Genomic DNA, 57,671 nt, shown 5'->3' with positions numbered 1-57,671 from the left:
CCTGACAAAACAAAGCCGCTATCATAGCCGATGCCGTCAAGCCGCTGACAGTACAGGCCCGAAAACGGTTGCATTTAATCGGGTGCAAATGAAAAACAGCCTCGAAATTGGCGTCTGTCGCGCTAAACTGCGCACCTTGGCCGACATCGGCCGGACCGGTTGAGGGCTCGACAGCCCCGAAACCCACGAATTCCCAGAAAACGCATTACCTAAAAAGAGTCCCCGATCATGACCCAAGTCAAATTGACCACCAACCACGGCGACATCGTCCTGGAACTGAACGCTGAAAAGGCACCGCTGACCGTTGCCAACTTCATCGAATACGTCAAAGCCGGTCACTACGAAAACACCGTTTTCCACCGCGTCATCGGCAACTTCATGATCCAGGGCGGCGGTTTCGAGCCAGGCATGAAAGAAAAGAAAGACAAGCGCCCAAGCATCCAGAACGAAGCCGACAACGGTCTGCCGAACGAGAAGTACAGCGTGGCCATGGCTCGTACCATGGAACCGCATTCGGCTTCCGCGCAGTTCTTCATCAACGTCGCTGACAACAGCTTCCTCAACCACAGCGCCAAGACCACCCAAGGCTGGGGCTACGCGGTATTTGCCAAAGTCGTTGCCGGCACCGACGTGGTCGACAAGATCAAAGGTGTTTCCACCACTTCCAAGTCCGGCCACCAGGACGTGCCAGCAGACGACGTGATCATCGAGAAAGCCGAGATCATTGAGTGATACTGCTGATTTCAGACTTGCATCTGGAAGAGGAGCGCCCGGACATCACCCGGGCGTTTCTGGATTTGCTCGCCGGACGCGCCCGCTCGGCGAGTGCGCTGTACATATTGGGCGACTTTTTCGAGGCGTGGATTGGCGACGATGCCATGACCCCCTTCCAGCGTTCCATCTGCCAGGCCCTGCGCGACCTCAGCGACAGCGGCACGGCGATTTTTCTGATGCACGGCAATCGCGACTTCATGATCGGCCAGGCCTTCTGCAAGCAGGCCGGCTGTACATTGCTGAAGGATCCGAGTGTCGTGCAGTTCAACGGCGAGCCGGTGCTCTTGATGCACGGCGACAGCCTTTGCACCCGCGACGAAGCGTATATGAAGCTGCGTCGCTACCTGCGCAACCCGATCACCCTGTTCATCCTGCGCCACCTGCCCTTGCGCACCCGCCATAAGCTGGCGCGCAAGCTGCGCAGCGAAAGCCGAGCGCAGACGCGGATGAAGGCCAATGACATCGTCGATGTCACGCCGGACGAAGTGCCACGGGTCATGCAGGCCTACGGCGTGAAAACCCTGATCCACGGGCACACCCATCGCCCGGCCATCCACAAGTTGCAGATTGGCGAGCAAGCGGCCAAGCGCATTGTGCTGGGGGATTGGGATCGTCAGGGTTGGGCGTTGCAAGTGGATGAGCAAGGGTTTGCGCTGGCCCCCTTCGACTTCGCCCCGCCGCCACAACTGGCAGCCCCCACGAACTGACAGACCACCACAGATCCCATTGTGGGAGCGGGCTTGCTCGCGAAATCGGTGTGTCAGTTGTTATAGATGTTGACTGACAGGACGCCTTCGCGAGCAAGCCCGCTCCCACGGGGACTGTGTTTGGATTAGTGGCCGCTGGCCGCTGGCCCCGCCTTCGCCGCGAACGGCGGTTTCGCCAGCCACACCAGCACGATCAATCCCATGAACGCCCACCCCAGCAACGTGAAGTAATCCACGGTGGAGAGCATGTACGCCTGACTGGTCAGCACATGATCGAGCTGTGCATACGCCGGGTTGCTGGCACCGCCCAGCGCATTCAGAGCCTCGCGGGTCGCCGGCTCGTAGGTGCTGATACTTTCGCTCATATAGGCATGATGCTGGTCCGCCCGGCGAATCCAGATCCATGTGGTCAACGACGCCGCAAAACTGCCGCCTAACGTCCGCAGGAAGGTCGCGAGGCCCGCGCCGTCGGCGATCTGGCTCGGTGGCAGGTCCGACATCAAAATGCTCAAGGTCGGCATGAAGAACAGCGCCACGCCAATGCCCATGAACAGTTGCACCAGAGCGATGTGCTGGAAGTCCACCTCGTTGGTAAACCCGGCGCGCATGAAGCAGCTGAGGCCAATCGCCAGGAACGCCAGGCCCGCCAATAGCCGCAGGTCGAACTTATGCGCGTACTTGCCGACAAATGGCGACATCAGTACCGGCAAAATCCCGATCGGCGCCACCGCCAGCCCGGCCCACGTTGCCGTGTAGCCCATCTGGGTTTGCAGCCATTGCGGCAGGATCAGGTTGATCCCGAAGAACCCGGCGTAACCCAACACCAGCACAATCGTGCCGATGCGGAAGTTGCGATACGCAAACAACCGCAAGTTGACCACCGGGTGTTTGTCGGTCATTTCCCAGATCACGAAGACCGCCAGCGCAATTGCGGAAATGGCCGCGCCGATGAGGATGAAGTTCGACTCGAACCAGTCGAGGTCGTTGCCCTTGTCGAGGATCACCTGCAACGCGCCGACGCCGATAATCAACGTGATCAGACCGACGTAATCCATCGGCTGGTAACTGGTCACCACCGGCCGCGCCTTGAGCTGCGAACGCACGACCATGACTGCGAAAACCCCGATCGGCACGTTGATGAAGAAGATCCACGGCCAGCTGTAGCTGTCGGTAATCCAGCCACCCAGAATCGGACCGGCAATCGGCGCCACCACCGTGACCATCGCCAGCAACGCCAGGGCCATGCCACGCCTCGCCGGCGGATAGACCGCGATCAGCAGCGTCTGGGTCATTGGGTACAACGGCCCGGCCACCAGACCTTGCAGCACCCGAAAGCCGATCAGCTCCGGCATCGAGGTCGAGATACCGCAGAGAAACGAGGCCAGCACGAACAGAATCGTCGCCCAGAGAAACAGCTTCACTTCACCGAACCGGCGGCTGAGCCAACCGGTCAGCGGCAGCGCGATGGCGTTGCTCACCGCAAACGAAGTGATCACCCAAGTGCCCTGCTCCGAACTCACGCCCAGGTTGCCGGAAATCGTCGGCAACGCCACGTTGGCGATGGTGGTGTCGAGCACTTGCATGAAGGTCGCCAGCGACAGGCCGATGGTGCTGAGTAGCAGGCTGGGCGGGGTGAAAGACGCGTTATTGCTCATCGCGAATCCTTTGAAACCTGATGGGTGCTGCGCCCCTTAAGGACGCAGCCGGACCCTGTGGGAGCGGGCTTGCCCGCGATAGCGGATTCACATTCGACATGTGCGTTGAATGTTGCGCCGTCATCGCGGGCAAGCCCGCTCCCACAGGGTCGGTGTCATGGCGAATCAACGCTGCACGGTTTTGCTGACCGCTGCGCTGTTGTCGTGGATCAACTGCGTGATCATGGCGTCGGCTTCGGCCAACTGACGGTCGTAGACGTTGGTGCTGAACGAAGCCTTTTGCGGCGGCTGTTGCGCCAGCACCGGGCCGCTCTGGTCACGCAGGTTCACGTCGACCTGAGTCGACAGGCCCACCCGCAACGGGTGTTTGGCCAGTTCTTCGGCGTTGATGTGAATCCGCACCGGTACCCGCTGCACGATCTTGATCCAGTTACCGGTGGCGTTCTGCGCCGGCAGCAGGGCAAACGCGCTGCCGGTGCCGGCGCCGAGGCTGTCGATGGTGCCGCTGAATTTCACGTCGCTGCCGTACAGGTCGGCTTCGATGTCCACCGGTTGGCCGATGCGCATGTCACGCAGCTGGGTTTCCTTGAAGTTGGCGTCGATCCATAGCTGATCCAGCGGAATCACCGCCATCAGCGCGGTGCCCGGCTGGACCCGTTGACCGAGTTGTACCGAGCGCTTGGCGACGTAACCGGTCACCGGTGCAATCAAGGTGCTGCGCGAGTTGTTCAGGTACGCCTGGCGCAATTGCGCGGCGGCCGACATCACGTCCGGGTGCGACGACACCACGGTGTCATCCACCAGGGCGCTGGTGGTTTTCAGTTGCTGCTTCGCATTGGCCAGGGCGTTTTGCGCCGAGGTCAGGTCGTCGCGAGCGTGGGACAGTTCTTCCTGGGAAATCGCCCCGCCAGCCGCGAGATTTTTCCGCCGGTTGAAGTTGTCCTGAGCTTTCTGCACTTCGGCCTGCTGGGCGTTGACCTGGGCTTTCATGCCGTCGACGTTGCTGTACAAGCCGCGAACCTGACGCACGGTGCGCGCCAGATTGGCCTGGGCACTTTGCAGACCGACTTCGGCGTCGTTAGGGTCGAAGTTGACCAGCACCTGACCTTCATGGACCAGGTCGCCGTCATCGGCGCCGATGCTGACCACGGTGCCGGTGACCAGCGGGGTGATTTCCACCACGTTGCCGTTCACATAAGCGTCGTCGGTACTCTCATTCCAGCGCCCGTAGAACTCGTGATAACCCCAGACGCCGATGCCGGCAAGAATCACCACGATGGCCAGAACAACCAACATGACCTTGCGTTTGCGAGGGTTGCTGGAATCGGGAGTGTTGTCCGGGGTTTGTGTGTTTTCTGCAGTGGCCATGACCATTACCTTGAATTAGTTGTGCTGCGTGGCTGGGGTTGCGTTGGCCGCGGTCAGGGTGTCGCCCTGAAAACCGCCGCCCAGCGCTTGCATCAGTTGGATCGACAAGTCGATCTGCTCGGCATTCAGGTTGGCCAGCTGACGCTGGGCCTGGAGCAATTGCTGCTCGATGCTGAGCACGTCCAGGTAGTTACCGATGCCGGAACCGTACCGCTGGACCACGGTGTTGTAAGAATCCTGAGCAATGTCGGTCGCGTGTTGCTGAGCGCCGATCTGCCGGCCGATATCGCGCAACTGGTTGATGGTGTCGCTGACATCACCGAGGGCTTTCACCAGGCTTTTGTTGTACTGCGCCACCGCGAGGTCGTAATCGGCGTCGCGGGCATCGAGGTCGGCGCGCAGGCGGCCGCCGTCGAAAATCGGCACAGAGATTGTCGGTGCAATGTTGAAGAATCGACTGGCCGAACCAAACATCGCGTCGCCCAACAACGATTCGGCACCGGCTGCGGCGCTGAGGTTGAGGTTGGGATAGAACCGGGTCTTGCCGGCGTCGATGTTCTTGCTCGCTGCCTCGACCCGCCAGCGCGCGGCCACCAGATCCGGGCGCCGACCGAGCAATTCGGCGGGCAGGACCGACGGTAACGCGACAGCGCTGGCCTGAAGAACCTTCGGCCGGGCGATGTCATTGCCGCGATCCGGACCTTTGCCAAGCAATACCGCCAGGGCGATTTTTGCACTTTGCAGGCGTTTTTCGGCGTCGATCAGGCTGGCTTCGGAGGTGGCTTCGAGACTTTCGGTTTGCTGGAACTGGTATTGGCTGTCGATGCCGGAGCTCAGGCGACGCTGGCTCAAGTCGAGCATTTGCTTTGTACGCTTGAGGTCTTCCTGGGCCAGGTCGTGAACGATATGCGCCTGTCCCAGATCGCTATAAGCGCGGGCAACGTCGGCGGACAAGGTCAATTGCGCCGCTTGCTGGTCGACTTCGGCAGCCCGGGCCTGACCCAACGCGGCCTCCCAGGCATCACGCTGACCGCCCCAAAGGTCGAAGTTGTAATTGAAACTGGCGCCGATGTTACGCACGGTGGAGTAGGCATCGCCCTCGCCCCTCGGGTCTTGATCTCGCGCCAGACGCGAACGGCTGACACCGGCGCTGGCATCCAGGGTCGGCATCCGCGCAGCATCGGCGGCATACGCGGCGGCGCTGGCCTGATGGGCGCGGGCGTCGGCGATCTGCATGTCGGGGCTGTCGTGCAACGCTTCGCGAATCAGACCGTCGAGCTGTGGGTCGCCGAGGCTTTTCCACCAGTCGCTTTTCGGCCAGGCCGCGGGCGACAGGGTCACGCCGCTGAGGGATTGTCCGGCCTTGAGGGTTTTCGCATCGAGGCTTTTGCCTTCGGTGGTCAGGCCGCTGTAGCTGGCACAACCGGCCAGGGTCATGGCCGCGAGCACCAGGCTCAGGCCGGCACGCAGGGTTTTGCTGCTCATTTGTCACCTACCCGCAGCAGCGTGATCGAGTCACCGGCTGCCACCAAAATTTTCTTCAGGATCTGTTCCAGGGTGCTCAGCTCTTCGGGAGTGATGGCGCCGGCCAGTTCGTTCATTGCGTCTGCGCCGATTTCCGGCAGGCGGTCAGCCAACTGTTGGCCTTGCTCAGTTAACACAAGCTGCACCTGACGGCGGTCCGCTTCCGAGCGTTGGCGGGCGAGGAAACCTTTCTGCTCCAGACGATCGAGCATGCGGGTCATCGAACCACTGTCGAGCGACAGGTGACGGCACAGCTCGGCCGGGGTATCAACACCGAACTGAGCCATGATGATCAGCACTTTGAACTGCGCGGCAGTGATGCCGTGAGGTTCCATGTGCGTGTCGATGATCCGGTCCTTGAGCAGCGCAGCGCGCCCGAGCAGGAGGCCGAGATGGCAGTTCTTGAATTCGTCCGGGGTGAAATGTTTCATCTGATCACCAATTAGCTGCCTAGGCAGAGAATGTATATCGAGATGTTACTGCCTAGGCAGCGAATGTCAACGTAATAGTTAGGTTGCTTTGTATTTGGCGGATAAATGGCTTTTCGACAGGGGGGATTTGCGGCGGTTGTTCCATTGCTATCGCCAGCAAGCTGGCTCCTACAGGGTCCGCGTTGATCTTGCGGTTTCTGTAGGAGCCGGCTTGCCGGCGATGCAATCGACTCGGTTTTTCTGGAGGGACGGGGTCTAGAAATCCCGCTTGTAGAAGATATCCAGCGAACTGGCAACGCCACCCGCCGCTTCGAGGTACACCTTCTTGCTCAGCTTGTAGCGCAAGGCAATGGTGTTGGCCGGCTCAAACACACCCACGCCATAACGCAGGCTGAGTTTCTCGGAGATATTGCCGCTGGCGACCACACTTGTGGTGTTGCCGCTGCCTTCGGTATCGAGCTGGAAATCCTGGATCCCCAGATCGCTGGCCAGTTTGCCGGTGACCCCGGAACTGCCCATCAAACCCAACCCCAGCGCGGCCTGCGCCAGCATGTTGTTGTCTTCACCGGTGGTGCTCAGCGGACGCCCGAGCACCAGATAAGACAAGGCCTGCTCCTGACTCATCGCCGGTTCGGAGAAAATCTGCGTGGTCGGCTGCTCGGCGCTGCCGCTCAGGCGAATACCGGCGATGACGTCGTCGGTCTGGCGAATCGCCTCGATGTCCAGGTACGGCTGATCGATCGGCCCGGCAAACAGCAAGCGCGCCCGACGCACCGTCAGCCGCTGGCCATAGGCCCGGTAACGCCCGTCGTTGAGCCACAGCTCGCCGCGGGTGTCCATGTTGTCGCCGATGTGCACATGCCCTTGCAGGTTGGCGGTCAGGCCAAACCCGGCGAAGCTGAGTTTGTCCTCGCCGACCACCACGTCGATGTCCATTTTCATCGCCAACGGCGGTTTGCCCTCTTCGGTTTGCTGGCCGATGATCACCGTGTCATCGGACACTTTTACCGTCGACGGCGGCAACTCGCGTACGGTGATTTCGCCTTTCGGCACCCGCACTTTGCCGGCGATGGCCAGCTCCTCGTCCTTCATCGAAATCTTCAAGTCCGGCGCGACTTCGAGCTTGGCGTACGGTTCGACCGTGACTGGCAACTGCGTGCCTTTGAGCGCTAGATCGACCACCAGCGCCTGACCCCAGGCGATGCTGCCGGTCAAGCTGCCCTGCCCGCTCTTGCCGCTTTTCCAGCCACCGTTCAACTGCACCGTTTCACCGGCGATCAGCGCTTGAAGCTGCAACGCCTCAATTTCCATCGGCAGCTCAGGCCCGGAGACTTCACCGTCGCTGAGTAGCAGATTGCCGTTCACCAACGGCGCCATCAGCGTGCCGGCGATCGTGCCGTTGCCATTCAAGCGCCCGGTCAGTTTCTCGACCATCGGCACAAACGGTCGCGCCACGGACAAGTCGAGGCCATTGAGACGGAACGCGCCGCTCAGCGGTTTGTTCTTCGGCAGCGGATTGATTTGCGCCTGGACACTCAATTCACCGAGTTTACCGCCGACGAAATTGAGGTCGGTGTCGATGCGCTTGGGCGTGAGTTTGCTGGTGAGTTTCAGGGTCTGGTAGGGGAAGTCCAGCCACTGATCCTTGTCCTTGATGCGCAGGGTACCGCCGCTGGCATCGAGGCTGATCTGGCCGTTCGGGCCGCTGGCCGGCAGGTCCAGCTGCAGGTCGGCGTTGAGCCGGCCCTGCCAGGCGAAGTCCTTCGGCAGCCATTGTGCAAGGCTTTCAATCGGGAATTGCTTGAGGTGGTAACGCAGCTTCGGCTCCGGCATCAGGCGCTGGTCTTCGCCGCACAGACTGGCCGGGCCGGACATCCAGCAATGGGCGCCGAAGTTGATTTTGCCGTCCGCCAGCCGTTCGAGTTTCGCCGGGCTTTGCAGCTTCCAGTCCTGGCCGCCGGCCTGGATATCGCCACTGGCCAGACGTCCGCGCCAGTTACCTTTGTCCAGATTGCCATCGAGTCCGAGGGCCAGTTTAAGTTGCGGGCCTTGCAGATCGAGCGCCAGTTTCTGCTGTTTGATATCGCCCTGACCGCTGGCGGTCAGCGTGCCCAGCGTGGTGTCGCCAGCCCGAATGCCGCTGCCCTTGAGATCGATTTTCGCCCGTTGCGCGCTGTCGAGGGTGGCGTCGAGGTTGAGGCTTTGCAGGCGATTGTCCTCGAACGCCAGTTGCGTGCCTTGCAGCCCGAGCTTGCCTTGTGGCGCCCTGAGCGTGCCAGCGACATCGACGCGGCCGTTGAGTTGACCACGCAATTGCGGCCAGAGCTGGGCCAGGCGCGACAGCTTGATGTCGATCTGACCGGCGAGTTTCTGTTGCAGGCTGCCCTTGCCGGTGATGATGTTGTCACCGAGGCGGATTTGCAGCGCGCTGAGGTTCCATTGCTCGCCGCTGCCATCGGCCTTGGCTTGCAGAACCGCCGGTTGACCGCGCAGTTTGCCTTTCAGATCGAGGTCTGCACTCAGGCTGAGCCGTTCATTCTTCAGCTCGCCTTTGCTGCGCAACGGTCCGGCCAGGGTCCCCGGCAATTCCGCGACCCAGTACGCCGGGTTAATTGCCGAGAGGTCCAGCGCCGTGTCCCAGGCAATGCCATCGGCGAATTGCAGGTTCAGGTGCCCTTCGGCCTTACCCTGCCCGGCTTGGAGCTGGATTTGTTGCAGGTAGATTTTTGTCAGGTCGCCGGCGAACGGGCTGCTCAGACTGAACGCCCCGGCCGGGCCATCCAGCGCGGCTGTGAAGTTGCCGAGGTATTGGCCGTCGGTGTAGGAGACTTCGCCGCTGAAGCTACGCAACGCCACTTCCGGTTCGTCGATCAGCGGATAGAGCCGGTGCCAGGGGAAGTCCAGCCAGTCGACTTTCGCAGTGGCATTCAGGCCTTTGCTCCAGTCCAGAACGCCGGTGAGCTTGAGGCTTTGTTTGTCGTTGGCGGTCAGGTCCAGTGCGGCGACCTGCGCGCCGCTGGCGTCGACTTTGCCTTGCAGCATCAGTGCAACCGGGCCTTGCTCGGCAGGCAGCGTGGCGTTGCCGCGCAACTGGTAACCGTTTTTAAGGTCACCGTCGCCGGTCAATTCAAGCTGATTGAGTTGCAGCGTGTCTGGCAAATCGGCGCTGGGTTTGAAGCCGTCGGCGGTGATCCGCACTTTGGCCGGCAGGTTGTCCACCAGCGGTTGCAATTCGCCGGTCAGTTGGCCGTTCAGGTAACCACTGCTGTCGGCGGTAAGCTTCAAGGTTTTCAGCAGGTCGCCGTCGATTTTCAGCGCCAGCGCCCAAGGCTCGGGGGCCGGTAAAGTCAGTTTGCCCTCGGCTTTAAGCGGCCAGTTACCGCTGGGTTGCAGCAGGCCGGACAGGTTCAGGCTCAGCTCGTCACGTTGCAGTTGCACGGAATCGATCTGCAAACCTTGCGCGGTCCAGTGCGCCACCAATTGCAGGCCTTTGAATTCTTCGCTGCCGTTGAACAGCAGGCTGCCGACCTGCACATCGCCCAGCTCGATCGCCAACGGCAATTTCAGATCCGGCAACGTGATCGGTCCGCTGCTTTCTTCTTCGGGGCCCGGCGGAAACTGCAGGCTGACCTGATCGGCCTTCAACTGGTCGATGCACAGGGCCATACGCATCAGGCACAACGGCGACCAGGCGAAAATCACTTTATCCAGCTCAACCCGACTGGTGTCTTGCTGCCAGATCAAATGGTCCGCGCTCCACTGCCCGCCTAGTCGCCCCTGGAAATTCTCGACGCTCAAACCCGGTACAAAGCCGAGCGCCCAACGGCTGCCCGTCGCCGTGCCCAGCACCGTGGTCACGGTCACCAGCACCAGCATCAGCAGCGCCGGAATCGCCAGCAGCGTTACTTTCAAACCACGCGTCACAGCTCAGGCCCCATGGAAAAATGCAGTCGAATACCGCCGTCGTCATCCAGCGCGTGGGCCAGGTCGAGGCGAATCGGCCCCACCGGTGACACCCAGCGCACGCCGATACCCACACCGGTCTTGAGCTCAGGCAGTTCGAGTTTGTTGAAGGAGTTGCCTTGGTCGAGAAACGTCGCAACCCGCCATTTTTCGGCGATGGAATATTGATACTCGACACTGCCGGCAATCATGTAGCGGCCACCGATGCGGTCGCCGTCGGAGTTTTCCGGGGACAGGCTCTGGTAGTCGTAACCGCGCACGCTCTGATCGCCACCGGCGAAGAAGCGCAGTGATGGCGGCACCGATTTGTAGCCATTGGTGGCGCTGCCGCCCACCTGCACCCGGCCGAGGAAGCGGTGTTTATCAAAGACCGTGGTCAGGCCTTTGACCAGCGCCGTGCCGTAAACCAGATTGGTGTCGGAGCCCACGCCTTCCTTGGCGACTTTGCTTTCGAATTGCAGGCGATAACCGTTGTGCGGGTCGATGCGGTTGTCGCTTTTCAGATAGGAATAGCTGACGCCGGGCATCAGCAGATTGCTCAGCCCCGAGTCATCGCCGAGTCGATATTCTTCGCGCTGCCATTTCAGCGACACCACCCGCTGCCAGCCGCTGGGCAACTTGCTGTGCCATTCGGGGCCGAGGGTCAGCAGCTTGCTCAGGCTGTCCTTGTCGGCAATTTCTTCGCTCTGATAACCACCGGCGAAGCGCAGTTTGTCGGTCAGCGGCGGGTCCAGTGGAATGTCGTAGAACACCCCGACGTTCTGCCGCGGTGCCGAGACTTCGGTCTCCCAACCATAGCTGTGGCCCTGGGGATTGACCCAGTGCCGGGTCCAGTTGGCCTTGACCCGTGGGCCGACGTCGGTGGAAAAACCCAAACCGAGGCCCATGGTCCGTGGCTTGCGGGTTTCGAGTTTGACGTCCACCGGGATCACATCATTCTTGGACGCCGTCGGCGCGGCGTCGACGCGCACGCCTTCGAAATAGCCGCTCGATTGCAGGTTCTGATTGAGTTCGGCGATCAGTTCGGAGTCATACGGCGCACCCGACTTGAATGGCACCATGCGTTGCAGCAACTCCTCGTCGAACGGTGTATCGCCTTCAAAACTGACTTTACCCAGGGTATAACGCGGGCCGCTGTTGTAGATCAGTTCGATGTCCGCGACACCGGCTCGAGGGTCGACCGCCAATTTCTGACTGGTGAAATAGCCACTGAAGAACCCGTAACGCGAAGCCTGGTTCTGAATCAACCGCTTGGCGTCTTCGTAGCGGCCATGATTGAGCACCGCGCCGGTTTTCAGCGCGGCGCTTTTCGGCACACGAAAGGCTTTGAGGGAGGCCGCTGGGCCGTCGATGCGAACAGTGACATTGCGCAAATGCACAGGCTCGCCGGGATCGATGTTCATGACCAGGCGTGGGGTCTTGCCGCCCTTCACGTCCGTGTCGATCTGTGGCTGGTAGTAACCCAAGGCCTGGGCGGCCTTGCGCGCCTGTTCTTCGGCGCCACGACTGAAGCGCAACAAGGCTTCTTCGTCACGATCGCCGAGGCTGCCGATATAGCCCTCTATATTGGCCTTCAGTTCATCGTTGGACGGTTTGATCCGCACATCCAATTCACTTTGCGCCAGCGCCGTGCAGCTGGTGATCAGCATCAGCACGCCACTGGTAATTCTTCCTGGAAACTTCATAGGCGCGGATGCTATCACGAGCTTGGGAGCGTGATAGAGCCTCGCGCCCCGCGAAAGTTCTACCGTTTATGCCGAGGCGGTTTGCAGCAGCTGCGGATTGGCATGAAAAAACACGTGCTCGCGGATCGGTCCTACGGCAACCTCGCCGATTTCCTCATAGCCCTGACGTTTATAAAACTCCAGATAACGCGGATTCCCGGTATCGAGGACTACACCTTCAGAGTGTTCATCGACCGCGCACCAGTTGTGCACCGCTTGCAGCAGTTGCTCGCCGAAGTGCTTGCCCTGGAACTGCGGATGAATCCCCAGCAACGGCAACAGATGCACCGCGTCGGACGGCACGCAGGCCATCACCGCGTCGTGGTATTCGAGGTAGCGACGGGTGCAGCGAAACCCGGTACTGAGCACCATGCGCAAGCGCCAGGCCCAACTCTCGGTAATGCCCAGGCGTCGTTGCGGCGGCGCGATCAGGGCGATGCCGATCAAACGGTCGTTGACCAGCAGGCCAATGGCCGGCAAGTCCTGAAGAAAGTGTTGTTTGACCAGTTCACGCACGGTGGCACGGACCCGCTGTTCATAACCGGGACGTTCGGCTTCGAACAGGTAACCGAAGGTCGGCTCGTGGCGGTAGGCCTGGTACAACAGGGAGCGGGCTTCGCGAGAATAGCCGCTGTCGAGCATGTGGATATCGGCGATGGCGGTCGAGGTTTCGGGCATAACGGTCATTCTCCCCGGCGCGGCTCGGGTGGCTGCGCTCTTATTGGTACGAGCGTATGGGTGGCTTCACAGTTCCCCAGACAGGTATAGACCAAAGTCAGGATCTTCATCGACTGAACTGGCCTCTTCGCGGGCAAGCCACGCTCCCACAGTGTCCGTGTCGTACACAAAGTCTGCGAACGCTATTGAACCTGTGGGAGCGGGCTTGCCCGCGAAGAGGCCCGAGCAGCCAACAAAGATCTGACAGAACACAACGAATCCCCTCACCCCACACTGGCCCGATTCCCACAGGTCAGCTAGCATCGCCCTTTTGCCAGGACTGCCGACCATGAAGATCGTCTCCTTCAACATCAACGGGCTGCGCGCTCGCCCGCATCAGCTGGCGGCGCTGATCGAAAAACATCAGCCGGACGTGATCGGCCTGCAGGAAACCAAGGTCCACGACGATCAGTTCCCGCTGGCCGAGGTTCAGGCGCTGGGCTATCACGTGTATTTCCACGGGCAAAAGGGTCACTACGGTGTCGCCCTGCTCTCGCGCAAGGATCCGCTGGAGCTGCACAAGGGCTTCGTCACCGACGAAGAGGACGCTCAGCGGCGCTTTATCTGGGGCACCTTCGCCGACGCCAATGGCGTGCCGGTGACCATCATGAACGGCTATTTCCCACAGGGTGAAAGCCGTGACCACCCGACCAAGTTCCCGGCCAAGGAACGCTTCTACAACGATCTGCAACACTTGCTGGAAAGTCAGTTCAACAACGAACAGGCGCTGGTGGTGATGGGCGATGTGAACATTTCCCCGGAAGACTGCGACATCGGCATCGGCCCGGACAATATGAAACGCTGGCTGAAAACCGGCAAATGCAGCTTTCTGCCGGAAGAACGCGAGTGGATGGCGCGCCTGAAGAACTGGGGCCTGGTGGACAGCTTCCGCCACCTGAACCCGGACGTGGCCGACCGCTTCAGTTGGTTCGACTATCGCAGCCGTGGCTTTGAGGATGAACCGAAGCGCGGGTTGCGGATCGACGTGATCATGGCGTCCCACGGTTTGTTGCCACGGGTGAAGGATGCCGGCGTGGATTACGAACTGCGCGGGATGGAAAAACCGTCGGACCACGCGCCAATCTGGCTTGAGTTGAGCTGATCCCTACCTGGCGACATAGATCAACTGTGGGAGCGAGATCGCTCCCACATTAGCAACTGTCATCTTTCGGAAACTTTACTGACTTAATCTCTCGGCACTCTCTTTGGCTTTATAAGGTGCCGGCATGACCCTGCGCGCTTTCTTCCTGTTGATGCTGTGCGCCGGGCTGCCCATCACCGCGTCGGCCGGTGACTTACCGACGCCCAAACAGGGGCCGGTGCTGCGCATCCAGGGTTCCAACACCATCGGCGCGGCATTGGGCCCGGCGCTGGTCGAAGGTTTGATGCGCGAGCAAGGCTTGCTCAAAGTGCACAGCGAAATCCCGGACACCGCCAACGAACTGCGGGTGGTCGGCGAAACCGCTCAGGGCCGGCGGGTCGTGGTGGACATCGCGGCCCACGGTTCCAGCACCGGTTTCACCGCCCTGAAAAACGCCACGGCGGACCTCGCCGCCTCTTCGCGTCCAATCAAGGACAGCGAACTGCTGGCCCTCAAATCCCTCGGCGACCTGAAAAGCCCCGGCGCCGAGCAGGTCATCGCCATTGATGGCCTGGCAATCATCCTTCATCCGCAAAACCCGCTGAACCAGCTCAACACCGAACAACTGGCGCAAATCTTCAGCGGCGAAGCGAAAACCTGGGAAGAACTCGGCGGCAGCGGTGGGAACATTCACCTGTATGCGCGGGACGACCAATCGGGCACGTACGACACCTTTAAGGAAGTCGTCCTCAGCCGTCGTGGGAAAACGCTGAACAGCGCGGCGAAACGCTTCGAATCCAGCGAACAATTGTCCGACGCGGTCAGCCTCGACCCGCAAGCCATCGGCTTCATCGGTCTGCCCTACGTGCGCCAGGCCAAAGCCGTGGCGATCGTCGATGGCCAATCCCAGGCTATGCCGCCGCTCAACAGCGTGATCGCCACGGAAGACTATCCGTTGTCGCGACGGCTGTTCTTTTACCTGCCGCCCAACGGCAAAAATCCCTGGGCCGAGGCGTTGGTGGCGTTTGCGCAAAGCAGCAACGGCCAGGCCATCGTCGCGGCCAACGGGTTTATTGCCCAGACCGTGCAGGCGATGGCCGTTACGCCGAATGCATTGATGCCCGAGGGTTATCAGGCACTCAGCCGCCACGCCCAGCGCTTGACCGTGAATTTTCGTTTCGAAGAAGGCAGCGCAACGCTGGACAACAAGGCCCGACAGGACCTGACGCGGGTGCTCGATTACCTGCAGCAGAATCAGAAAACCAACCGACAGGTGGCGCTGGTGGGGTTTGGCGATGCCAAGAGCGATCCGGCGCGGGCCGATCTGCTGTCGAAACTGCGGGCGATGGCGGTGCGGCGGGAGCTGGTGAAAAGCGGCGTGGTGTTTCGCGAGATTCGTGGCTTTGGCGCCGAGATGCCGGTGGCGGCCAACAGTGCGGATGAGGGGCGGATCAAGAATCGGCGAGTTGAGGTTTGGGTTTATTGAGAGGGTTTGTGTGCAAATCCGTTTCTGCGGTAACGGCACGGCATCTACACGCGGACGCGGTACTTGGCCCCCACACATATCAACTGTAGGAGCTGGCTTGCCGGCGATGGCGTCCGTGCGGCCAATAAATAAGTTGACTGACCCACCGCTATCGCCGGCAAGTCAGCTCCTACAGGGGAGCTGTGTACGTGTCCGGAATGAGGTAACCGCAGCAAGGACGGAAAACGCGTACGGCTGAAGAGCCCGGTCGGTTGGCAGGCCGCCTTCGCGAGCAAGCCCGCTCCCGCAGGTGCGCCAATCAGCCCAGCAGCTTTTCCAGCTGCGCCGTGGTATCCACCGCACCCAGCGTTTTCGCAGCATCCAGCGCAGACACTCCATTGGCATCCTTGGCCTTCGGATCGGCCCCTTTGCTGATCAGGTAATCAACGATTTCCACGCGGTTGAACATGGCCGCCATCATCAACGCCGTGCGGCCGTCGAACGACGCCCCTTCCACCAGCGCACCACCGTCAACCAACGCCTTGACCACCGCCAGGTCACCCTTGAACGCCGCGCCGGCAATCGGGCTCTGGCCGTTGTCGTTGCGGATCTCCGGATCGGCCTTGTGTTCGAGCAGGACTTTCACGGTTTCCACATGGCCGTGGTAAGCAGCCAGCATCAGCAAGGTGTCACCCTTGTGATTGCGCAGGTTCGGCGGCAGGCCTTTGGTCAGCAGCGCAGCCATCATGGCCGCATCGCCCTCACGCGCCTTGTTGAAAACCTGTTCGGCAAACTCGGCGGCTTCTTCGGGGGTCATCTGGCGGCTTTGATCGGACATTGGGGACTCCACTTACAGTTATTCGCAAAGCCGACAGTTTCCCGAGCGGCCTCGACACTGTCACTTGTTTTTTCTCAAGGCACGCCATAGCCACATTCAATAACGGTACTTGCCAGCGTGGATTTCCGTCAGCAACTGCTCAGTGACCTGCACGTAAGTCTCGGTCCCTGGCAGCCATGCGTAGATCGGATCATCGCCGGTTTTGCCAGGGTCGAAGGCTTCATCCTTGAGCCGGGTCTTCTGGTATTTGAAGGTGCCGGTGGTTTCCATCTTCACTTTCACCCGCAGGAACAGCGGCACCGCATACGCCGGCATTTGCTCGCGGGCGAAGGCCAGCAGCTCGCTGAAATCCAGGGTCGCCAGCGACTCGGCCGGTGTGATCGCTGCCATCCCGGCGCGCCCGTTGGTATTGCGGACCTCCACGCCATAAGCCACGGCTTCGGAAATATTCGGGTGTTGCAGCAGGATGTTCTCGACTTCGGTGGTCGAGACGTTTTCGCCCTTCCAACGGTAGGTGTCGCCCAGGCGATCGACGAATTGCGCATGACCAAAACCGATGTTGCGCAGCAAGTCACCGGTGTTGAAGTAACGGTCGCCCTTCTCGAACACGTCGTGCAGTACGACTTTTTCAGTCTTCTGCGGATCGGTGTAGCCATCCAGCGGCGCCTTGTCGTCAATCTTCGCCAGCAACAACCCCTGCTCGCCCTTGGCTACCTTGCGTATGAAGCCATTGGCGTCACGCGTCGGCGCACCGCTGTCGTGATCGTAGGCCGCCAGCTCCCAGGACATCAGGGAAAAACCGACGGTGTTGTCGAAGTTGAGGATGTTGGTGAAACCGATATTGCCGTCGCTGGCGGCGTACAACTCGCAGATGTGGTTTACGCCAAAGCGCGTCTTGAATTCGCTCCACGCACCGGGGCGCAGGCCGTTGCCGATCATCTTCGTCACGCCGTGCTGGCGGTCGTCGGCGCTGGACGGTTGGTCCACGAGGTAGCGGCACAATTCACCGACGTAACCGAGGGTGGTCGCGCGGTAATTGCGCACATCGCTCCAGAACTGACTGGCGCTGAATTTGCGGCGGATGGCAAACCCCGAGGCACCGCTGATGGCCGAGCCCCAGCACACGCACAGCCCCGTGGCGTGATACAGCGGCAAGGTGCAATAGACAATGTCCTCGGGGCGCATGTCCAGCGCGATCAAGCCGAAGCTCGCCGCGCTGCGCATCCAGCGGCCGTGCTTGAACACCCCGGCCTTGGGCAGCCCGGTGGTGCCCGAGGTGTAGATGTAGAAACACGGATCGTCGAGAAAAACCTGCTGACTGCTGACCGGGTTGTCGCTGGGGCTGTCGGCAATCGCGGTCATCAGGTTGATGAAACCGTCCGGGGCAACGCCCGGTTGGCGGTAGGTGTCCTGGTCGGCGACGAACCAGGTGCGCGCGGTGGCGATCGAGACCCGTTCGCGCACCGCCGCAAACGCCGGCACCAACTCTTCACCGACAATAATTGCTGCCGGCGCCACCAGGTTCAGGCTGTGGGCCAGGGTATCGCGGGTTTGAGAGGTGTTGAGCAAGGCGCTGATTGCACCGACCTTGGCCACCGCCAGTATGGTCACCAACAGTTCCGGGCGGTTCTCGATGAACACCGCGACCACGTCGCCCTTGCCGATGCCTTGGGCGATCAGGTGATGGGCGATGCGATTGGCCCACTGATTGACTTCGGAGTACGTGAGCACCACCGCGCCCTGCAGCAACGCTGGCCCTGCGGGGTTGCGCAAGGTTGCTTGTTCGAAGCTCCAGCCCAGGCCACACGGTTGGGTCGGGTCCTTGACGTTGGCGGCTTTCATGCCTTTCACCACCCGCGGGATGGCTTTGACAATGGACGGCAACTTGCGGAGCATCATGCCCCAGGTAATCGTGTCGTTCGTCGTGTGGCTCATGGGTGCTCCCGTTCGATCTTTTTATTGTCGGGCGACGGTGATTGATCCCGAAAATACGTCAACGGTTCTTGAGCTGTACACGCGGTTTTTGAAATGTTTTGTATCCGCGCTGAAACACGAACTCCGAGAAGGTGAATGGTTCCATCGAATCGCCATCAACCTCGCAAAATGCAGGATGCACGATGGCCATTCATGCAGATTGCACGAAAGCAAAAAACCAGCAAAAAATTAACTTGTTGATTTATAACAACTTTTAAAAAAACAGGTGCTGGCACAATCACTGCAACTACCTCTGCATGCTTGCCATTCAAGAGCTAACGGAGCTGATAGACATGAACCTGATCCAAGAAAAATTTTCGTCCCTGTTCTCCAACTTCGAAGTCACCACCCAGCCACGTCCAGACGGTGGCATTCTGTTGACCTTGCGCAGCACTGAAGGCCGGGTGTTCAAGCGCTCGGTGTCCTACCAGCAATTGCATGCCGGTGATCAGCTATCGTGGGTGATCAGTGCGATCCGCCGCGACCTCGCCGAACAGGCCAGCGAATTGCCGCAGATCTCCATGCTGCAAAGCCAACAGCGCTTTGCGTTGCCGACCTATCATTCGGCATAACCCGTTTTAACGCTGCAAACAAACAGGCCGTGAAAGCTCTCGCTTCACGGCCTGTTTGTTTCTGACGCAGCACAAATCCCTGTAGAAGCCGGCTTGCCGGCGATGGCGCCCGCAAAATCGCCATCGCCGGCAAGCCGGCTTCTACAGGTTGTGTGTATTAAAGGGAGGAAGGATCGATCCGGGCGAAGCTATCCACAGTCACATGCCCTGCCAACTCCCCGCCCTCTCGTGCCAGCCCACACGTCGCCATACCCGCCGTGCGCGCTGCGTCAAGCTCCTCGACGATATCGGACAGGAACAGAATCTGCGCCGCTTCAAGGCCGATGGCCTGGGTGATGCGTCGGTACGACTGCGCCTCACGCTTGGGCCCCGACGTGGTGTCGAAATAGCCGCTGAACAACGGCGACAAATCCCCCGCCTCGGAGCAGCCGAAGATCAGCTTCTGCGCCTGAATCGAACCCGAGGAATAAACAAACAGGTTGAAACCTTGCTGATGCCAGCGCTTGAGCGCTTCAACGGCGTCCGGGTACACGTGACCTTTCAGTTGCCCGGCCTGATAGCCCTGCTCCCAGACCATGCCTTGCAACGCTTTGAGCGGCGTGGCTTTGCGGTCTTCGGCGATCCAGCCCAAGAGGATCTCGATAACGCGCTCGACGTCGGCGTCCGGCTCCTCGTTGTCCCGGCGCACGGCGTCCAGTTGCTCCGCCACATCGGCGCGCGCGGCGTGCTGGCGAACGAAGTCCGGCAGGTGTTTGGCGGCGTAGGGAAACAGCACGTCGAACACAAAACTCACCGCGCTGGTGGTGCCTTCGATGTCGGTGAGAATCGCTTTGATCTGCATCGATTCAGTCCTCAAGACGCGGGAAGCGGCTGGCGATGTCTTCGCCGGTGAAATTGGCCACCCAGCCTTGCGGGTTGTTGAACAGCCGGATCGCGACGAAGTGCGGATGCTCACCCATGTCGAACCAGTGTGGCGTGCCGGCCGGTACCGAGATCAGGTCGTTTTTCTCGCAGAGCACGGCGTAGACGTAATCGTCGATATGCAGGGTAAACAAGCCACGACCGGCGACGAAAAATCGTACTTCGTCTTCGCCATGACGGTGCTCGTCGAGGAACTTGGCGCGCAACTCGGCTTTTTGCGGATGATCGCTGTTCAGGCTGATCACGTCGACGGTGATGTAACCGCGTTCGGTCATCAGCTTGTCTATTTGCTCCTGGTACGCGCTGATCACTTCTTCCTGACTGGCGCCGGGCTGGATTTTCGTCGCCGCTTGCCAGCGGTCGAAGCGCACACCCTGCTCGGCCAAGGTCGAGGCGATGTCTTCGAAATGAGTCAGCACCTTGTTCGGAATGTCAGGGCTTGAGACGTGGTAGACGGACAGGCTGCTCATCAGGGCAACTCCTTAACGGTTTAGGATCGAACGCGTCTTCAACTCGCACTCGAACAAAAATTCAAAGGCCTCGATCTGCCGCAACGCATCACTCATGCGGGCGCCCCAGGTGTAGAGGCCGTGACCGCGAATCAGATAGCCGACGCAATCGGGATGGGCGTCCAGCCAAGGCTGCACCTTGGCGGCGAGACGCGCAATGTCCTGATCGTTGTCGAAAATCGGCACGCGCACCCGGGATTCGTGGGTCGAGACGCCGCTGAAAGCCTTTTGCAGTTCGTAGTCTTCGAACTCGATGAAATCTTCAGGCGTCAGGCGCGACAGCACCGTGGCATTCACCGAATGGGTGTGCAACACCGCGCCGATCTCCGCCCGCCAGCTGTAGAGCTGGGTGTGCAGCAGGGTTTCGGCGGAAGGTTTCTTGCCCGCTTCCAGGCTGTTGCCCGACAGATCAGTGGCCAGCACATCATCAAGGCCCAACTGGCCTTTGTGCTTGCCGGACACCGTCAGCAAGGCTTCGCTCGGCGACAGTCGGGTTGAATAGTTGCTGCTGGTGGCCGGCGACCAGCCGCGGCCATACAGAAAACGCCCGGCATCGATGATTTCCTGGGCGAGGTGTTCACGGGTCAGGCTCATGGCCGGTCCTCTTGCATACGTGTGGCAATGATAACGGCAGCCGCGAAGGCTGCCAGACTGGCAATACTAAAGGTGAACGACGCCCCGAGGGCATTCCAGCTGTAGCCGGAATACAACGCGCCCAGCGCGCCGCCGGTGCCGGCCAGTGCGGCGTACAACGCCTGGCCCTGCCCTTGCTGGCGCGCACCGAAGCTACGTTGCACGAACTGGATGGCAGCCGCGTGAAAGCTGCCGAATGTCGCCGCGTGCAACACCTGGGCAAACAACAGCACCGACAAAAATTCAGCGAACGAACCCAACAGCAACCAACGCAGCGCCGCCAGCAGAAAACTCGCCAGCAGCACCCTGCGCACGGAGAAGCGCGCAAGGATCTTGCTCATGGCCAAAAACATCAACACTTCGGCCACCACGCCGACCGCCCAGAGCAGGCCGATCAAGCCACGGCTATAACCCATTCGCTCAAGGTGCAAGGTCAGAAAGGTGTAATACGGGCCGTGGCTCATCTGCATCAGCGCCACGCACACGTAAAACGCCAACACGCCGGGACTGCGCAACTGCTTGAGAAACCCGTCTGCCGCCAGCCTTTCACTCTGAACCGGTTGCGCGTTCGGCACCCACAGGCTGCTGACCACGATGCCGGCCATGATCAACACCAGCGCCACCGGGTAAATGTCGAGGCTGAGCCATTCGAACAAGCGGCCGAGCGCGACCACGGTGATGATGAAACCGATGGAGCCCCACAAGCGGATCTGGCTGTAACGGGACGTCTGCCCCTTCAGATGCGCCAGGGTGATGACTTCAAATTGTGGCAACACCGCGTGCCAGAAAAACGCATGCAACGCCATGACCATCGCCAGCCAGGCGTAGGTCTTGCTGAGGAAAATCAGCGAAAACGTCAGCAACGTGCACACCGCGCCGAAGCGTACGATGGCCAGCCGTCGGCCGGTGTAGTCGCCAAGCCAGCCCCAGATGTTCGGCGCGACGCACCGCATCAGCATCGGGATCGCCACCAGCTCGCCGATGCGCGCGGCGGAAAACCCCAGGTGATCGAAGTACAGCGCCAGGAACGGCGCTGTCGAACCGAGCAAGGCGAAATAGAACAGATAGAAACTGGAGAGCCTCCAGTACGGAAGCGCCGCCACGGCCGTCAGACCGCAGCGGCTGTCAGGTCAGCCATTAAAGCTGACCCAGCACCGGCGTGCTCACCCGCACATCGGCGTTCTGCCCGCGATGACGCAGCAGGTGATCCATCAGCACAATGGCCATCATCGCTTCGGCAATCGGCGTGGCGCGGATGCCGACGCACGGGTCGTGACGGCCTTTGGTGATGACATCCACCGGGTTGCCATGGATGTCGATGGAGCGGCCCGGCGTGGTGATGCTCGACGTCGGCTTCAACGCCAGGTGCGCAACGATCGGCTGACCCGACGAAATGCCGCCGAGAATGCCGCCAGCGTTGTTGCTGAGGAATCCTTGCGGAGTCATTTCATCGCGGTGCTCGGTGCCGCGCTGGGCGACGCTGGCAAAACCGGCGCCGATTTCCACGCCTTTGACCGCGTTGATGCTCATCAGCGCATGGGCCAGCTCGGCGTCGAGACGGTCGAAAATCGGTTCACCGAGCCCAGGCATCACGCCTTCAGCGACCACGGTGATCTTCGCACCGACCGAATCCTGGTCGCGGCGCAACTGGTCCATATAGGCTTCCAGTTCTGGCACCTTGTCCGGATCAGGGCAGAAGAACGCGTTGTCCTCCACCGAATCCCAGGTCTTGAACGGGATTTCGATGGGGCCGAGCTGGCTCATGTAACCGCGAATGACGATGCCCTGGGTCGCCAGGTATTTCTTGGCAATCGCGCCCGCCGCCACGCGCATGGCAGTTTCACGCGCCGAGCTGCGACCGCCGCCGCGGTAATCGCGTTCGCCGTATTTGTGGTGATAGGTGTAGTCGGCGTGGGCCGGGCGGAACAGATCCTTGATTGCCGAGTAGTCCTTGGACTTCTGGTCGGTGTTGCGGATCAACAGGCCGATAGAGCAACCGGTGGTGCGGCCTTCGAAAATGCCGGAGAGGATTTCGACTTCGTCGGCTTCCTGGCGCTGGGTGGTGTGGCGGCTGGTGCCGGGTTTGCGGCGATCGAGGTCGCGCTGCAAATCTTCCAGGGAAATCTCCAGCCCCGGCGGGCAGCCGTCGACAATGGCGACCAACGCCGGACCATGGCTTTCGCCCGCGGTGGTGACAGTGAACAGCTTGCCGTAGGTATTGCCGGACATGCAGGACGCTCCGTGAAATGAACCTGAATACGTGATGCGCGCCAGTATACGCAGGCTACCCAACTAGTTCATCCTCGAACCTTATGGGTGCCCGCGAGTCCAACCGGCATCTTGTTCATGATGGCGTGATGATGCTGCGAGTTTTAGCCTTGAGCCTTACCTTGTTTACCGGCTTTGTACAGGCCACCGTCTTGCAACGGCCGATCACCCTGGATACCGGCACCGGGGAGCTTTTCGGCTCGTTGTTGCTACCAAAATCCGACAAGCCCGTGCCGGTTGTCCTGATCATTTCCGGCTCCGGTCCTACGGACCGTGACGGCAATAACCCCGACGGTGGGCGCAACGACAGCCTTAAGCGCCTCGCCTGGGTGCTGGCCAAACACAACATCGCGAGCGTGCGTTACGACAAACGCGGCGTGGCCGCGAGCCTCGCGGCGACCCCGGACGAACGCAATCTGTCGGTGGAAGCCTATGTGGCCGACGCCGAAGCGTGGGGCCGCAAGCTCAAAAGCGATCCGCGTTTCGGGCAACTGATTCTGCTGGGCCACAGCGAAGGCGCGTTGATCGCCAGCCTCGCGGCGCCGAGCATCGATGCTGCCGCGGTGATCTCCATGTCCGGCAGCGCCCGACCAATCGATCAGGTCCTGCGCCAGCAACTGAGCAATCGCCTGCCACCGCCGTTGATGTTGCGCAGCAATGAGCTACTCGACAGCCTCAAGGCCGGGAAAACCGATGACAACGTGCCGCCGCAACTTCAGGTGATTTTCCGCCCGAGCGTGCAGCCGTACCTGATTTCGCTGTTCCGCCAGGACCCGGCCGCCGCGTTCGCCAAATTGAAAATGCCGGCGCTGATCATTCAGGGCAGCAACGACATTCAGGTCGGTGTCGGCGACGCCAGGTTGCTGCACGCCGCCAAACCCGACGCCGAACTGGCGCTGATCGACGGCATGAACCACGTCATGCGCATCGTGCCCAACGACGTCAAACGGCAATTGGCCTCTTATAAAGATCCGCAATTGCCGCTGGCGGCCGAGCTGGGTACGCGAATCCTCGGTTTTATTGACGGACTTCGCTCCAGTTGAGCTCTTTTGCCCTCCAGTCCTGAAAAAAACGGCCGATAAGCCTTTGTCGCCAGCGTGATGACTGGCGGCAAGCTGAGCTTGGACAGGATCTCGCCGTTATGACTGATACCCCGACTTCACCCGACACCACCGCTGAAAAAGACGCACCGCCAGTGGTCGAGCTGCCGTGGGCGGACGTCCACGTCGAGCACCACAAGATGCTCCGCCTGGCGCCGTTGCAGACCGACCGCAACACTGGCGGACGGCCGCTGCGTTTTGTCGAATTCGGTTACGCCGAGCGCAACGACAAGCAACACAGCCTGCTGCGCATGACCCTCTCCTTGCCTGGCCAGCGCGTGCGCAAGGAACAGAATCACCTTGATGTGTGGGTCGATCACGCCACCAAACGAGTGCGTTTCGGGCCTGACAGCGGGTTGCAAATCGAACCGATGAACCGTGGCATCGGCCGCTACATGGCAGCCCAGGGCATTACCTGGGCGAAAAAACGCTGGCCCGGCTACACCGTTGACGGCACCGACCTGAACAACAAGGACGCGCTGAACGAAGACACGCGCCTGCGCCGCGATCGCTTTCTGAAGGCGCATGGTTTTGAAGTGGTGTATGCCGATGCACAGCATTTGAAGGGCAGCGTCAAAGAGGTGCAAGTCGGCGATTTGTTGGCTGAGTGGAACACCGAGAAGCTGCAACAGGTGGAAATTCTCGAAGCCGCGCAGATGCTGCAACAGGCCGAGCAGAACCTCGCCGAGCAGGAAGTGAAACTGAAGAAGCACGAAGAAAAGGTCAGCAAGTACAAGCGTGAAGACGCGGGGCTGCGTTTTACCATCACGTGCCTGGTGGCGTTTGCAGTGTTTCAGGCGGGGTTGTTGATCTGGATTGCGACGCACCGGTAAAGATTTGAGACCGCGGCGCGACCATCGCGGGCAAGCCCGCTCCCACAGGTTTTGCGCCGTATCTCAATGATGCGGCACACATAAAACCTGTGGGAGCGTGGCTTGCCCGCGAAGGCTTTCTAAAGTCAGACGCGGGAAGCGAACAGCGCCTGATGCTCGCGGCACTGCTGCGCCGTCAACATGAATACCCCATGCCCGCCGCGCTCGAAATCGAGCCAGGCGAAGTCGACTTCCGGGTACAACGCGTCAACGTGAACCTGGCTGTTGCCCACTTCGACAATCAGCAAACCCTTCTCGGTCAAATGATCCGCCGCTTCGGCGAGCATCCGTCGTACCAGGTTCAAGCCATCATCACCACAGGCCAGGCCCAGCTCGGGTTCATGCTGATATTCCTGCGGCATGTCGGCGAAATCTTCCGCATCGACGTAAGGCGGGTTCGACACGATCAGGTCGAAACGCTGACCCGGCAAGCCATCGAAACCATCGCCCTGAACCGTGTAAACCCGCTCATCGACGCCATGGCGCTCGATGTTCTGATTGGCCACTTCCAGCGCTTCGAACGACAGATCCGCCAGCACCACTTCGGCGTTCTGGAACTCATAGGCGCAGGCGATGCCGATGCAACCGGAACCGGTGCACAGGTCGAGAATCCGCGCTGGCTCGGCGCCCAGCCAGGGTTCGAAACGCTTTTCGATCAACTCGCCGATCGGTGAACGCGGGATCAATACACGCTCATCGACAATGAACGACATGCCGCAGAACCACGCCTCGCCCAACAGGTAAGCGGTCGGAATGCGTTCTTCGATGCGCCGCTTGAGCAAACGCTGTAGCTTGACCAGCTCATCGTCTTCCAGATTGCAGTCGAGGTAGCTGTCAGCAATTTCCCACGGCAAGTGCAAGGCACCCAACACCAATTGACGGGCTTCGTCCCAGGCGTTGTCGGTCCCATGGCCGAAAAACAGATCCTCCCCATGGAAGCGGCTGACGGCCCAACGGATATGGTCACGCAGGGTACGAAGTCGGGAAGTGATCACGGGGTAAACTCCAGAAAAAACGACTGGCGATTCTAACAGCCAAAACGCGCCACGACGACGCAGGAAAAACACCGGCTCGGATGTAGGACAGATCCATTTTTATCGTTGGCTATTGAACAAAACGAAGATCTTGACAAGGCTACGAGCCAGTAACGACGGCGCTTACGATGGTAGCGATTCACAGAAGCGCTCAGCCAGAGGACAATGTCGCAAAAGCCCCACTCCAAGGAGCCCCAGAATGTCCGTTCCAAAAACGATGTTTCAACTCAGCGGCCGCGGTTATGCCGCCGCCAATCTGAGCCATGCGACCCTTGTCATCATCGATGCCCAGAAGGAATACCTCAGCGGTCCCCTGGCCCTGGTCGGCATGGAGGCTGCCGTCGCGAACATCAAGCAACTGGTGAGCGCTGCGCGCGCAGCCGGCCGGCCCATCGTGCATGTGCGCCACCTCGGCACCGTCGGGGGGCTGTTCGACCCGCAAGGCGAGCGCGGTGAATTTATCCCGGGTCTTGAACCACAGAGCGACGAAACCATCATCGGCAAGTTGCTGCCGAGTGCATTTCACGGCACCGAATTGCTGGAACGCCTGCAGAATCTCGGTTCTTTGGACCTGATCGTCTGCGGTTTCATGAGCCATTCCAGCGTCAGCACCACCGTGCGCGCCGCGAAAAACCTGGGCTTTCGGTGCACCCTCGTTGAAGACGCTTGTGCCACACGCGATCTGCCCTACAAGGGCGGTGTGTTGAGCGCCGACCACGTTCAGCAAACCGAAATGGCGATCATGGCGGACAACTTCGCCACCCTCGCCCTGACCCACGATCTGATCTGATCGATGCTTGATGAGCGGTTCATGCCGCCGCTCATCCGCAAAAGACTCTCCTTAGCTGTAAATGTCATAGCCTCAGGAACATCCCGGTCAACTCCCGGTCGAAGGGCCGATACCCATTGAGGAAGGTCGGAATGAAGTTATCCGATGGTTTTGACGCACGCCGCTTGCGGCCCAAAGGCCAAAGCAACTGGCGTTTTCGATTCGGCGCAGCCTTTGCTGCCCTGCTGGCAACGTGCGGTGTGTTGCTGGCGATGGCCGGCGCCGCCAGTCTGCTGGGCCGCCCTCCGGCGCTCGGCGAACTGAATGCCAGCCCGCTGGGCTCGGCAATCATTCTGGCGGTCGGCCTGTTCCTGCTCTATCTGGGCGTGTGGCTGTGGCGGCGTTGCCGGCGCCGCGCACGACAATCGCGAGAGCTGAACATGTCCCCGCACCTGATGAAAAAACACGACTGAATTGACGGCCTGACAACTTGCCGGGCCCCAATTGTTATCGATCGTGTCTCGACTTGGGTAAACTGGCCGCCCTTCGCGGAGGCTGATATGCAAGACGACGATTTTTCCCTGTTCAAAAGCGCGATCCAAGGCGTCAAGCCGATCAAGCACGACCGCGCCGAAACCGGCAAACCCAAGGCTGACCGGGCGCAAATCGCCAAACTGCGTCAGGCCGCCACCGTGCGCACCGATGCCACCACCGTTGATGGCCTGTCCGATCAGTTCGTGATCGACGTCGGCCCGGAAGACGAGTTGATGTGGGCGCGCGACGGCGTGCAGGAAAGCCAGATGCGCAAGCTCAAGATTGGCCAGATTCCCTTCGAAGGCAGCCTCGACCTGCACGGCATGAACGTGGAAAAGGCCCGGGAAACCCTCTGGGCGTTCCTGGCGGAAGCGACCAAGTTCGAAATTCGCTGCGTGCGCGTCACCCACGGCAAAGCCGTACGGCTGGACGGCAAACGCCCGATGATCAAAAGCCACGTCAACACTTGGCTGCGCCAGCATTCACAGGTACTTGGCTTCACTTCGTGCCAAGCGAAACATGGCGGCGCCGGAGCAGTTTATGTGATGCTCAAACGCAACATGATGGAGGGTCGCGACGAGTAAAGCTGGCGAATCAAGCTTGTCGCCCCGACTGTCAGCAAGTAGCCTCAGGCGTCGCTTTTAGTGGCCGTTGCTGCTTTAAGCCCCACCAAAGCATTGAACGCTTCAGTATCAAGCGGCAGGCTCAGGAAATAACCCTGACCTTCATCGCACGACACCGCTTTCAGCATTTTGAGGTGTTCGGCCGATTCAATGCCTTCTGCCGTGACGGTGAGTGCAAGGGCGTGGCCCAAGCCAACGATAGCCTGGATGATGGACTTGTCATCTTCGCTATCAGCCAGCCGGTTCAAAAAACTGCGGTCAATTTTCAGGCCATCGAAAGGGAATGTACGCAGGTAGCTCAGCGAAGAGTATCCCGTACCGAAGTCGTCCATGGATATGCGCACGCCGAGGCGTTTCAGCGTGTGCATGACCTCAAGTGCGCCTGCAGCATCTTCGAGCATGACACCCTCTGTTACCTCCAGCTCTACTCGAGCCGGATCGATTCCACAGTCGTGAAGTGTTTTCTGAACGCGCGCTGCCAAATTTCCTTGCTTGAATTCGGTAGGTGAAAGGTTCACTGAAACGAACAGACTTTCCGGCCACCGAGCGGCGTACCTGCACGCGGTCTCTAGCACCCAGTTGCTCAACGAAAGAATCAGCCCGCTTTCTTCAGCGATGGAGATAAACGTGTCGGGCGGTATCAATCCACGCTCAGGATGTTGCCACCGCACCAATGCTTCGGCCCCCACCATATGACCGTCAGCGATGCGATAGCGCGGTTGGAAATGCAGCCGCAGCTCTCCGTGTTTGATCGCGAAACGCAGGTCGCTTTCCAAGCGACGGCGCTCAATTATTTTGGCGTTCATGTCGCCCGCATAAAAACGCCAGGTGTTACGCCCCCCTGCCTTGGCCTCGTACAAGGCAATATCCGCATAGCGAAGCAGCTCGGTAGCTTCGCAAGCATCATTGGGCGCCATTGCGATACCAATACTGGCGCTGACGAACACCTCCTGCTCATCGATCTCAATAGGCCGCTCAACGGAATCGATCAGACGTCGGCACAGCACCTCGACTTCCTCTTGGGAGCTCAGATCGGTGAGGATCAGTACAAACTCATCACCGCCGATTCGGGCAACAAGATCCCCATGGCGAACGCAGTCAGCCAGGCGGCTGGACACTTCATTGAGTACCAGGTCACCTGCCGCATGCCCCAACAGATCATTCACCGGTTTAAAGCGATCAAGGTCCAGGCTGAGCATGACCAGAGGTTGTTCTACGGTAGGTAAAGCCTTGAGCTTTCCGTCGAGAAACTCTTGGAGTCGACTTCTGTTCGGCAGCCCCGTGAGAGCATCATGCTGTGAGAGAAATTCAATTTTGCGACGAGCTTCGACTTCGTCGGTGACATCGGTTGCAGTGCCTCGAAACCCGCCCCCGGTCATTCCTCGCGCAGAAAGGCGGGTGATTCGCTCCTGACCCTTCGTATCGATGTAGCGGCACTGGACGCTGATGTCCGGGCGGCGATTTGGAATGCTCAGCCACTGAGATAACGTGCCTAATTCGGTGTGCAGCAAATCATCCATCCGTGCACCAATCCAAGTGTCCCTAAAGAGCCCTGTAACACCCTCAAAACGTTCGGACAAATAGATAAAGCGCCAGTCAGCGTCTATTTCCCATACCCAGTCCGAGCTGGCTTCAACGACATCGCGAAAGCGCGCTTCACTGGTGGCCAGGGCGGCCTGACTGCTTTGCAGCGACGCGTAGCTGCAGTCAAGTAGCTGCGCGCCAGCAGTGGTGCGACGCAAGATGACCCAGGTCATCAGGCAAACCAGTAGCGCAGCAACGCCGATCAATGGCAACCCGAGCCCCAATAACCGCAGACCGGGCCTGGACGGACTCCAATGCAAACGGCCGGCATTGCCGTTCTCGCCCAATGGAAAGATAGAGGTTTCGCCCCCATCGTCGGAAGTGGCGACGTGCAAACCCGCTACCCCGTAGTCCTTGCCAATCATTTCGAGTTTGGCATTATCAAGAACGTCAACAAAAATCAATACCGACGGCGCTCTGTCATCAGCCACTACGGTCGGGTCGGTTCCCGGAGTGATTGCGGCTGCCGCGACCAATGCTGGGACGCCTCCAAAATCGACGAAGGTTGTTGTTGGCGCTTCTGTTTCCGATCCTGCGCGGGCTTTATCAAGAGTCGCGGTAATGGACTGTTCGAGCCATTCTGTAACTTCAACGGATTTCAGCTCACCGTTGATCACAGCGTAAACCGTACGATTGACGTCGTTGACGACAAACACACCCGCAATCCCGAAGTCCGTATAAAGCGTTGTTCCCATGTTTTGCCTTACATAGGCCCAGTCGGGGTCTACCTCAACATGCAGATGTTTGTAAGTGTCCCCCCAAAACGCGTAGTCCTTGACGGTTGATCGAAGTGACTTCTCCAGCGACTCGATGGCCTTCTTCGCGTAAAAAGCACTTTCAACCTCCTCTGTCCGGTCTAAATCATGCGCAAGATAAACAAGTGAATAGCCGGCAAGTAAAAAAACACCTGCCAGGAGACCCACAAACTTGAACAGAGAGGCGCGTGCCAGTGCCACGCTTGAGCGATCAATTGGGGAGCGGGGACTTGAGGGGAAATTGTTCTGCATAGATTCCCGCTGGTCATTGAGACAATTCGATTGAATGACAGGCTATCGGCTGCAACAAATGAATTGTTAATGCCTCTCGTCCGGGGCTCTCCTCCTCAATACAGGCTGATGTTCTGAGGATTGCGCGATAGGTGCTATCGAGGATTGCCGGCAAGCACTTTCAGGTCGTACTGACCGATTTGGGGATTCGCGCCCACCGGCAATACAACTGCCGGCACACATACGCTACCATGTGCCCCATGTCGGGCATGAACCCCGCGTTTATTGCCACTCAGCTCGGTCATGGCGTTCAGACATTGCTATCGACCTACGCCCGAAGGATAAATTCCGGCACCGACAGGTGTGAGTTCGGGACGCTTGAAAAGAGCTTGATTGGCACACAATTGGTACGGAAATAAACAGTACCCCTCTGAAACCCTTATGGAATCAGCCCCTGTGACACTGGAACAGAATTACACCGCGATTCTCGGCCAATTGGGCGAGGACGTGTCCCGCGAGGGCCTGCTCGACACGCCAAAGCGTGCGGCCAAAGCCATGCAGTACCTTTGCCGCGGATACGAACAGACACTCGAAGAAGTCACCAACGGTGCCTTGTTCAGCTCCGACAACAGCGAAATGGTGTTGGTGAAAGACATCGAGCTCTACTCGTTGTGCGAACACCACCTGCTGCCGTTTATCGGCAAGGCTCACGTCGCCTACATTCCGAGCGGCAAAGTATTGGGCCTGTCGAAAGTCGCGCGAATCGTCGATATGTACGCCCGCCGCCTGCAGATCCAGGAAAACCTCAGCCGCCAGATCGCCGATGCGGTCCAGCAAGTCACCGGCGCCCTGGGCGTTGCGGTGGTGATCGAGGCCAAGCACATGTGCATGATGATGCGCGGTGTGGAGAAACAGAATTCGTCGATGATCACCTCGGTGATGCTGGGTGAGTTCCGCGAAAACGCAGCGACCCGCAGCGAGTTTCTCAGCCTGATCAAGTAATTCGCAACACGAAGAAAACCGGCATTCATCGCCGGTTTTTTTTCGCCTGTGAAAATCAGGTAAGCTGCGCGCCTTCCGTTCGCCCTGTGAGACTTATTCCGTGTTCGTAAAAGCGCTTCGTGTCGGCCTCGGCCAACTGATCATCTTCATCGACTTCATCACCCGTCCCGGCAAAAAGCAGCGCCCCGCTGCTGCTCAGGCCCAGATCGAAACGGCCGCCAAAAGCCTGACCCTGTATCAGTTCCACGCCTGCCCGTTCTGCGTGAAAACCCGCCGCACCCTGCGCCGCCTGAATGTGCCGGTGGCGTTGCGTGATGCAAAGAACAATGAGCAGGATCGTCAGGTGCTGCTGGAGCAAGGCGGCAAGATCAAGGTGCCGTGCCTGCGGATTGAAGAGAATGGCCAGACCACGTGGATGTATGAATCCAAGGTGATCATTGATTATCTGGATAAGCGATTCGCGGCGGCGTGAGGTTTTGGTCGCGATGGGGCCCGCCAAAACGCCACAAATCTCAGACAAAAAAAACCGGCCCTTGAGCCGGTTTTTTCGTTTCTGCGATCAGGCCGCTTCCGCCGCCTGCGCCTGACGCACCACCACCGCCAACCGCTTGAGCCCTTCATCCAACCGCGCCGGATCGATGTGGCTGAAGTTCAGCCGCAAATGCCCATGATGTTTGTCCGGTTCCGGAAAAAACGGCTCACCCGGCATGAACGCCACATCCGCCGCCAGCGCAGCCTTGAGCAACGTGCGCGTATCCAGCGGTTGCTTCAATGTCAGCCAGAAAAACAGCCCGCCCTGTGGCACGTTCCAATCGGCCAGATCAGAGAAATGGGTTTCCAGCGCCGACTGAAACGCATCCCGCCGCACCCGGTAAAAATCCCGCAACTCACTCAGGTGCTGCTGGAATTTCTCGGTGCCGAGCCATTGCAGCGCTTGCCACTGACCGACGCGATTGGTGTGCAAGTCGGCGGATTGCTTGAGCTTCAGCAAGTGCGGAAACAGGTCCGGACTGGCAATCAGGTAACCGACTCGCAAACCCGGCAACAGGGTCTTCGACACGGTGCCGGTGTAGATCCAACTGGTCTTTTTCAAGCGACTGACAATCGGCGTCGCGCTGCCGCCGTCGAACGTCAGTTCACGGTAGGGTTCGTCTTCGATCAGGGTGACACCGAACTCATCCAGCAACGCGGCGACCGCATTGCGCTTGGCCTCGCTGTAGCGCACCGCCGATGGGTTCTGGAATGTCGGGATGAGGTAGATGAACGCAAGTTTGTGTTTTTCCAGACGCGTGCGTAGCTCATGCAGATCCGGGCCATCAGCCTCCAGCGGCACGGTGATGCAATTGGCACCGAACAGTTGAAAGATCTGCAACGCCGCCAGGTACGTCGGCGCTTCGAGGAGGATTTCGGTGCCTTTGTCGATGTAGAGCTTCGCTGCCAGATCGAGGGTTTGCTGGGAACCGCTGACCACCAGCACCTGGCTCGCCTCACACGGCACGCCCAATGCTCGCGCCTGCGCCGCCAACGCTTCACGCAGCGCTGGCTCGCCTTCGCTCATGCCGTATTGCCCAACGGACAGCGGCATGTCGGCCCATTCGACTTTTGGCAACATGGCTTCGGCCGGCAGGCCGCCGGCGAACGACATCACTTCCGGCCGTTGGGCCGCAGCAAGGATTTCACGGATCAGAGAACTTTTAAGGCGCGAGACACGTTCGGAAAAAGCCATGGGGGTCACCGGTAGCGAGGCCTGAGGAAAATGAGTCAAACTGGTTGACCGAAATTACGACAACCCGAACGGATACGTCAACATGCTTGACCTTAAAAATCCCGCCTCCCAACAGCAGGCCATGGAAGCGTTTTTCTTCGGCTACCAGGCGTTTACCGCCAAGGCCGACGAAATGCTCGAGCGTCGCGGCTTGAGCCGGGTGCATCAACGCATCGTGTTTTTTATCGCCCGTTACCCGAACCTGAGCGTCAAGGAGTTGCTGGCATTGCTCGGCGTGAGCAAGCAGGCACTGAACATTCCGCTGCGTCAGTTGGTGGAAATGCATCTGGTGGACAGCGTTGCGTCCGAGACTGACAAGCGTAAACGGCTGCTGGAACTGACCGTGGACGGTGCGCGGTTTGAACAATCATTGCGGCGTGAACAGGTGAAATTGCTGGAGCGGGTGTTTGCCGAGGCTGGGGAGGTTGCGGTGAATGGGTGGTTGGCGGTGAATCTGGCGTTGGGAAAAAGCCAGGTGGCGGCCGATTAAGCAATATCTGCTGTAGGTGTATCGGCTGAACTGACGCCATCGCGGGCAAGCCCGCTCCCACAGTTAGCGCATTCCCTGTGGGAGCGGGCTTGCCCGCGATGGCGTCCTTTGAGGCGATATATCCCTATCACCAAACTTTTCGTCCACAAAATCAAAAACATTATTTGCATTATTTGTATACAAAAGCATAATCCACTGCGTGCGAGTTCCTGACCAAGCGGTCAACAAATTCGCGAATGCCTCAAAGGGCCGCTGCCACCCTCATGGGTCCGGCCCTGGAAATAACAATAAAACTCTTGAGGAGTACTCGCTGTGGAAAGCCGCAAATCCGAAGCCCCGACGCTGGATCTCTCGCCGCCGTTACGCAATGGCTGGCTGGAACGCATCTTCAAACTTACCTTGCATGGCACCACGGTGAAGACCGAGCTGATTGCCGGTCTGACAACCTTCATCACCATGGCTTACATCATCTTCGTCAACCCCAACATCATGGCCGACGCCGGGATCGACCACGGCGCGGCATTCGTTGCAACGTGCATCGCGGCTGCACTGGGTTGCCTGTTGATGGGCCTGTACGCCAACTGGCCGGTCGGCCTCGCGCCGGGCATGGGCCTCAACGCCTTCTTCACCTACACCGTGGTCGGCACCATGGGCTACAACTGGGAAACCGCGCTCGGTGCGGTGTTTGTGTCCGGCGTGTTGTTCATGATCCTGACCTTTTCCAAGATTCGCGAATGGCTGCTCAATAGCATTCCGGTGAGCCTGCGCTTTGCGATGGGTGCGGGCGTCGGTCTGTTCCTCGGTTTGATCGGCTTGAAAACCGCGGGCATCGTCGTCGATAGCCCGGCGACACTGATCAAGCTCGGCTCCCTGCGCGAGCCCGGCCCGCTGCTCGCCGCCATCTGCTTCCTGATGATTGCCGTGCTCAGCTACCACAAGGTGTTCGGTGCGATTCTCATCAGCATCATCACCGTTACGCTGGCGGGTTGGGGCCTGGGACTGGTGCACTACGAGGGCATCATGTCGGCGCCGCCAAGCCTGGCACCGACCTGGATGGCGATGAACGTCGCCGGCGTGTTCAACGTCAGCATGATCAGCGTGGTGCTGGCCTTCCTCTTCGTGCACATGTTCGACACCGCCGGCACGTTGATGGGCGTCGCCCAGCGCGCCAACCTGGTGAACGCGGACGGTCGCATCGAAAACCTCTCCCGCGCAATGAAAGCGGACAGCGCGTCCAGCGTATTCGGGGCCGTGGTCGGTGTTCCTCCTGTAACAAGCTATGTGGAAAGTGCCGCTGGCGCAGCAGCTGGTGGTCGGACTGGTCTTACCGCAGTGACCGTAGGTGTGTTATTTATTGCAGCCATGTTTTTCGCACCGCTGGCCGGCATGATTCCCGCTTACGCCACCGCCGGTGCACTGATTTACGTGGCGATGCTGATGATGGGCGGCATGGCGCACATCGAATGGGACGAAGCGACCGACAGCATTCCGGCGATCGTGACCGCGATCATGATGCCGCTGACCTTTTCGGTTGCCGATGGCATCGCGCTGGGCTTTATCACTTATGTGGTGCTGAAGGCGTTCACCGGCAAGCACAAGGAAATTTCCGTCAGTCTGTGGGTGCTTTGCGCGATTTTCATCGCCAAGTTCATTTTCTTGTAAGCCGTATACGATTCAAAAAGCAGTGATTCAAAACAGCCTCACCCCGTCGGGTGAGGCTTTTGTGCAAATGGAGGAAAGTGATGAGTCTGGAAACCTGGCTGCTGTTCAGCGGCGCTGCGCTGGTGGTGATCCTGATCCCGGGGCCCCTGTCTTTGCTGATGATCAGCAACAGTCTGAATTACGGATTGCGTCGTTCTTACCCGGCGTTTCTGGGGGGCGTGATTGCGTCAATCTGCTTGCTCAGCGCTTCCGCGTTGGGCCTGGGTGCTTTGCTGCTGGCCTCGGAACAGCTGTTCAGTGCATTGAAAATCGTCGGTGCGCTGTACCTGTTCTACCTCGCCTGGCAGAGCTGGCAGCAATCGCGTCAGCCATCGGTCGGCGCCGAAGTGCCCCAGGCTGCGCCGGTGCCGCGCTTTCGCGCCCTGTTCGGGCGCGCGTTTGTGCTGGGTGCGAGCAATCCGAAAGACATCTTGTTCTTCGCCGCGTTCCTGCCGCAGTTCTTGAGCGCCGGGCAACCGTTCCTGCCGCAGTTGCTGGTGATGATCGCCACGTGGACGGTGTTGGATCTGCTGTGCAAGCTGGCTTATGGGTTGGGCGCGCATGGTGCAGCGCGGTATTTGCGCAGTGGCAAGGGGCAAAGTTGGTTTAACCGGGTGAGTGCGGGGTTGTTCAGTGGTGCGGGAGCTGCGTCGCTGTTAAGCCGTTAAAAGCATCGCCGGCAAGCCGGCTCCTACAGGATTGGTGTCGTTCACCTTCGGACGACATAGACCCTGTAGGAGCCAGATTGCCGGCGACGGCGTCGGGACAGGCACCACTTTCCTGAAAGCAAAAAAAAGCCCGCAGTGTGAGCGGGCGAAAGACCAAAGAAGCTATATGCGCAGTCGCTTCTCGGAGGAGGCAGCTGCTTGGGGGATCAGCTGCCGCGGTACGTGGAATAGCTATAAGGCGAAATCAGCAACGGCACGTGGTAGTGATCCTGTTCCGCAGAGATGCCAAACCGCAGCACTACCACATCCAGGAACGCAGGCTCCGGTAGCTGAACGCCACGGGCGCGGTAGTAATCGCCTGCATGAAACTGCACCTGATAGACCCCGGAGCGGTAGTCATCGCCTTGCAGCAGTGGTGCATCGACACGGCCGTCGCTGTTGGTGATTGCGCTGGCGACCAATTCCAGCTGCGAGCCTTCAACGCGGTACAACTCGACCTTGATCGAGCTGCCCGGGCAACCGTGTGCAGCGTCCAAAACGTGTGTAGTCAAACGTCCCATTGATTCTGCGCGCCTGCTGCGTGGAGCAGTCAGACCTCGCGCCTCCCGAAGTCAGTTGAAAAGGAGACCGCACCGATTCGGAGCACGAAAAGCTGCGGCGAGCGACTGATTAAGACACTTTTCAAAAAAATTGTACACAATAAAAACGACATATTTGCGCTCAGCGCCGCCATTCAAGGATTCGCAGTCAATCTGACGTTGAACCACACGCACAGCGGACCCTTCATCCATTAGCTGACCAAGTGGGCAGGTTTCTTGCAGTCTCACCCGAAGATGACAGCAGATGAAAAATGCGAAAATTCAGGCTTACAAAGTGGATATAAAGTTGTATACAATCAGCCCATCGCTGTGACGCCAGCCTGTCTTCCCACCTCCAGGCACGCCACACAATCTGTCAACGAATAAGAAGGAAGACTGCAGTGAGCGCTGACTACCCACGCGACCTGATCGGTTACGGCAGTAACCCTCCTCACCCACACTGGCCGGGCAATGCCCGCATCGCGCTGTCCTTCGTGCTCAATTACGAAGAAGGCGGCGAGCGCAATATCCTGCACGGCGATAAAGAGTCCGAAGCCTTCCTCTCGGAAATGGTTTCGGCGCAGCCACTGCAAGGCGCGCGCAACATGAGCATGGAATCCCTTTACGAGTATGGCAGCCGCGCCGGCGTCTGGCGGGTTCTGAAGCTGTTCAAGGAATTCGATATTCCGCTGACCATCTTCGCCGTGGCCATGGCTGCCCAACGCCACCCGGACGTGATCCGCGCGATGGTCGATGCCGGCCACGAGATCTGCAGCCACGGCTACCGCTGGATCGACTACCAGTACATGGACGAAGCCCAGGAACGCGAGCACATGCTCGAAGCGATCCGCGTCCTCACCGAAATCACCGGTGAACGTCCGCTGGGCTGGTACACCGGCCGCACTGGCCCGAACACTCGTCGATTAGTGATGGAAGAAGGCGGCTTTCTCTACGACTGCGACACCTACGACGACGACCTGCCCTACTGGGAACCGAACAATCCGACCGGCAAGCCACACTTGGTGATCCCGTATACCCTGGACACCAACGACATGCGCTTCACCCAGGTCCAGGGATTCAACAAGGGCGACGACTTTTTTGAATACCTCAAAGACGCCTTCGATGTGCTGTACGCCGAAGGTGCCGAAGCGCCGAAAATGCTCTCGATCGGTCTGCACTGCCGGCTGATCGGCCGTCCGGCGCGTCTGGCCTCGCTCAAACGCTTTATCGAATACGCTAAAAGTCACGAACAGGTGTGGTTCAGCCGCCGCGTCGACATCGCTCGCCACTGGCACGAAACCCATCCGTACCAAGGGGCTGCCCAATGAGCACCTTTCAAACCCTGAAACCCTCGACCCTGAACCGCGACGCGTTCGTCGCCGCGTTCGCCGATATCTACGAACATTCGCCATGGGTGGCCGAAAAGGCCTTCGACCTGGGCCAGGACGCTTCGATCGACCAGATCGAAACCTTGCACCAGCGCATGAGCGACATCCTGTTGAGCGCCGATCACGCCAGTCAACTGGCCCTGATCAACGCTCACCCGGACCTGGCCGGCAAAGCCGCCGTCCAGGGCCAACTGACCGAAGCCAGCACCCATGAACAGGCTGGCGCCGGTATTCACCAATGCACGGCCGAAGAGTTTTCTCGCTTCACCGAGCTGAACGACGCCTACAAAGCCAAGTTCAAGTTTCCCTTCATCATGGCGGTAAAAGGCAGCAACCGGCATCAGATCCTCGCGGCGTTCGAAACGCGCATTCACAACTCGGCGGATACCGAGTTCAAGTGCGCGCTGGCAGAGATCAACAAGATCGCCCTGTTCCGTTTACTGACCCTATAGCGAGCCTGGCCCGAGTGCTTTAAAACGCGAAGAGTACCCAGGGCCCTGCGAGCATCCCAAGCCAACTTATTAAAGGCAGACAAGAAGAATGAAAGCTTACGCCGTACCTTTCGAGAAGTTCGTCAACCTGGCCGACGCCCGTCTGGGCACCAAAATCATCTCGGTCACCGATGACTGGTTCGCTGATGCCAACCGTCTGTTCCAACCGACTCCGGCTGTGTGGAAGGAGGGCGTGTTCGATGACAACGGCAAGTGGATGGACGGCTGGGAGTCGCGCCGCAAGCGCTTCGAAGGCTACGACAGCGCCGTGATCCGCTTGGGCGTGCCGGGCTCGATCAAAGGCGTGGACATCGATACTTCATTCTTCACCGGCAACTTCCCGCCGTCGGCTTCGCTGGAAGCCTGCTTCCTCGCTTCCGGCGAGCCGGATGACAACACCCAGTGGACTGAAGTGCTGTCGGCCGTCGAGCTGCAAGGCAACAGCCACCACTACCACGAAATCAACAACGAGCAGGCGTTCAGCCACTTGCGCTTCAACATCTACCCGGATGGCGGCGTGGCCCGCCTGCGCGTCTACGGTATCCCCTTCCGCGACTGGTCCGCTGTCGGTGACAACGAACAGGTCGACCTGGCCGCAGCCCTCAACGGTGGCCGCGCCCTCGCCTGCTCCGACGAACACTTCGGCCGCATGAGCAACATCCTCAACCCGGGTCGCGGCATCAACATGGGCGACGGCTGGGAAACTGCACGTCGTCGTACGCCAGGCAATGACTGGGTGATCGTCGCGCTGGGTCATGCCGGCGAAATCGAGAAAGTCATCGTCGACACCCTGCACTTCAAGGGCAACTACCCGGACACTTGCTCGATCCAGGGCGCGTTCGTCAAGGGCGGCACCGACAGCCAGATCGAAACCCAATCGCTGTTCTGGCGCGAGCTGTTGCCGGCACAGAAACTGGAAATGCACGCCGAACTCACCTTCGCCGAGCAGATCAAGGCACTGGGCCCGATCACCCACATCCGCCTGAATGTGTTCCCGGATGGTGGTGTGAGTCGCCTGCGCGTATTGGGCAAGGTCGCTAAATAAGCGCTGAACCTCATCGCTGGCAAGCCAGCGCCCACAGTGGACTGTGGCGTTCACAAAACCTGTGGGAGCTGGCTTGCCAGCGATGACGATAGAACCCACAACACAGAATTCAGAAAAGAAGACCAGCATGCGCACACTGACGATTGAACCGCTGACCAAAGAAGCCTTCGCCCCTTTCGGTGACGTAATCGAAACCGACGGCAGCGATCACTTCATGATCAACAACGGTTCGACCATGCGCTTTCATAAACTGGCGACGGTGGAAACCGCCACGCCAGAGGACAACGCGATCATCAGCATCTTCCGCGCCGACGCGCAGGACATGCCGCTGACCGTCAGCATGCTGGAGCGTCACCCGCTGGGCAGCCAGGCGTTCATTCCGCTGCTCGGCAACCCCTTTCTGATCGTGGTCGCGCCACTTGGCGATGAACCTGTATCAGGCTTGGTCCGCGCCTTCGTCACCAACGGCAGGCAGGGCATTAATTACCATCGCGGCGTTTGGCACCATCCGGTGCTGACGATCGAAAAGCGGGATGACTTCCTGGTGGTTGATCGCAGTGGCACAGGCAATAACTGCGATGAACATTTTTTCAAAGAGGATGAGCGGTTGATCCTTGCCCCCCACCAATAAGAGAAGGTCCGAACACGCGACAACAGCGTGACGGGCGAGAGGTAAAGACTGTGGAAGCACATCTGTTCGAGTGGCTGAACCTTAGCGTGCGCTGGGTTCACATGATTACTGGCGTGGCCTGGATCGGTGCGTCGTTCTATTTCGTCTGGCTGGAAAACAACCTCAATCGGGTCAACCCGAAAAGTGGGCTGGCGGGCGATCTGTGGGCGATCCACGGCGGCGGCATCTATCACCTGGAAAAATACAAACTGGCCCCACCGACCATGCCGGACAACCTGCACTGGTTCAAATGGGAAGCCTACTTCACCTGGATGTCGGGGATCGCGCTGCTGTGCGTGGTGTTCTACTCCAACCCGACGCTGTATCTGCTGGCACCCGGCAGCACATTGAGCGGTCCTGAAGGCGTGGCCATCGGTATCGGCTCGCTGTTCATCGGCTGGTTCGTCTACTCCTTCCTCTGCGACTCGGCCCTGGGCAAACGCCCTGCCCTGCTCGGCGGCATCCTGTTCGTGCTGATCATTGCGGCCGCTTACGGTTTCAGCAAAGTGTTCAGCGGTCGTGGTGCGTACCTGCACGTCGGCGCGATCATCGGCACCATCATGGTCGGCAACGTGTTCCGCATCATCATGCCGGCGCAACGCGCACTGGTCGCGGCGATTGCCGAGAACCGCACGCCGGATCCGGCGCTGCCGGCCAAAGGCCTGTTGCGTTCGCGTCACAACAACTACTTCACCTTGCCGGTGCTGTTCATCATGATCAGCAACCACTTCCCAAGCACCTACGGCAGCCAATACAACTGGCTGATCCTGGCTGGGATCGCGGTGCTGGCGGTGTTGGTGCGTCACTACTTCAACACCCGTCACGACAGCCACAAGTTTGCCTGGACGCTGCCGGTGGCAGCGGTCGGCATGATCAGCCTGGCTTACGTGACCGGCCCGGCGCAGATGCCAAGTGCACCTGAAGTGGCCAAGGCCGCTGGCACCATCGAGTACCAGCCGCTGCCGGAAACCGCCCTCGGCGGTGGTGCCAAACCTGCCGCAACGAAACCTGCTGAAGCACCGGTCCTGGCGTCAAACGCCGGCCCGAGTTTCGACAAGGTGCACAGCGTGATCCAGGAACGTTGCTCGGTCTGCCACTCGGCCAAACCGACCAGCCCGCTATTCAGCGCGGCACCGGCCGGCGTGATGTTCGACACCCCCGAGCAGATCCGCCAGAACGCCGCGCGGATCCAGGCTCAAGCCGTCACCAGCCAGATCATGCCACTGGGCAACATCACCCAGATGACCCAGCAGGAACGTGACCTGATCGGTGCGTGGATCGTGCAGGGAGCCCCAACCAATTAATCGGTAAAAGCATCGCTGGCAAGCCAGCTCCCACAGGGTTTCGCATGACCTGTAGGCGCCGGCTTGCTGGCGATTGGCCGCAAAGCGGTCTCCCCTGATGCACAAAATCACAAGAATAAAAAAGATCCGAGGTGTTGCATGTCCGAGCTATCCCAAGCGCGCATCCCCGACGCACCCGCCATTCAGCGTTTGCCCCTTTTGCAACTGATCCTGGTCGGTCTGCAACATGTTTTGCTGATGTACGGCGGAGCCATCGCGGTGCCGCTGATCATCGGACAGGCCGCTGGCCTGAGTCGTGAAGAAATCGCCTTCCTGATCAACGCCGACCTGCTGGTGGCCGGCATCGCCACTATCGTTCAATCACTGGGCATCGGCCCGATGGGCATTCGCATGCCGGTGATGATGGGCGCCAGTTTCGCCGCCGTCGGCAGCATGGTCGCCATGGCCGGCATGCCTGGCATCGGCCTGCAGGGCATCTTCGGCGCGACCATCGCCGCCGGGTTCTTTGGCATGCTCATCGCGCCGTTCATGTCCAAAGTCGTGCGCTTCTTCCCGCCGCTGGTGACTGGCACGGTCATCACCTCGATCGGTTTGTCGCTGTTCCCCGTGGCCGTCAACTGGGCGGGCGGCGGTGCCGGCGCCACTCAATTCGGTTCACCGATTTACCTGGCCATCGCCGCGCTGGTGCTGGGCACGATCCTGCTGGTCCATCGCTTCATGCGCGGTTTCTGGGTCAACATTTCCGTGCTGATCGGCATGTGCCTCGGTTACGTGATCTGCGGCTTGATCGGCATGGTCGACCTCAGCGGCATGACCCAGGCGCCCTGGGTGCAGATCGTCACCCCGCTGCACTTCGGCATGCCGAAGTTTGAGCTCGCACCGATTCTGTCGATGTGCCTGGTGGTGGTGATCATCTTCGTCGAGTCCACCGGGATGTTCCTCGCGCTGGGCAAAATCACCGGCCAGGAAGTCTGCCCGCGGATGCTGCGTCGCGGTTTGTTGTGCGATGCCGGCGCGTCGTTTTTCGCCGGTTTCTTCAACACCTTCACCCACTCTTCATTCGCGCAGAACATCGGCCTGGTGCAGATGACCGGTGTGCGCTGCCGCTCGGTGACCATCGTCGCCGGTGGGTTGCTGGTGGTGTTGAGCCTGCTGCCAAAAGCCGCCTTCCTGGTGGCCTCGATTCCGCCTGCCGTGCTCGGCGGCGCAGCAATTGCGATGTTCGGCATGGTCGCCGCCACTGGAATCAAGATTCTGCAAGAAGCCGACATCGGTGACCGTCGCAACCAATTGCTGGTGGCGGTGAGCATCGGTATGGGGCTGATTCCAGTGGTGCGTCCGGAGTTTTTTGCGCACCTGCCGTTGTGGATGAGCCCGATCACTCACAGCGGGATCGCCATGGCAACGCTCAGCGCGCTGACGCTGAACCTGCTGTTCAACATCCTCGGCGGCAAAGAACGCGCCGCGATCAACGACTGCCACGCCCACTCACATTAAGTCAGCAACGCACGAACCCTGTAGGAGCCGGCTTGCTGGCGAAGGCGGCGTGTCAGACGACATCAATGTTGGATGTTCTGACTTCGTCGCCAGCAAGCCTGCTCCTACAAGGGTTGGGGGCTGCCTGCGCCTTGCAAAAATAAAAACAAGAGGGAGCAACAGATGATTTGGACACAGAAAAACCTGCTGTTGAGCGGTGGCCTGCTCGCCGCAACCCAAGCCATGGCCGGCGATTTACTGCTGTGGCAGACCAACAGCTTGAGCTATTTGTACGGCAAGGATTTCGCGATCAATCCGTCGATTCAGCAGACGATCACCTTCGAACACGCCGACCGCTGGAAGTACGGCGACAACTTCCTGTTCGTCGACAGCACCTACTACAACGGCGAGAAAGACCGGAATAAAGGTGTTCACGCCTATTACGGCGAATTCAGCCCACGCCTCTCCTTCGGCAAAATCCTCGATCGCCGTTTCGAATTCGGTCCGATCAAGGACGTGTTGCTGGCCATGACCTACGAGAATGGCGAAGACGACAGCGAGGCCTATCTGATTGGCCCCGGTTTCGACCTCGCCGTACCGGGCTTCAACTTTTTCACCTTGAACTTCTACTATCGCCAGACCGAAGGCTCGCGTCCCGGCGATGACGTCTGGCAGATCACACCGGCCTGGTCCTACACCGTCCCGGTGGGCAATTCGAGCCTGTTGATCGACGGCTACCTCGACTGGGTCGTGGACAACGACCAGAACTCGCGCGGCACCTATCACGCCAACCTGCATTTCAACCCGCAGATCAAATACGACGTGGGCAAAGCCTTGGGCTGGCGAGAGAAACAGGTGTATGTCGGCGTCGAGTACAGCTATTGGAAAGACAAGTACGGCGTGGAAAACAACGCCAACCTCGACACCCACGAAAACACCACCAGCCTGCTGGTGAAGGTGCACTTTTAAGATGACCCGCAACCGTGCCCCAAACCTGTCGTCGGTGCGCTGTTGCGGGGCACTTGAGACCAGGCCTTGGAGTCAGTATTCTCCGCGGCCGCCCGAATCCGCTTTAAAAAAAAGCCCGGATTTAATTCCTGACCAGAAAGCCAACTTATCCCGGCCCTGGACGGTATCAAGGCATTCCAACACCCCTCTCAATCGACGGTTCTTGAGCCGCCGAGCGGGAGTTTTTTTGCTTTTCGAAAGCCTTGGCGCAGCTCTTGCTAACAGCACTGAAGCTGACCGATTGGATGATTTTTTAACGCTAAAGAAAAAGGCGCCACACCAGAGCGCCGACCTTAAAAAATAACGTGGAACACCTACTTTTTGGGAGCAACCGAATGAAACGTACGTGCACTAGCCTGATGCTGGCGGGATCATTGCTGGCCGGGGGCCAGGCGATGGCTGGCGACTTGCTGCAATGGCAGAACAACAGCCTGACCTACCTGTATGGCAAGGACTTCCAGGTCAACCCGCGCATTCAGCAGACTGTGACCTTCGAACACGTCGACGGCTGGAAATATGGGGATAACTTCCTGTTCGTCGACAAGATCTTCTACAACGGCAAGGATGACAGCGGCGTCGGTTCCAACACCTACTACGGCGAGATCAGCCCACGCCTGTCGTTCGGCAAGATCTTCGACCAGAAAATCGAATTCGGCCCGGTCAAAGACGTATTGCTCGCCATGACCTACGAGTTTGGTGAAGGCGATACCGAGTCCTACCTGATCGGTCCGGGTTTCGACCTGGCTATTCCCGGTTTCGACTACTTCCAGCTGAACTTCTACCAGCGTCAAACCGAAGGCAGTCGTGCGGGCGACAACGTCTGGCAGATCACCCCGGTCTGGTCGTACACCATTCCGGTGGGCGACTCGAACATCCTGATCGATGGTTTCATGGACTGGGTAGTCGACAACGATTCCAACTCCAAAGGCACTTACCACGCCAACCTGCACTTCAACCCGCAGGTCAAATACGACTTGGGTAAAGCGCTGAACATTGGCGAGAAGCAGTTGTATGTGGGTGTGGAGTACGACTACTGGAAAGATAAGTACGGGATTGAAGACAGCCAGTACTTCAAGACTGATCAGAGCACCACGAGCTTTTTGGTGAAGTTCCACTTCTGACATTCACCAGAAACCAACCTGCGCAAATGGGCAGGTTGGTTCATTTATGCGACTGATGCTCTACGACCAGGCGTCACCTTTACCCAAGCGCCGCCTTCGTCGATATTTCGGCGATAACCACCAAAAAACATGCTGGACATATCACGCTCCTCCAACTCCTGACCTTGTGGCCGAGCAGCATTACCAAAGAACATGCCATTGGAAACCGCGTATTGGCTAGTATCAATCGCGGGGCCGTTTATCCGCCCCTGGACAAATTCGGCAATCATCGCGGGCCCTGACATAAACAGCGTCAACTTGAGGCGATTGAACATTCCTTCTTCTGCTGAACTTCGTTTCTGACTCCATCCGAAATTTTCCCTTCCAAACCGAGCCGCCGACTCGTCAGAGTACTCGTAGAGAACCCTATCCAATAGCTGTGCTCCAATTGACGATTCCGGGGTGGCCGCAATAACCGCATTTGAAGTCATCGGCCCCTCTATATGCGCTAAAAAGCCATTTGCAGCATTCAGTGTCCCAATCGGTCCCGCAACAGCAATGTCTACATCCATGTAGACGCCACCTTTTACGTAGGTCGCTGCCAATTCCACAACGTCACTGGCTGCTGCGAGATTTTTGTAGGGGCCATTACTTTCACGCGAGTAAATTCCTTCGATATAGGCAGCGTTCGCATAAACTTCCGCCAAGTCTCTGAACAACTCCTGGGGTGAGGCTATATTTAGGGCGTACCCTTCGCGATACGCCAATTCACGATCAACTGGATCCACACCCTCTTTCATATCAGCTAACGTATCAAAAATGTACGAGTCCTTGTGCGCCCACACGTGCACCTGATATTCCGAGTTCAGATTTTTGAACATTAGTATGTTACGTAGAAACAGGGACGGAATATTTCCGCCATCCCAATAGAAATGAGCGATCGTGGGGACTGCATTTTTGCCTAGCGAATCCATCCAATTAATCGGATTATTGAAGGTCATCATAAATACATTAAGACCATCAATAACTCCCGCAGGGTCTGGGCTTACCCACCGCTGCAACCACGGCGCGTAATACCGATACCCATAATAATAAAGCCCCGTCGCATCCCGCTCCTTACCCGAATAACGAATAGTCTTGTACTTGCCGTCAATCTCGCTGGCACCCGCCCACAACGCCGTCCCGCCAAACGCGTAATAAACCTCCCGACTCAGCACGCCGCCCTGTTCATTCAACTCCAGGGTGCTGGAGTTCAAATGGTCACTCAGGCAAAAACGTAACTGATCGTCAGGAATATTGCGCGATGGTGTCGTGACCCAGTGCAAGGCGCGCACCTGGATGCACCCGGCCTCGACGCTGACCACGTGCCGCTCCTCACCCGTGGCCGTGTCACGATGAATTTCCAGCCCCGGCAAGTAGCGCGTTTCGGAGCGCAACGTGCGACGCGCAGACAAAGTGAGTCGGACCTTTCGCAAACGATGCCCGGGACTGTCGTAGCAGTAATACTCGGTATCGTCAGGGCCGTCGTCACGTTTGACCAGCGTCACTTGGCTCAACTGATTGCGAATGTCCCAGCTCATCCTTTGCCCGCGCAATAACTCCAGTTGATTGCCGTTGGCATCGAAACCGTCAGCCAGACCTTCTTTATCCGCAACACTGCGATTGCTGGTTAAAGCGGTAAACATCTCGAAAGTTTCTGCACCACTGTGATGGCGAGTTTGCAGGTTACCGGCGGCGTCGTAGTTGAAGGTCTGAAAGTAGTTGCGCAGTTGGTTGGGATCCAGCGGCGTGGTTTGCCACGTCGGCAATGCGGGGCCATGGCTGGGCTGACTGACTTCGCTACCGCTGGCTTCGATCAGTTGATAGAGACTGTCGTAGACATAGCAACTGATCGGATCGATTCGCTGATTGTTGAAATGGCACGTCAACCGCGCCTTGTCTTCGAGGCGGATGATGTTGCCCACAGGATCATAGGCATATCTGAAATCCTGAAGCGGCTGGCCATCGGCATCGCAGGACTGCAATTGCAGGAGGCGCCCATCTTCGTCGGCGTATCGGGAGGTGGTGATGACGCCGTTGCCAGCCCGTTCGCTGAGGCTCCTGCCAAAAGCGTCGTAGCGAATGTCACTGACCAGCAGGCGCGGTTCATCTGAAGAACCTGCCAGTTTCAATCGAGACTCACGTAACTGGCCGGTCCGGTCGTAAGCGAACGATCTGACGTTACTCATGGCGTCAGTCTGACTGCGCATCTCCCCCGACGGAGCGTACTGTTGCGTCGTTTCGAACACCTCGTCTTCCAGTCTCGCCTCGGCGAATTCGGACGACCAATCCGACAACTCCAGATCGCGCAGGAAACGCGTCTGCTCCGCCAGCAACGAGCCACCCACACCGTATTCGCACAGGCTGCGCCTGCCGGCCGGATGATCATGGCGGATCGGTTGGCCACACTGGTTATGGGTCGCCAGCTCGTCACTGGCATCGCCATAGGCAAAACGTTCGGAAACCCGCGGCAGCTCATGCGCCGTATGTTCGGTAATGGCGACCGGACGCTGAAGTTCATCGAATTCGCTGTGACGCTGTCCACCGCGGCCGTCCCAGAACGAGCCGATCGCATCCGCTTGATTGATCAAACTCAGCTGCCAACCGGCATCCACGCTGTCTATCAGCAGAGCCCGGCCTTGCAAATCAGAGGTGTGTTCAAGATTGGGCTTCGGCGCCGTTCCCCACAAGCGCGGGTCCCAGGAAGCGAAAAGCCGTCCGACCGGATCGAAGTGGCTTCGGGTAATGCGCGTATCAGTCAATGTGTTCTGCGGATGACGACAGTAAGCGACATTTCGCACAGTCAACCCGCGCGCATCCACCACCGTCAGTGTCGGCGTATGAGCATCAATCCATAGTGCAGCAGCCATCGCCCAACCCTCTGCCTGAGGGTTTCAATCTGATTGAATAAAGGCTTGAGCGTCTACTGTCACAATTGACAGTTCAAACGGTTTCCGGCACCGAAAGCCCAAGAAACCGACACAACTCTTCGCGTTTGGCCAACGCATCGCGCCGCCCCAGGTCAATCAACTCGCTGCAATAACCCGCCTCGAACAGCAGATAACTCAACACCCCCGCCCCGCTGGTCTTGGTCGCCCCCGGTCCGCGCAGAAACAGACGCAGCGCTGCTGGCAGTTCCTGGCGATGTCGCGCAGCGATCTCATCAATCGGCTGGCTCGGCGAAATCACCAACACCTCCACCGGCGCCACGCCGAGCGCGCGGGTTGGCGGGCCGGCGGGCATCAGGTGGCTGAACTGGTTCAGACGTTGCAGCAGTTCGATGTCGCTTTCCAGGCTGTCAATGAACGTACTGTTGAGCATGTGCCCGCCGATCTGTGCCAGGGTTGGCTGCTGACCGGTGTAGGCGCGTTGCAGTGGTTGCTCCGGGTCGACACCGCGGGGGTTGCCACTGACGCCCACCACCAGCACGCGGCTGGCGCCCAGGTGCAGGGCCGGGCTGATCGGTGCCGATTGACGCACCGCGCCGTCGCCGAAATATTCTTCGCCGATTTTTACCGGGGCGAACAGCAGCGGGATGGCGGAGCTGGCAAGCAAGTGCTCGACGGTCAACTGCGTGGGAATGCCAATTCGCCGATGACGCAACCAGGCGTCGATGGTGCCGCCGCCCTCATAGAACGTCACGGCCTGTCCGGATTCATAGCCAAACGCGGTGACCGCCACGGCTTGCAATTGCTTCTGCGCGATGGCCTCGGCGATGCCGGCCATGTGCAATTTGTCATTGAGCAACCCGCGCAACGGCGAGCTGTTGAGCAGAGCCACCGGCACCTGAGCGCCAATGCCGAGCAAGCTGTGGCTGACAAACCGGCTGGCCTGACGGATCACCCCCGGCCAATCACTGCGCAACACCAGATGACTGCGAAAGCCCTGCCAGAAGGCGGTCAGTCGCTCGATGGCACCCTGAAAATCCATCGCCCCGCTGGCGAGGCTGACGGCGTTGATCGCCCCCGCCGAAGTGCCGACGATCACCGGAAACGGATTGCTCGCGCCCACCGGCAACAGCTCGGCAATCGCCGCCAGCACGCCGACCTGATAGGCCGCCCGGGCCCCGCCGCCGGAAAGAATCAACCCTGTAACCGGTTCAGCAGGACTCATCGCAACACTCCTTGGTGCTCAAAGGGATCGGTGATTCAACCGCGCTTGGCGTACAGCTTGGGTTCGCCCGGCGGACGGCTCTTGAAGCGGCGATGGGCCCAGAGGTATTGCTCCGGGCAGTCGCGCAGGACGCCTTCGACCCACTGATTTATCCGCAGGCAATCGGCCTCTTCGGTCTCGCCGGGGAAACCTTCGAGCGGCGCATGGATCACCAGTCGATAACCGCTGCCGTCCGCCAGGCGCTCTTGCGTGAACGGCACCACCAACGCCTTGCCCAGCCGCGCAAACTTGCTGGTGGCGGTGACGGTCGCGGCCTGAATCCCGAACAGCGGTACGAAGATGCTTTGCTTGGCGCCATAGTCCTGATCCGGTGCGTACCAGATCGCCCGGCCGGCGCGCAGCAGTTTGAGCATGCCGCGCACGTCTTCACGCTCGACGGCCAGCGAGTCGAGGTTGTGGCGCTCGCGGCCATTGCGCTGGATGTAATCGAACAGTGGGTTCTTGTGCTCGCGGTACATGCCGTCGATGGTGTGCTGCTGACCGAGCAGCGCCGCGCCGATTTCCAGCGTGGTGAAATGCACGGCCATCAGAATCACGCCTTTGCCTTCGCGCTGGGCTTTTTTCAGATGCTCCAGCCCTTCGACGTGGGCCAGCCTGGCCAGGCGCTCGCGCGACCACCACCAGCTCATGGCCATTTCAAAGAAGGCGATGCCGGTGGAGGCAAAGTTTTCCTTGAGCAGGCGCTTGCGCTCGGCAGCGGATTTTTCCGGGAAGCACAGTTCCAGATTGCGCCTGGCAATGCGCCGTCGGTCGCCCGCCACGCGATACATCAGCGCACCGAGGGCCCGACCGATAGACAGCAACGCCGGATATGGCAATTGAACAATCAGCCACAACAGCCCCAAGCCACACCACAGCGGCCAGAAACGCGGCATAAGAAATGTTTTTCGAAAACGCGGGCGATCCATTAAAGGTTCCGGAAAGACAATGGCCGCGCATTCTACATCGTTCGACCCGGCTTGCGGCTCGCGAGCGTTCTCGTTATAAGTCTCGGCACTTTTAGTGACAAGCCGTTGTATGCCGACCATGAGCCAAACAGAACCGCAAGACCAGGATCCCGTGTTCCAGTTGAAGGGCAGCATGCTCGCCATTACCGTGCTGGAGCTGGCCCGTAACGACCTTGAGAACCTTGATCGGCAACTGGCCGCCAAGGTCGCCCAGGCGCCAGGCTTCTTCAGCAACGCGCCGCTGGTACTGGCCCTGGACAAGCTCCCGGCCAGCGAAGGCGCCGTGGACCTGCCGGGGCTGATGCGCGTCTGCCGCCAGCATGGCCTGCGCACCCTGGCGATCCGTGCCAGCCGTATCGAAGACATCGCCGCCGCCATCGCGGTCGACCTGCCGGTGCTGCCGCCGTCCGGCGCCCGCGAACGTCCGCTGGACCCGCTCGAAGGGGTCGTTGCGAAAAAACCGGAAAAACCGCCTGAACCGACGATCAAACCGACGAAAATCATTACCTCACCCGTGCGCGGCGGCCAGCAGATTTATGCCCAGGGTTGCGATCTGGTGGTGATCTCGTCGGTCAGCCCGGGGGCGGAACTTCTCGCCGACGGCAACATCCATGTATACGGCCCGATGCGCGGTCGAGTGTTGGCCGGGGTCAAAGGCGACAAGAAAGCCAGGATTTTCTGTCAGCAAATGAGCGCTGAACTGGTCTCCATCGCAGGCCACTACAAGGTTTCGGAAGATCTGCGTCGCGACCCTTTGTGGGGCGCGGGCGTACAGGTCAGCCTGTCGGGCGATGTGTTGAACATCATTCGGCTTTAACGGATACTGCCGCATTTTCCAAGCATCTCTAAAACGTAGCGAAAACGGCTCAAACGAAGTAGGAAAAAGGCCAAAAGCAGTGTTTACCGGCGGTAAGCGCGGTTCAGGACCGGATTCCAGCCAAGCTGTCCGACTGCAGTCGTTTTTCCAGAGATGTTTTTCAGGGGCTAAATGTCCTTTTTCCTTAGGGGTGAAACACCTTGGCCAAGATTCTCGTGGTTACATCCGGCAAGGGTGGTGTGGGTAAGACCACCACCAGTGCCGCTATCGGTACCGGCCTCGCACTGCGCGGTCACAAAACAGTTATCGTCGACTTCGACGTTGGTTTGCGTAACCTCGACCTGATCATGGGTTGCGAACGTCGCGTCGTGTATGACTTCGTCAACGTAGTGAACGGCGAAGCCAACCTGCAACAGGCCCTGATCAAAGACAAACGCCTGGAAAACCTCTACGTACTGGCCGCCAGCCAGACTCGCGACAAAGACGCGCTGACCGTCGAAGGCGTGGAAAAAGTCCTGATGGCGTTGAAGGAAGACTTCGAATTCGTGGTCTGCGACTCCCCGGCCGGTATCGAGAAAGGTGCGCACCTGGCCATGTACTTCGCCGATGAAGCGATCGTCGTGACCAACCCGGAAGTCTCCTCGGTGCGTGACTCGGACCGTATGCTGGGCCTGCTGGCCAGCAAGTCGCGTCGCGCTGAGAACGGCGAAGACCCGATCAAGGAACACTTGCTGCTGACCCGCTACAACCCGCAACGCGTCAGCGATGGCGAGATGCTCGGCGTCGAAGACGTCAAGGAAATTCTCGCTGTGACCCTGCTGGGTGTGATTCCAGAGTCCCAAGCGGTACTCAAGGCGTCCAACTCCGGCGTGCCGGTGATTCTCGACGATCAGAGCGACGCCGGTCAGGCGTACAGCGATGCCGTCGATCGCTTGCTGGGCAAAACCGTGGAGCATCGGTTTCTCGATGTAACGAAGAAAGGATTCTTTGAGCGTCTGTTTGGAGGCCGGTAATGAACATTTTTGACTTCTTTCGTGCTAACAAGAAGCCAAGTACCGCCTCGGTAGCGAAAGAGCGTCTACAGATCATCGTGGCGCATGAACGCGGCCAACGCAGTACGCCGGATTACTTGCCAGCCTTGCAGAAAGAGCTGGTCGAAGTCATCCGCAAGTACGTCAATATCGGGTCCGATGACGTGCATGTCGCCCTGGAAAACCAGGGTAGCTGCTCGATTCTGGAACTCAATATCACCCTGCCAGATCGCTGAGTCGATCCGGCTGGAGCCACGGCGGCTCGGTGACTTGGGCAGCCCTTTTCTGTAGGAGCCAGCTTGCTGGCGATGCAGGCAACCCGGTGTAACTGATACACCGCGTTGATGCTATCGCCAGCAAGCTGGCTCCTACAGGGAAAGGGCGTCCACGTGATCGAGTCGCCGTTGGCGTTTGTTACGAGGCTGTTTTAATGCCGCTGTCCAACATTCACATCATCCATCAGGACGCCGCCGTACTGGTGGTGAACAAACCCACCTTGCTGCTCTCCGTCCCTGGGCGGGCCGATGACAACAAGGATTGCCTGATTACCCGCCTGCAGGAAAACGGCTACCCGGAAGCCCGCATCGTCCATCGCCTGGACTGGGAAACCTCCGGCATCATTTTGTTGGCCCGAGACCCGGACACGCATCGCGAATTGTCCCGGCAATTTCACGACCGCGAAACGGAAAAGGCCTACACCGCACTGTGCTGGGGCCAGCCGGAACTGGACAGCGGCAGCATCGACCTGCCCCTGCGCTACGACCCGCCGACCAAGCCGCGCCATGTGGTGGATCACGAGTTCGGCAAAAACGCTCTGACGTTCTGGCGCGTGCTGGAACGTTGCGGTGACTGGTGCCGGGTTGAACTGACCCCCATCACCGGCCGCTCCCATCAGTTGCGCGTGCACATGCTCTCCATCGGCCACCCGCTGCTGGGCGACGGCCTCTACGCCCACGAGCAAGCGCTGGCCGCCTGGCCACGCCTGTGCCTGCACGCGAGCATGCTGAGTTTCACCCACCCACAAACCGGTGAACGCCTGCGTTTCGAGTGCCCCGCACCGTTCTAGGCGAAACGCTCCCACAGGGATCACACGCAGACGCAACACCATCAGCTCGCCGCCAATTCTCCAGCCAATACGGTAAACTTGCGCCATTGCTGTCTGGAGCTACTTATGCGCGAAGAGTTGAACCAAGGCCTGATCGATTTCCTCAAGGCCTCCCCTACCCCATTCCACGCCACTGCCAGCCTTGTTCAGCGCCTGGAAGCGGCGGGCTATCAGCGTCTCGACGAACGCGAGCCGTGGACCACCGAAGCCAACGGCCGCTACTACATCACCCGTAACGACTCCTCGATTGTCGCCGTCAAGATGGGCCGTCACTCACCGCTGCATGGCGGCATTCGCCTGGTCGGCGCCCACACCGACAGCCCGTGCCTGCGGGTCAAGCCCCAGCCGGAACTGCAACGTCAGGGCTTCTGGCAACTGGGCGTCGAAGTCTATGGCGGCGCACTGCTGGCGCCATGGTTCGACCGTGACCTGTCCCTGGCCGGCCGCGTGACCTTCCGCCGTGACGGCAAGGTCGAGAGCCAGTTGATCGACTTCAAGGCGCCAATCGCGATCATTCCGAACCTGGCCATTCACCTCAATCGTGAAGCCAACATGGGTTGGGCGATCAACGCCCAGACCGAGCTGCCGCCGATCCTCGCGCAATTCGCTGGTGACGAGCGTGTGGACTTCCGCGCCGTACTTACCAATCAACTGGCTCTCGAGCATGGCCTGAACGCCGACGTGGTGCTCGATTACGAGTTGAGCTTCTACGACACCCAAAGTGCGGCGGTCATCGGCCTGCATGGCGACTTCATCGCTGGCGCGCGCCTCGACAACCTGCTGTCCTGCTACGCCGGCCTGCAAGCCTTGCTGACCGCCGAAACCGACGAAACCTGCGTACTGGTCGCCAATGACCACGAGGAAGTCGGTTCCTGCTCGGCGTGTGGCGCTGACGGCCCGATGCTGGAGCAGACACTGCGTCGCTTGTTGCCCGAAGGTGACGAATTCGTACGCACCATTCAGAAATCCCTGCTGGTCTCGGCCGACAATGCCCACGGCGTACACCCCAACTACGCCGACAAGCACGACGCCAACCACGGCCCGAAACTCAACGCCGGCCCGGTGATCAAGGTCAACAGCAACCAGCGTTACGCCACCAACAGCGAAACCGCCGGGTTCTTCCGTCATCTGTGCATGGCCGAAGAAGTGCCGGTGCAAAGCTTCGTGGTCCGCAGCGACATGGGCTGCGGCTCGACCATCGGCCCGATCACCGCCAGCCACCTGGGCGTGCGCACCGTGGACATCGGCCTGCCGACGTTCGCCATGCACTCGATCCGCGAGCTGTGCGGCAGTCATGACCTGGCGCACCTGGTCAAAGTGCTGAGCGCGTTTTACGCCTGCCAGGAACTGCCGTAAACCTTGGAGGAGCCCGGCTTGCCGGCGATGGCATCCTTGAGATCGCCCTCGTCGGCAAGCCGGCTCCTACAAGTGCTAAAGCCACCTAGACTTCAATTATCCCATTCGACAAGGCAGTCGCTCATGATCTCAATGTCTTCATTCCACGCCATGCTGATCCCGATTCTTGCCGGGATGATCCTGCTGGCCATCGGCTTCAATTTCCGTGACAAGAACGCTGGTGTGTTCGCGATGTGGATCGGCATGCTGACCATTCTCGCCACCGTGGTCTTCAAGATCCTCGCCAAACTCAACGAATAAATCCTCGCCCCTGGCTCGCATTGATTTTGGCGGGCTCGTACACTCGGTCGATCTGCTCTTTTCAAGGTTGACCGCCTAGTGTTCGCTCGTCTTTTTGCCCTGCCGTGTTTTTTCCTTGTCTGCCTGATAACGCTGCTGTCGTTGACACCTGCCCAGGCCGCCGGCTTGCCGAGCTTGCTCAACAGTTCGTCGAAAGCCCAGCCAGAGGCGCAAGAACCGCTCGGGCAATCCCTCGATGAAGTCATCAAATCGCTGGAGAACGATCAACAACGCAGCAAATTGCTGGCCGACCTAAAGAAGCTGCGCGACGCCACCAAAAAAGCCCAACCGGCCGCCGAAGAAGGCGTGCTGGGCCTGATCGGCGGCACGCTGGCCAGTTTTGAAAAACAATTCTCCGGTGCCGACAGCCCGCTCACACTCTGGTCCGAGGAGTTCGACCTGGCCAAGGAAGAACTGTCGGCGCTGGTGCTGCCGGCCAATGAATGGCTGCCGATCATCTTCGCCTTCGCCATGATTCTGATGGTCTGGAGCCTGCTGGCCGCCGCGCTGATCTGGCTCGGGCACCGGGTGCGGATGCGCTTCGGCCTGACCGAAGAGCTGCCGCAACATCCAAGGGCCCTCGACATGCTGCGCTTCGCCCTGCGCAAACTCGGGCCCTGGTTGATCGCCCTGGTGATGACGGTCTACATGACGTACGCCCTGCCCTCGTCACTGGGCAAAAGCCTGGCGATGGTGCTGGCCTATGCGCTGGTGGTCGGCACGTGTTTTTCGGCGATCTGCGTGATCGCCTTTTCCTTGCTCGACGGCCCCCACCGCCACCGAGCCTTGTACATCCTGCGGCATCAGGCCTTTCGGCCGTTGTGGCTGATCGGCAGTTTTGCCGCGTTCGGCGAAGCCTTGGGCGACCCGCGTCTGGTGGCCAGTCTCGGCAGCCATTTGGCGCACACTGCCGCCACCATCGCCAACGTGCTGGCCGCACTGTCCACCGGGCTGTTTATCTTGCGCTTCCGTCGTCCCATCGCCCACTTGATCCGCAACCAACCGCTGTCGCGGCGCCTGACCCGCCGTGCACTTAGCGACACTCTCTCAATTCTCGGGACCTTCTGGTTCGTGCCGGCGCTGGTGCTGGTGGGCATTTCGCTGTTCGCCACCTTTGTCTCGGCCGGCGACACCAGCACCGCGCTGCGTCAGTCGCTGATCTGCACCGTGCTGTTGGTGTTGTGCATGGTTATCAACGGACTGGTACGCCGGCATGCGCTGAAACCGCAACGCGGGGTGAAGCGTCATGCACTGTATTCCGACCGCCTGAAAAGCTTCTTCTACACCCTCGCCCACTTGCTGGTGTGGCTGGCGTTCATCGAACTCGGCCTACGGGTCTGGGGCATGTCGCTGATTGCGTTCACCGAAGGCGAAGGCCATGAAGTCAGCGTCAAACTGTTCAGCCTCGGCGGCACGCTGATTTTTGCCTGGCTGATCTGGATTCTCAGCGACACCGCAGTGCACCACGCGCTCACCCGCTCGCGCAAAGGCCTGGCCAATGCCCGCGCGCAAACGATGATGCCGCTGATCCGCAACGTGCTGTTCGTGGCGATATTCATCGTTGCGCTGATCGTCGCTCTGGCGAACATGGGCATGAACGTTACGCCGCTGCTGGCCGGTGCCGGTGTGATCGGTCTGGCCATCGGTTTCGGCGCACAGTCGCTGGTCGCCGACCTGATCACCGGGCTGTTCATCATCATCGAAGACTCCCTGGCCATCGACGACTACGTGGATGTCGGCGGCCACCTCGGCACCGTCGAAGGGCTGACCATTCGCACCGTGCGCCTGCGGGACATCGACGGCATCGTCCACACCATCCCGTTCAGCGAAATCAAAAGCATCAAGAACTACTCGCGGGAATTCGGCTACGCGATCTTCCGCGTGGCGATCCCCGCCAACATGGACATCGATAACGCGATCAAATTGATGCGCGAAGTCGGCCAGAAGATGCGCTCCGATCCACTGCAACGGCGCAATATCTGGTCGCCTTTGGAGATTCAAGGCGTCGAGAGTTTCGAGTCGGGCAACGCGATTCTGCGGGCTCGATTCAAGACCGCACCGATCAAGCAATGGGAAGTGTCCCGTGCCTTCAACCTGTCCCTGAAACGCCACCTGGACGAAGCCGGGCTCGACCTGGCGACACCGCGCATGAGCGTGCAAGTGGTGACGGCAGGCGGCGGCCAAGCGACGGATTAATTTCAGCCACCTGTAGGAGCCAGCTTGCTGGCGATGGACGCACAGGCACCGCGCTCATTCAGACCGCCACTTAATCGTTCACGCCCATCGCCGGCAAGCCGGCTCCTACAGGGAACGTGGCCAATCGCGGAATCGGAAGCGACTACAAAACGCAGGCAAAAAAAATCCCCGAACCAGTCGGGGATTTTTTATGTTCGATCAATCAGCCCGGGAGCGGATCAATCTTCGCGGTAGCGACGCAGCTTCAACTGCTTACCGGCAACGCGAGTGTCCTTCAGCTTGGTCAGCAGACGCTCCAGACCATCTTCCGGCAGCTCGACGAGGCTGAAGCTGTCACGCACCTGGATGCGACCGAT

General features: G+C 59.5%; 52 protein-coding genes (1 of these 52 cut by a window edge). 30 read left to right on the top strand and 22 right to left on the bottom strand.

Annotation, left to right across the window (positions count from 1 at the left end; genetic code table 11):
- Nucleotides 1-228 precede the first annotated feature (228 nt).
- Nucleotides 229-732 carry a peptidylprolyl isomerase gene (locus ACI77H_RS07975; RefSeq protein ID WP_150631115.1) on the top strand — a complete coding sequence of 168 codons (504 nt, stop codon included), beginning with the start codon at nt 229-231 and terminating at the stop codon, nt 730-732.
- A complete protein-coding gene (gene lpxH / locus ACI77H_RS07970; RefSeq protein ID WP_407011358.1) occupies nt 729-1,481 on the top strand; it encodes a UDP-2,3-diacylglucosamine diphosphatase in 753 nt (250 codons plus the stop codon). The genes ACI77H_RS07975 and lpxH overlap by 4 nt, the downstream gene beginning before the upstream one ends.
- A 125-nt stretch (nt 1,482-1,606) precedes the next feature.
- On the opposite strand, the gene ACI77H_RS07965 is transcribed toward lpxH, so the two are convergent.
- The 7 genes from ACI77H_RS07965 to ACI77H_RS07935 all read right to left on the bottom strand — a co-directional run bounded on the left by ACI77H_RS07965 (nt 1,607) and on the right by ACI77H_RS07935 (nt 12,824).
- Nucleotides 1,607-3,136 (bottom strand): DHA2 family efflux MFS transporter permease subunit, encoded by a 1,530-nt coding sequence (locus ACI77H_RS07965; protein ID WP_407011357.1) that lies wholly within the window; start codon nt 3,134-3,136, stop codon nt 1,607-1,609.
- 165 nt (nt 3,137-3,301) lie between these two features.
- Nucleotides 3,302-4,504 (bottom strand): efflux RND transporter periplasmic adaptor subunit, encoded by a 1,203-nt coding sequence (locus ACI77H_RS07960; protein WP_407011355.1) that lies wholly within the window; start codon nt 4,502-4,504, stop codon nt 3,302-3,304.
- Nucleotides 4,505-4,519: 15 nt separating this feature from the next.
- Nucleotides 4,520-5,989 carry an efflux transporter outer membrane subunit gene (locus ACI77H_RS07955; protein ID WP_407011354.1) on the bottom strand — a complete coding sequence of 490 codons (1,470 nt, stop codon included), beginning with the start codon at nt 5,987-5,989 and terminating at the stop codon, nt 4,520-4,522.
- Nucleotides 5,986-6,459, bottom strand: coding sequence for a MarR family winged helix-turn-helix transcriptional regulator (locus ACI77H_RS07950; protein ID WP_407011353.1), 474 nt, complete (start codon nt 6,457-6,459; stop codon nt 5,986-5,988). Before ACI77H_RS07950 ends, ACI77H_RS07955 begins: the two co-directional genes overlap by 4 nt.
- A 255-nt stretch (nt 6,460-6,714) precedes the next feature.
- Complete coding sequence (locus ACI77H_RS07945) at nt 6,715-10,383, bottom strand: translocation/assembly module TamB domain-containing protein (RefSeq protein ID WP_407011352.1); 3,669 nt, start codon at nt 10,381-10,383, stop codon at nt 6,715-6,717.
- A complete protein-coding gene (locus ACI77H_RS07940; protein WP_407011351.1) occupies nt 10,380-12,107 on the bottom strand; it encodes an autotransporter assembly complex protein TamA in 1,728 nt (575 codons plus the stop codon). Before ACI77H_RS07940 ends, ACI77H_RS07945 begins: the two co-directional genes overlap by 4 nt.
- 66 nt (nt 12,108-12,173) lie before the next feature.
- Nucleotides 12,174-12,824 (bottom strand): GNAT family N-acetyltransferase, encoded by a 651-nt coding sequence (locus ACI77H_RS07935; RefSeq protein ID WP_407011350.1) that lies wholly within the window; start codon nt 12,822-12,824, stop codon nt 12,174-12,176.
- A 328-nt stretch (nt 12,825-13,152) separates the two neighbouring features.
- Between ACI77H_RS07935 and xthA the strand changes: the two genes are divergently transcribed.
- A complete protein-coding gene (xthA, locus tag ACI77H_RS07930; protein ID WP_407011349.1) occupies nt 13,153-13,965 on the top strand; it encodes an exodeoxyribonuclease III in 813 nt (270 codons plus the stop codon).
- Nucleotides 13,966-14,089: 124 nt separating this feature from the next.
- A complete protein-coding gene (locus tag ACI77H_RS07925) occupies nt 14,090-15,430 on the top strand; it encodes a substrate-binding domain-containing protein (protein WP_407011347.1) in 1,341 nt (446 codons plus the stop codon).
- Between the two features lie 298 nt (nt 15,431-15,728).
- Here ACI77H_RS07925 and ACI77H_RS07920 read toward each other — a convergent pair whose 3' ends face one another.
- A complete protein-coding gene (locus tag ACI77H_RS07920; RefSeq protein ID WP_150631104.1) occupies nt 15,729-16,247 on the bottom strand; it encodes an ankyrin repeat domain-containing protein in 519 nt (172 codons plus the stop codon).
- A 96-nt stretch (nt 16,248-16,343) separates the two neighbouring features.
- Nucleotides 16,344-18,182 (bottom strand): long-chain-acyl-CoA synthetase, encoded by a 1,839-nt coding sequence (locus ACI77H_RS07915; RefSeq protein ID WP_407011346.1) that lies wholly within the window; start codon nt 18,180-18,182, stop codon nt 16,344-16,346.
- A 332-nt stretch (nt 18,183-18,514) separates the two neighbouring features.
- Between ACI77H_RS07915 and ACI77H_RS07910 the strand changes: the two genes are divergently transcribed.
- Entirely contained in the window at nt 18,515-18,793 is a 279-nt protein-coding gene (locus ACI77H_RS07910; RefSeq protein ID WP_407011345.1) for a DUF3509 domain-containing protein, read from the top strand.
- A gap of 157 nt (nt 18,794-18,950) precedes the next feature.
- Here the strand turns inward: ACI77H_RS07910 and mtnC are convergent, their stop codons facing one another.
- Genes mtnC through aroC form a run of 5 tightly spaced genes read right to left on the bottom strand, consistent with a single transcriptional unit; the run spans nt 18,951 to nt 23,085 of the window.
- Entirely contained in the window at nt 18,951-19,634 is a 684-nt protein-coding gene (gene mtnC / locus ACI77H_RS07905) for an acireductone synthase (protein ID WP_407011344.1), read from the bottom strand.
- Between the two features lie 4 nt (nt 19,635-19,638).
- Nucleotides 19,639-20,184, bottom strand: coding sequence for a 1,2-dihydroxy-3-keto-5-methylthiopentene dioxygenase (locus ACI77H_RS07900; protein WP_407011342.1), 546 nt, complete (start codon nt 20,182-20,184; stop codon nt 19,639-19,641).
- A gap of 12 nt (nt 20,185-20,196) precedes the next feature.
- Nucleotides 20,197-20,817, bottom strand: coding sequence for a methylthioribulose 1-phosphate dehydratase (locus tag ACI77H_RS07895; RefSeq protein ID WP_407011341.1), 621 nt, complete (start codon nt 20,815-20,817; stop codon nt 20,197-20,199).
- The gene (locus tag ACI77H_RS07890) at nt 20,814-21,959 is read right to left on the bottom strand and encodes an MFS transporter (RefSeq protein ID WP_407011339.1); all 1,146 of its coding nucleotides are present in this window, start codon (nt 21,957-21,959) and stop codon (nt 20,814-20,816) included. Before ACI77H_RS07890 ends, ACI77H_RS07895 begins: the two co-directional genes overlap by 4 nt.
- Before the next feature lie 34 nt (nt 21,960-21,993).
- Nucleotides 21,994-23,085 carry a chorismate synthase gene (aroC, locus tag ACI77H_RS07885; protein ID WP_407011337.1) on the bottom strand — a complete coding sequence of 364 codons (1,092 nt, stop codon included), beginning with the start codon at nt 23,083-23,085 and terminating at the stop codon, nt 21,994-21,996.
- 83 nt (nt 23,086-23,168) lie between these two features.
- Here aroC and ACI77H_RS07880 point away from each other — a divergent pair, with 83 nt between their 5' ends.
- Together ACI77H_RS07880 and ACI77H_RS07875 are read left to right on the top strand one after the other, a co-directional pair.
- The gene (locus tag ACI77H_RS07880; protein WP_407011336.1) at nt 23,169-24,167 is read left to right on the top strand and encodes an alpha/beta hydrolase; all 999 of its coding nucleotides are present in this window, start codon (nt 23,169-23,171) and stop codon (nt 24,165-24,167) included.
- Between the two features lie 98 nt (nt 24,168-24,265).
- Entirely contained in the window at nt 24,266-25,057 is a 792-nt protein-coding gene (locus tag ACI77H_RS07875) for a hypothetical protein (RefSeq protein ID WP_407011335.1), read from the top strand.
- 125 nt (nt 25,058-25,182) lie between these two features.
- Here the strand turns inward: ACI77H_RS07875 and prmB are convergent, their stop codons facing one another.
- Nucleotides 25,183-26,091, bottom strand: a complete 909-nt coding sequence (prmB, locus tag ACI77H_RS07870) for a 50S ribosomal protein L3 N(5)-glutamine methyltransferase (protein WP_407011334.1) — start codon at nt 26,089-26,091, stop codon at nt 25,183-25,185.
- Nucleotides 26,092-26,329: 238 nt separating this feature from the next.
- On the opposite strand from prmB, the gene ACI77H_RS07865 reads away from it, so the two are divergent.
- From ACI77H_RS07865 to ACI77H_RS07855, 3 genes are all read left to right on the top strand, one after another.
- The gene (locus tag ACI77H_RS07865; protein WP_150631093.1) at nt 26,330-26,920 is read left to right on the top strand and encodes a cysteine hydrolase family protein; all 591 of its coding nucleotides are present in this window, start codon (nt 26,330-26,332) and stop codon (nt 26,918-26,920) included.
- A gap of 131 nt (nt 26,921-27,051) precedes the next feature.
- On the top strand, nt 27,052-27,372 hold the full coding sequence (locus ACI77H_RS07860; protein WP_017339763.1) for a hypothetical protein: 321 nt from the start codon (nt 27,052-27,054) through the stop codon (nt 27,370-27,372).
- Between the two features lie 87 nt (nt 27,373-27,459).
- A complete protein-coding gene (locus ACI77H_RS07855; RefSeq protein WP_407011333.1) occupies nt 27,460-28,017 on the top strand; it encodes a Smr/MutS family protein in 558 nt (185 codons plus the stop codon).
- Nucleotides 28,018-28,061: 44 nt separating this feature from the next.
- Here the strand turns inward: ACI77H_RS07855 and ACI77H_RS07850 are convergent, their stop codons facing one another.
- The gene (locus ACI77H_RS07850; protein WP_407011332.1) at nt 28,062-30,647 is read right to left on the bottom strand and encodes an EAL domain-containing protein; all 2,586 of its coding nucleotides are present in this window, start codon (nt 30,645-30,647) and stop codon (nt 28,062-28,064) included.
- A 435-nt stretch (nt 30,648-31,082) separates the two neighbouring features.
- Between ACI77H_RS07850 and folE the strand changes: the two genes are divergently transcribed.
- Both folE and ACI77H_RS07840 read left to right on the top strand, forming a co-directional pair.
- Nucleotides 31,083-31,628 (top strand): GTP cyclohydrolase I FolE, encoded by a 546-nt coding sequence (folE, locus tag ACI77H_RS07845; RefSeq protein ID WP_010456659.1) that lies wholly within the window; start codon nt 31,083-31,085, stop codon nt 31,626-31,628.
- 100 nt (nt 31,629-31,728) lie between these two features.
- Nucleotides 31,729-32,100, top strand: coding sequence for a glutathione S-transferase N-terminal domain-containing protein (locus tag ACI77H_RS07840; RefSeq protein WP_150631091.1), 372 nt, complete (start codon nt 31,729-31,731; stop codon nt 32,098-32,100).
- 87 nt (nt 32,101-32,187) lie between these two features.
- Here the strand turns inward: ACI77H_RS07840 and ACI77H_RS07835 are convergent, their stop codons facing one another.
- Nucleotides 32,188-33,354, bottom strand: coding sequence for a PLP-dependent aminotransferase family protein (locus ACI77H_RS07835; protein ID WP_407011330.1), 1,167 nt, complete (start codon nt 33,352-33,354; stop codon nt 32,188-32,190).
- Nucleotides 33,355-33,436: 82 nt separating this feature from the next.
- Between ACI77H_RS07835 and ACI77H_RS07830 the strand changes: the two genes are divergently transcribed.
- The 3 genes from ACI77H_RS07830 to ACI77H_RS07820 all read left to right on the top strand — a co-directional run bounded on the left by ACI77H_RS07830 (nt 33,437) and on the right by ACI77H_RS07820 (nt 36,252).
- Complete coding sequence (locus tag ACI77H_RS07830; RefSeq protein ID WP_407011328.1) at nt 33,437-33,883, top strand: MarR family winged helix-turn-helix transcriptional regulator; 447 nt, start codon at nt 33,437-33,439, stop codon at nt 33,881-33,883.
- A gap of 312 nt (nt 33,884-34,195) precedes the next feature.
- Nucleotides 34,196-35,545: an NCS2 family permease gene (locus tag ACI77H_RS07825; RefSeq protein ID WP_407011327.1), complete on the top strand. Its 1,350-nt coding sequence runs from the start codon at nt 34,196-34,198 to the stop codon at nt 35,543-35,545.
- 80 nt (nt 35,546-35,625) lie between these two features.
- Entirely contained in the window at nt 35,626-36,252 is a 627-nt protein-coding gene (locus ACI77H_RS07820; protein ID WP_008031463.1) for a LysE family translocator, read from the top strand.
- Nucleotides 36,253-36,458: 206 nt separating this feature from the next.
- Here ACI77H_RS07820 and uraH read toward each other — a convergent pair whose 3' ends face one another.
- Nucleotides 36,459-36,812, bottom strand: coding sequence for a hydroxyisourate hydrolase (gene uraH / locus ACI77H_RS07815; RefSeq protein ID WP_010456673.1), 354 nt, complete (start codon nt 36,810-36,812; stop codon nt 36,459-36,461).
- Nucleotides 36,813-37,231: 419 nt separating this feature from the next.
- Here uraH and puuE point away from each other — a divergent pair, with 419 nt between their 5' ends.
- The 8 genes from puuE to ACI77H_RS07775 all read left to right on the top strand — a co-directional run bounded on the left by puuE (nt 37,232) and on the right by ACI77H_RS07775 (nt 45,333).
- On the top strand, nt 37,232-38,158 hold the full coding sequence (puuE, locus tag ACI77H_RS07810; protein WP_407011326.1) for an allantoinase PuuE: 927 nt from the start codon (nt 37,232-37,234) through the stop codon (nt 38,156-38,158).
- Nucleotides 38,155-38,670 carry a 2-oxo-4-hydroxy-4-carboxy-5-ureidoimidazoline decarboxylase gene (gene uraD / locus ACI77H_RS07805; RefSeq protein WP_407011324.1) on the top strand — a complete coding sequence of 172 codons (516 nt, stop codon included), beginning with the start codon at nt 38,155-38,157 and terminating at the stop codon, nt 38,668-38,670. The genes puuE and uraD overlap by 4 nt, the downstream gene beginning before the upstream one ends.
- Before the next feature lie 88 nt (nt 38,671-38,758).
- Complete coding sequence (gene alc / locus ACI77H_RS07800) at nt 38,759-39,754, top strand: allantoicase (protein WP_407011323.1); 996 nt, start codon at nt 38,759-38,761, stop codon at nt 39,752-39,754.
- Nucleotides 39,755-39,881: 127 nt separating this feature from the next.
- The gene (locus tag ACI77H_RS07795; RefSeq protein WP_007960046.1) at nt 39,882-40,385 is read left to right on the top strand and encodes an ureidoglycolate lyase; all 504 of its coding nucleotides are present in this window, start codon (nt 39,882-39,884) and stop codon (nt 40,383-40,385) included.
- A gap of 50 nt (nt 40,386-40,435) precedes the next feature.
- Nucleotides 40,436-41,728: a urate hydroxylase PuuD gene (locus ACI77H_RS07790; protein WP_407011321.1), complete on the top strand. Its 1,293-nt coding sequence runs from the start codon at nt 40,436-40,438 to the stop codon at nt 41,726-41,728.
- Between the two features lie 138 nt (nt 41,729-41,866).
- Nucleotides 41,867-43,225: a nucleobase:cation symporter-2 family protein gene (locus tag ACI77H_RS07785; protein ID WP_407011320.1), complete on the top strand. Its 1,359-nt coding sequence runs from the start codon at nt 41,867-41,869 to the stop codon at nt 43,223-43,225.
- A 162-nt stretch (nt 43,226-43,387) separates the two neighbouring features.
- Complete coding sequence (locus ACI77H_RS07780; protein ID WP_407011319.1) at nt 43,388-44,173, top strand: outer membrane protein OmpK; 786 nt, start codon at nt 43,388-43,390, stop codon at nt 44,171-44,173.
- A gap of 374 nt (nt 44,174-44,547) precedes the next feature.
- Nucleotides 44,548-45,333, top strand: coding sequence for an outer membrane protein OmpK (locus ACI77H_RS07775; protein WP_407011318.1), 786 nt, complete (start codon nt 44,548-44,550; stop codon nt 45,331-45,333).
- A gap of 44 nt (nt 45,334-45,377) precedes the next feature.
- Here the strand turns inward: ACI77H_RS07775 and ACI77H_RS07770 are convergent, their stop codons facing one another.
- The 3 genes from ACI77H_RS07770 to ACI77H_RS07760 all read right to left on the bottom strand — a co-directional run bounded on the left by ACI77H_RS07770 (nt 45,378) and on the right by ACI77H_RS07760 (nt 50,432).
- Nucleotides 45,378-48,221 (bottom strand): RHS repeat-associated core domain-containing protein, encoded by a 2,844-nt coding sequence (locus ACI77H_RS07770; RefSeq protein ID WP_407011317.1) that lies wholly within the window; start codon nt 48,219-48,221, stop codon nt 45,378-45,380.
- A gap of 73 nt (nt 48,222-48,294) precedes the next feature.
- Nucleotides 48,295-49,464 carry a patatin-like phospholipase family protein gene (locus ACI77H_RS07765; RefSeq protein ID WP_407011316.1) on the bottom strand — a complete coding sequence of 390 codons (1,170 nt, stop codon included), beginning with the start codon at nt 49,462-49,464 and terminating at the stop codon, nt 48,295-48,297.
- Between the two features lie 35 nt (nt 49,465-49,499).
- The gene (locus ACI77H_RS07760; RefSeq protein WP_407011315.1) at nt 49,500-50,432 is read right to left on the bottom strand and encodes a lipid A biosynthesis lauroyl acyltransferase; all 933 of its coding nucleotides are present in this window, start codon (nt 50,430-50,432) and stop codon (nt 49,500-49,502) included.
- Between the two features lie 118 nt (nt 50,433-50,550).
- Between ACI77H_RS07760 and minC the strand changes: the two genes are divergently transcribed.
- From minC to ACI77H_RS07725, 7 genes are all read left to right on the top strand, one after another.
- Nucleotides 50,551-51,288 (top strand): septum site-determining protein MinC, encoded by a 738-nt coding sequence (minC, locus tag ACI77H_RS07755; protein WP_407011314.1) that lies wholly within the window; start codon nt 50,551-50,553, stop codon nt 51,286-51,288.
- 200 nt (nt 51,289-51,488) lie between these two features.
- Nucleotides 51,489-52,301: a septum site-determining protein MinD gene (gene minD, locus ACI77H_RS07750; RefSeq protein ID WP_028624193.1), complete on the top strand. Its 813-nt coding sequence runs from the start codon at nt 51,489-51,491 to the stop codon at nt 52,299-52,301.
- Nucleotides 52,301-52,555, top strand: a complete 255-nt coding sequence (gene minE / locus ACI77H_RS07745) for a cell division topological specificity factor MinE (protein WP_007944431.1) — start codon at nt 52,301-52,303, stop codon at nt 52,553-52,555. The genes minD and minE overlap by 1 nt, the downstream gene beginning before the upstream one ends.
- A 194-nt stretch (nt 52,556-52,749) precedes the next feature.
- Nucleotides 52,750-53,385 (top strand): RluA family pseudouridine synthase, encoded by a 636-nt coding sequence (locus tag ACI77H_RS07740; RefSeq protein ID WP_150631076.1) that lies wholly within the window; start codon nt 52,750-52,752, stop codon nt 53,383-53,385.
- Between the two features lie 105 nt (nt 53,386-53,490).
- Complete coding sequence (locus tag ACI77H_RS07735; RefSeq protein WP_407011311.1) at nt 53,491-54,780, top strand: M18 family aminopeptidase; 1,290 nt, start codon at nt 53,491-53,493, stop codon at nt 54,778-54,780.
- 132 nt (nt 54,781-54,912) lie between these two features.
- Complete coding sequence (locus tag ACI77H_RS07730) at nt 54,913-55,080, top strand: hypothetical protein (protein WP_162130712.1); 168 nt, start codon at nt 54,913-54,915, stop codon at nt 55,078-55,080.
- A gap of 78 nt (nt 55,081-55,158) precedes the next feature.
- The gene (locus tag ACI77H_RS07725) at nt 55,159-57,315 is read left to right on the top strand and encodes a mechanosensitive ion channel domain-containing protein (RefSeq protein ID WP_407011310.1); all 2,157 of its coding nucleotides are present in this window, start codon (nt 55,159-55,161) and stop codon (nt 57,313-57,315) included.
- A 218-nt stretch (nt 57,316-57,533) separates the two neighbouring features.
- On the opposite strand, the gene ACI77H_RS07720 is transcribed toward ACI77H_RS07725, so the two are convergent.
- Nucleotides 57,534-57,671, bottom strand: partial view of a DEAD/DEAH box helicase gene (locus ACI77H_RS07720; RefSeq protein ID WP_407011308.1) — the 3' end only. Its footprint extends 1,536 nt past the window's final position; only the last 138 of its 1,674 coding nucleotides appear in the window; its start codon lies off the right edge, out of view; the stop codon is at nt 57,534-57,536.

This window comes from Pseudomonas sp. O230, assembly GCF_045447035.1.
Taxonomy (GTDB): Bacteria; Pseudomonadota; Gammaproteobacteria; order Pseudomonadales; family Pseudomonadaceae; genus Aquipseudomonas.
The sequence above is the reverse complement of the archived record's forward strand: the minus strand, read 5'-3'. Positions and strand labels throughout refer to the sequence as shown.

Coding starts and splice junctions, on each gene's coding strand:
- ACI77H_RS07975 (WP_150631115.1), top strand. CDS start 229: ATGACCCAAGTCAAATTGACCACCAACCACGGCGACATCGTCCTGGAA.
- ACI77H_RS07965 (WP_407011357.1), bottom strand. CDS start 3,136: ATGAGCAATAACGCGTCTTTCACCCCGCCCAGCCTGCTACTCAGCACC.
- ACI77H_RS07960 (WP_407011355.1), bottom strand. CDS start 4,504: ATGGCCACTGCAGAAAACACACAAACCCCGGACAACACTCCCGATTCC.
- ACI77H_RS07955 (WP_407011354.1), bottom strand. CDS start 5,989: ATGAGCAGCAAAACCCTGCGTGCCGGCCTGAGCCTGGTGCTCGCGGCC.
- ACI77H_RS07950 (WP_407011353.1), bottom strand. CDS start 6,459: ATGAAACATTTCACCCCGGACGAATTCAAGAACTGCCATCTCGGCCTC.
- ACI77H_RS07940 (WP_407011351.1), bottom strand. CDS start 12,107: ATGAAGTTTCCAGGAAGAATTACCAGTGGCGTGCTGATGCTGATCACC.
- ACI77H_RS07935 (WP_407011350.1), bottom strand. CDS start 12,824: ATGCCCGAAACCTCGACCGCCATCGCCGATATCCACATGCTCGACAGC.
- xthA (WP_407011349.1), top strand. CDS start 13,153: ATGAAGATCGTCTCCTTCAACATCAACGGGCTGCGCGCTCGCCCGCAT.
- ACI77H_RS07925 (WP_407011347.1), top strand. CDS start 14,090: ATGACCCTGCGCGCTTTCTTCCTGTTGATGCTGTGCGCCGGGCTGCCC.
- ACI77H_RS07920 (WP_150631104.1), bottom strand. CDS start 16,247: ATGTCCGATCAAAGCCGCCAGATGACCCCCGAAGAAGCCGCCGAGTTT.
- ACI77H_RS07915 (WP_407011346.1), bottom strand. CDS start 18,182: ATGAGCCACACGACGAACGACACGATTACCTGGGGCATGATGCTCCGC.
- ACI77H_RS07910 (WP_407011345.1), top strand. CDS start 18,515: ATGAACCTGATCCAAGAAAAATTTTCGTCCCTGTTCTCCAACTTCGAA.
- mtnC (WP_407011344.1), bottom strand. CDS start 19,634: ATGCAGATCAAAGCGATTCTCACCGACATCGAAGGCACCACCAGCGCG.
- ACI77H_RS07900 (WP_407011342.1), bottom strand. CDS start 20,184: ATGAGCAGCCTGTCCGTCTACCACGTCTCAAGCCCTGACATTCCGAAC.
- ACI77H_RS07895 (WP_407011341.1), bottom strand. CDS start 20,817: ATGAGCCTGACCCGTGAACACCTCGCCCAGGAAATCATCGATGCCGGG.
- aroC (WP_407011337.1), bottom strand. CDS start 23,085: ATGTCCGGCAATACCTACGGCAAGCTGTTCACTGTCACCACCGCGGGC.
- ACI77H_RS07880 (WP_407011336.1), top strand. CDS start 23,169: ATGGGTGCCCGCGAGTCCAACCGGCATCTTGTTCATGATGGCGTGATG.
- ACI77H_RS07875 (WP_407011335.1), top strand. CDS start 24,266: ATGACTGATACCCCGACTTCACCCGACACCACCGCTGAAAAAGACGCA.
- ACI77H_RS07865 (WP_150631093.1), top strand. CDS start 26,330: ATGTCCGTTCCAAAAACGATGTTTCAACTCAGCGGCCGCGGTTATGCC.
- ACI77H_RS07860 (WP_017339763.1), top strand. CDS start 27,052: ATGAAGTTATCCGATGGTTTTGACGCACGCCGCTTGCGGCCCAAAGGC.
- ACI77H_RS07855 (WP_407011333.1), top strand. CDS start 27,460: ATGCAAGACGACGATTTTTCCCTGTTCAAAAGCGCGATCCAAGGCGTC.
- ACI77H_RS07850 (WP_407011332.1), bottom strand. CDS start 30,647: ATGCAGAACAATTTCCCCTCAAGTCCCCGCTCCCCAATTGATCGCTCA.
- ACI77H_RS07835 (WP_407011330.1), bottom strand. CDS start 33,354: ATGGCTTTTTCCGAACGTGTCTCGCGCCTTAAAAGTTCTCTGATCCGT.
- ACI77H_RS07830 (WP_407011328.1), top strand. CDS start 33,437: ATGCTTGACCTTAAAAATCCCGCCTCCCAACAGCAGGCCATGGAAGCG.
- ACI77H_RS07820 (WP_008031463.1), top strand. CDS start 35,626: ATGAGTCTGGAAACCTGGCTGCTGTTCAGCGGCGCTGCGCTGGTGGTG.
- uraH (WP_010456673.1), bottom strand. CDS start 36,812: ATGGGACGTTTGACTACACACGTTTTGGACGCTGCACACGGTTGCCCG.
- uraD (WP_407011324.1), top strand. CDS start 38,155: ATGAGCACCTTTCAAACCCTGAAACCCTCGACCCTGAACCGCGACGCG.
- alc (WP_407011323.1), top strand. CDS start 38,759: ATGAAAGCTTACGCCGTACCTTTCGAGAAGTTCGTCAACCTGGCCGAC.
- ACI77H_RS07795 (WP_007960046.1), top strand. CDS start 39,882: ATGCGCACACTGACGATTGAACCGCTGACCAAAGAAGCCTTCGCCCCT.
- ACI77H_RS07785 (WP_407011320.1), top strand. CDS start 41,867: ATGTCCGAGCTATCCCAAGCGCGCATCCCCGACGCACCCGCCATTCAG.
- ACI77H_RS07780 (WP_407011319.1), top strand. CDS start 43,388: ATGATTTGGACACAGAAAAACCTGCTGTTGAGCGGTGGCCTGCTCGCC.
- ACI77H_RS07775 (WP_407011318.1), top strand. CDS start 44,548: ATGAAACGTACGTGCACTAGCCTGATGCTGGCGGGATCATTGCTGGCC.
- ACI77H_RS07770 (WP_407011317.1), bottom strand. CDS start 48,221: ATGGCTGCTGCACTATGGATTGATGCTCATACGCCGACACTGACGGTG.
- ACI77H_RS07765 (WP_407011316.1), bottom strand. CDS start 49,464: ATGAGTCCTGCTGAACCGGTTACAGGGTTGATTCTTTCCGGCGGCGGG.
- ACI77H_RS07760 (WP_407011315.1), bottom strand. CDS start 50,432: ATGGATCGCCCGCGTTTTCGAAAAACATTTCTTATGCCGCGTTTCTGG.
- minC (WP_407011314.1), top strand. CDS start 50,551: ATGAGCCAAACAGAACCGCAAGACCAGGATCCCGTGTTCCAGTTGAAG.
- minE (WP_007944431.1), top strand. CDS start 52,301: ATGAACATTTTTGACTTCTTTCGTGCTAACAAGAAGCCAAGTACCGCC.
- ACI77H_RS07740 (WP_150631076.1), top strand. CDS start 52,750: ATGCCGCTGTCCAACATTCACATCATCCATCAGGACGCCGCCGTACTG.
- ACI77H_RS07735 (WP_407011311.1), top strand. CDS start 53,491: ATGCGCGAAGAGTTGAACCAAGGCCTGATCGATTTCCTCAAGGCCTCC.
- ACI77H_RS07730 (WP_162130712.1), top strand. CDS start 54,913: ATGTCTTCATTCCACGCCATGCTGATCCCGATTCTTGCCGGGATGATC.